General features: G+C 72.9%; 49 protein-coding genes and 2 pseudogenes (2 of these 51 cut by a window edge). 34 read left to right on the top strand and 17 right to left on the bottom strand.

Annotated elements, in window-relative coordinates; all coding sequences use genetic code 11:
* Positions 1-226, bottom strand: the 5' portion of a protein-coding gene (locus tag ACWGR4_RS05720; protein ID WP_380000887.1) for an RNHCP domain-containing protein. 158 nt of this gene lie to the left of the window's left edge; the window shows 226 of its 384 coding nt (coding positions 1-226); its start codon is at positions 224-226; the stop codon falls past the left edge of the window.
* A gap of 402 nt (positions 227-628) precedes the next feature.
* Here ACWGR4_RS05720 and ACWGR4_RS05715 point away from each other — a divergent pair, with 402 nt between their 5' ends.
* Complete coding sequence (locus tag ACWGR4_RS05715) at positions 629-1,120, top strand: GNAT family N-acetyltransferase (protein ID WP_452134014.1); 492 nt, start codon at positions 629-631, stop codon at positions 1,118-1,120.
* Positions 1,121-1,161: 41 nt separating this feature from the next.
* Here the strand turns inward: ACWGR4_RS05715 and gdhA are convergent, their stop codons facing one another.
* Positions 1,162-2,523, bottom strand: coding sequence for an NADP-specific glutamate dehydrogenase (gdhA, locus tag ACWGR4_RS05710; protein WP_380000883.1), 1,362 nt, complete (start codon positions 2,521-2,523; stop codon positions 1,162-1,164).
* A gap of 303 nt (positions 2,524-2,826) precedes the next feature.
* Here gdhA and ACWGR4_RS05705 point away from each other — a divergent pair, with 303 nt between their 5' ends.
* Together ACWGR4_RS05705 and ACWGR4_RS05700 are read left to right on the top strand one after the other, a co-directional pair.
* Positions 2,827-3,666: a glutamate ABC transporter substrate-binding protein gene (locus ACWGR4_RS05705; RefSeq protein ID WP_452134015.1), complete on the top strand. Its 840-nt coding sequence runs from the start codon at positions 2,827-2,829 to the stop codon at positions 3,664-3,666.
* A 97-nt stretch (positions 3,667-3,763) separates the two neighbouring features.
* Positions 3,764-4,681, top strand: coding sequence for an LLM class F420-dependent oxidoreductase (locus ACWGR4_RS05700; protein ID WP_452134016.1), 918 nt, complete (start codon positions 3,764-3,766; stop codon positions 4,679-4,681).
* Positions 4,682-4,793: 112 nt separating this feature from the next.
* Here ACWGR4_RS05700 and ACWGR4_RS05695 read toward each other — a convergent pair whose 3' ends face one another.
* Positions 4,794-6,008 carry a pyridoxal phosphate-dependent aminotransferase gene (locus ACWGR4_RS05695; protein ID WP_380000878.1) on the bottom strand — a complete coding sequence of 405 codons (1,215 nt, stop codon included), beginning with the start codon at positions 6,006-6,008 and terminating at the stop codon, positions 4,794-4,796.
* 341 nt (positions 6,009-6,349) lie between these two features.
* On the opposite strand from ACWGR4_RS05695, the gene ACWGR4_RS05690 reads away from it, so the two are divergent.
* The 3 genes from ACWGR4_RS05690 to ACWGR4_RS05680 all read left to right on the top strand — a co-directional run bounded on the left by ACWGR4_RS05690 (position 6,350) and on the right by ACWGR4_RS05680 (position 9,610).
* Entirely contained in the window at positions 6,350-6,874 is a 525-nt protein-coding gene (locus ACWGR4_RS05690; RefSeq protein ID WP_380000876.1) for a GNAT family N-acetyltransferase, read from the top strand.
* A 103-nt stretch (positions 6,875-6,977) separates the two neighbouring features.
* Entirely contained in the window at positions 6,978-7,979 is a 1,002-nt protein-coding gene (locus tag ACWGR4_RS05685; RefSeq protein ID WP_380000874.1) for a ketopantoate reductase family protein, read from the top strand.
* 281 nt (positions 7,980-8,260) lie between these two features.
* A complete protein-coding gene (locus tag ACWGR4_RS05680; protein ID WP_452134040.1) occupies positions 8,261-9,610 on the top strand; it encodes an SDR family NAD(P)-dependent oxidoreductase in 1,350 nt (449 codons plus the stop codon).
* A 176-nt stretch (positions 9,611-9,786) separates the two neighbouring features.
* Here the strand turns inward: ACWGR4_RS05680 and ACWGR4_RS05675 are convergent, their stop codons facing one another.
* Positions 9,787-10,395 (bottom strand): PadR family transcriptional regulator, encoded by a 609-nt coding sequence (locus ACWGR4_RS05675; protein WP_452132643.1) that lies wholly within the window; start codon positions 10,393-10,395, stop codon positions 9,787-9,789.
* A 156-nt stretch (positions 10,396-10,551) separates the two neighbouring features.
* Here ACWGR4_RS05675 and ACWGR4_RS05670 point away from each other — a divergent pair, with 156 nt between their 5' ends.
* From ACWGR4_RS05670 to ACWGR4_RS05655, 4 genes are all read left to right on the top strand, one after another.
* A complete protein-coding gene (locus tag ACWGR4_RS05670; protein ID WP_452132644.1) occupies positions 10,552-11,220 on the top strand; it encodes a class I SAM-dependent methyltransferase in 669 nt (222 codons plus the stop codon).
* Positions 11,221-11,479: 259 nt separating this feature from the next.
* Entirely contained in the window at positions 11,480-11,827 is a 348-nt protein-coding gene (locus ACWGR4_RS05665) for a hypothetical protein (RefSeq protein ID WP_452132645.1), read from the top strand.
* Between the two features lie 43 nt (positions 11,828-11,870).
* The gene (locus ACWGR4_RS05660) at positions 11,871-12,302 is read left to right on the top strand and encodes a proteasome activator (RefSeq protein ID WP_452132646.1); all 432 of its coding nucleotides are present in this window, start codon (positions 11,871-11,873) and stop codon (positions 12,300-12,302) included.
* A gap of 81 nt (positions 12,303-12,383) precedes the next feature.
* Positions 12,384-13,247: a thioesterase family protein gene (locus ACWGR4_RS05655; RefSeq protein WP_452132647.1), complete on the top strand. Its 864-nt coding sequence runs from the start codon at positions 12,384-12,386 to the stop codon at positions 13,245-13,247.
* A gap of 33 nt (positions 13,248-13,280) precedes the next feature.
* On the opposite strand, the gene ACWGR4_RS05650 is transcribed toward ACWGR4_RS05655, so the two are convergent.
* The gene (locus tag ACWGR4_RS05650) at positions 13,281-14,159 is read right to left on the bottom strand and encodes an AIM24 family protein (RefSeq protein ID WP_380000860.1); all 879 of its coding nucleotides are present in this window, start codon (positions 14,157-14,159) and stop codon (positions 13,281-13,283) included.
* A 328-nt stretch (positions 14,160-14,487) separates the two neighbouring features.
* Here ACWGR4_RS05650 and ACWGR4_RS05645 point away from each other — a divergent pair, with 328 nt between their 5' ends.
* The gene (locus tag ACWGR4_RS05645; RefSeq protein ID WP_452132648.1) at positions 14,488-15,420 is read left to right on the top strand and encodes a TIGR03620 family F420-dependent LLM class oxidoreductase; all 933 of its coding nucleotides are present in this window, start codon (positions 14,488-14,490) and stop codon (positions 15,418-15,420) included.
* A 55-nt stretch (positions 15,421-15,475) separates the two neighbouring features.
* On the opposite strand, the gene ACWGR4_RS05640 is transcribed toward ACWGR4_RS05645, so the two are convergent.
* Entirely contained in the window at positions 15,476-16,531 is a 1,056-nt protein-coding gene (locus tag ACWGR4_RS05640; protein ID WP_452132649.1) for an aminotransferase class V-fold PLP-dependent enzyme, read from the bottom strand.
* Positions 16,532-16,690: 159 nt separating this feature from the next.
* On the bottom strand, positions 16,691-17,185 hold the full coding sequence (locus ACWGR4_RS05635) for a hypothetical protein (RefSeq protein WP_380000854.1): 495 nt from the start codon (positions 17,183-17,185) through the stop codon (positions 16,691-16,693).
* Positions 17,186-17,538: 353 nt separating this feature from the next.
* Here ACWGR4_RS05635 and ACWGR4_RS05630 point away from each other — a divergent pair, with 353 nt between their 5' ends.
* The 3 genes from ACWGR4_RS05630 to ACWGR4_RS05620 all read left to right on the top strand — a co-directional run bounded on the left by ACWGR4_RS05630 (position 17,539) and on the right by ACWGR4_RS05620 (position 22,525).
* The gene (locus ACWGR4_RS05630; RefSeq protein WP_452132650.1) at positions 17,539-18,924 is read left to right on the top strand and encodes an MFS transporter; all 1,386 of its coding nucleotides are present in this window, start codon (positions 17,539-17,541) and stop codon (positions 18,922-18,924) included.
* Positions 18,925-19,205: 281 nt separating this feature from the next.
* Positions 19,206-19,976, top strand: coding sequence for an ABC transporter ATP-binding protein (locus tag ACWGR4_RS05625; protein WP_452132651.1), 771 nt, complete (start codon positions 19,206-19,208; stop codon positions 19,974-19,976).
* A gap of 2 nt (positions 19,977-19,978) precedes the next feature.
* On the top strand, positions 19,979-22,525 hold the full coding sequence (locus tag ACWGR4_RS05620; protein ID WP_452132652.1) for an ABC transporter permease: 2,547 nt from the start codon (positions 19,979-19,981) through the stop codon (positions 22,523-22,525).
* A 507-nt stretch (positions 22,526-23,032) separates the two neighbouring features.
* Here the strand turns inward: ACWGR4_RS05620 and ACWGR4_RS05615 are convergent.
* Complete coding sequence (locus tag ACWGR4_RS05615; RefSeq protein WP_452132653.1) at positions 23,033-23,707, bottom strand: response regulator; 675 nt, start codon at positions 23,705-23,707, stop codon at positions 23,033-23,035.
* The gene (locus ACWGR4_RS05610; RefSeq protein ID WP_452132654.1) at positions 23,704-25,089 is read right to left on the bottom strand and encodes a sensor histidine kinase; all 1,386 of its coding nucleotides are present in this window, start codon (positions 25,087-25,089) and stop codon (positions 23,704-23,706) included. Before ACWGR4_RS05610 ends, ACWGR4_RS05615 begins: the two co-directional genes overlap by 4 nt.
* Before the next feature lie 317 nt (positions 25,090-25,406).
* Between ACWGR4_RS05610 and ACWGR4_RS05605 the strand changes: the two genes are divergently transcribed.
* From ACWGR4_RS05605 to ACWGR4_RS05595, 3 genes are read left to right on the top strand one after another with little or no spacing between them, the layout of a single operon-like run.
* Positions 25,407-26,033 (top strand): hypothetical protein, encoded by a 627-nt coding sequence (locus ACWGR4_RS05605; protein ID WP_452132655.1) that lies wholly within the window; start codon positions 25,407-25,409, stop codon positions 26,031-26,033.
* A gap of 59 nt (positions 26,034-26,092) precedes the next feature.
* A complete protein-coding gene (locus ACWGR4_RS05600) occupies positions 26,093-26,872 on the top strand; it encodes an ABC transporter ATP-binding protein (protein WP_380000838.1) in 780 nt (259 codons plus the stop codon).
* Between the two features lie 6 nt (positions 26,873-26,878).
* The gene (locus ACWGR4_RS05595) at positions 26,879-29,419 is read left to right on the top strand and encodes an FtsX-like permease family protein (RefSeq protein WP_452132656.1); all 2,541 of its coding nucleotides are present in this window, start codon (positions 26,879-26,881) and stop codon (positions 29,417-29,419) included.
* 302 nt (positions 29,420-29,721) lie between these two features.
* Here ACWGR4_RS05595 and ACWGR4_RS05590 read toward each other — a convergent pair whose 3' ends face one another.
* A complete protein-coding gene (locus ACWGR4_RS05590) occupies positions 29,722-33,531 on the bottom strand; it encodes an ABC transporter ATP-binding protein (RefSeq protein WP_452132657.1) in 3,810 nt (1,269 codons plus the stop codon).
* Between the two features lie 33 nt (positions 33,532-33,564).
* Between ACWGR4_RS05590 and ACWGR4_RS05585 the strand changes: the two are divergent.
* The 3 genes and pseudogenes from ACWGR4_RS05585 to ACWGR4_RS05575 all read left to right on the top strand — a co-directional run.
* Positions 33,565-33,783, top strand: a pseudogene (locus ACWGR4_RS05585) (family 1 glycosylhydrolase); the annotation flags it as partial.
* 176 nt (positions 33,784-33,959) lie between these two features.
* Positions 33,960-34,277, top strand: a pseudogene (locus ACWGR4_RS05580) (family 1 glycosylhydrolase); the annotation flags it as partial.
* Between the two features lie 251 nt (positions 34,278-34,528).
* Complete coding sequence (locus ACWGR4_RS05575; protein ID WP_380000832.1) at positions 34,529-34,747, top strand: hypothetical protein; 219 nt, start codon at positions 34,529-34,531, stop codon at positions 34,745-34,747.
* 244 nt (positions 34,748-34,991) lie between these two features.
* Here the strand turns inward: ACWGR4_RS05575 and ACWGR4_RS05570 are convergent, their stop codons facing one another.
* A complete protein-coding gene (locus tag ACWGR4_RS05570) occupies positions 34,992-35,549 on the bottom strand; it encodes a GlcG/HbpS family heme-binding protein (RefSeq protein ID WP_078978721.1) in 558 nt (185 codons plus the stop codon).
* 314 nt (positions 35,550-35,863) lie between these two features.
* On the opposite strand from ACWGR4_RS05570, the gene ACWGR4_RS05565 reads away from it, so the two are divergent.
* The 7 genes from ACWGR4_RS05565 (at position 35,864) to ACWGR4_RS05535 (ending at position 44,611) form a co-directional block, all read left to right on the top strand.
* Positions 35,864-37,027, top strand: a complete 1,164-nt coding sequence (locus ACWGR4_RS05565) for a sensor histidine kinase (RefSeq protein WP_380000829.1) — start codon at positions 35,864-35,866, stop codon at positions 37,025-37,027.
* Entirely contained in the window at positions 37,024-37,656 is a 633-nt protein-coding gene (locus tag ACWGR4_RS05560; RefSeq protein ID WP_395786850.1) for a response regulator, read from the top strand. Before ACWGR4_RS05565 ends, ACWGR4_RS05560 begins: the two co-directional genes overlap by 4 nt.
* Positions 37,657-37,751: 95 nt before the next feature.
* Complete coding sequence (locus tag ACWGR4_RS05555) at positions 37,752-38,657, top strand: SDR family NAD(P)-dependent oxidoreductase (RefSeq protein ID WP_452132766.1); 906 nt, start codon at positions 37,752-37,754, stop codon at positions 38,655-38,657.
* Positions 38,654-39,676: a TIGR03617 family F420-dependent LLM class oxidoreductase gene (locus tag ACWGR4_RS05550; RefSeq protein ID WP_452132767.1), complete on the top strand. Its 1,023-nt coding sequence runs from the start codon at positions 38,654-38,656 to the stop codon at positions 39,674-39,676. The genes ACWGR4_RS05555 and ACWGR4_RS05550 overlap by 4 nt, the downstream gene beginning before the upstream one ends.
* Positions 39,677-40,031: 355 nt before the next feature.
* Entirely contained in the window at positions 40,032-40,160 is a 129-nt protein-coding gene (locus tag ACWGR4_RS05545) for a hypothetical protein (RefSeq protein ID WP_380000819.1), read from the top strand.
* A gap of 280 nt (positions 40,161-40,440) precedes the next feature.
* The gene (locus ACWGR4_RS05540) at positions 40,441-42,009 is read left to right on the top strand and encodes a putative Ig domain-containing protein (protein WP_452132768.1); all 1,569 of its coding nucleotides are present in this window, start codon (positions 40,441-40,443) and stop codon (positions 42,007-42,009) included.
* 373 nt (positions 42,010-42,382) lie between these two features.
* Positions 42,383-44,611 (top strand): HelD family protein, encoded by a 2,229-nt coding sequence (locus tag ACWGR4_RS05535; protein ID WP_380000815.1) that lies wholly within the window; start codon positions 42,383-42,385, stop codon positions 44,609-44,611.
* Between the two features lie 105 nt (positions 44,612-44,716).
* Here ACWGR4_RS05535 and ACWGR4_RS05530 read toward each other — a convergent pair whose 3' ends face one another.
* Together ACWGR4_RS05530 and ACWGR4_RS05525 are read right to left on the bottom strand one after the other, a co-directional pair.
* Positions 44,717-45,652 carry an alpha/beta fold hydrolase gene (locus ACWGR4_RS05530; protein WP_452132769.1) on the bottom strand — a complete coding sequence of 312 codons (936 nt, stop codon included), beginning with the start codon at positions 45,650-45,652 and terminating at the stop codon, positions 44,717-44,719.
* A gap of 35 nt (positions 45,653-45,687) precedes the next feature.
* A complete protein-coding gene (locus ACWGR4_RS05525; RefSeq protein WP_452132770.1) occupies positions 45,688-46,614 on the bottom strand; it encodes an SDR family NAD(P)-dependent oxidoreductase in 927 nt (308 codons plus the stop codon).
* Between the two features lie 337 nt (positions 46,615-46,951).
* On the opposite strand from ACWGR4_RS05525, the gene ACWGR4_RS05520 reads away from it, so the two are divergent.
* Both ACWGR4_RS05520 and ACWGR4_RS05515 read left to right on the top strand, forming a co-directional pair.
* The gene (locus ACWGR4_RS05520; protein ID WP_380000808.1) at positions 46,952-47,275 is read left to right on the top strand and encodes a ubiquitin carboxyl-terminal hydrolase 14; all 324 of its coding nucleotides are present in this window, start codon (positions 46,952-46,954) and stop codon (positions 47,273-47,275) included.
* 110 nt (positions 47,276-47,385) lie between these two features.
* Positions 47,386-48,375, top strand: coding sequence for a sigma-70 family RNA polymerase sigma factor (locus ACWGR4_RS05515; RefSeq protein WP_380000806.1), 990 nt, complete (start codon positions 47,386-47,388; stop codon positions 48,373-48,375).
* On the opposite strand, the gene ACWGR4_RS05510 is transcribed toward ACWGR4_RS05515, so the two are convergent.
* Positions 48,286-48,717 (bottom strand): STAS domain-containing protein, encoded by a 432-nt coding sequence (locus ACWGR4_RS05510; RefSeq protein ID WP_452132771.1) that lies wholly within the window; start codon positions 48,715-48,717, stop codon positions 48,286-48,288. The genes ACWGR4_RS05515 and ACWGR4_RS05510 overlap by 90 nt on opposite strands.
* A gap of 177 nt (positions 48,718-48,894) precedes the next feature.
* On the opposite strand from ACWGR4_RS05510, the gene ACWGR4_RS05505 reads away from it, so the two are divergent.
* Positions 48,895-49,710, top strand: a complete 816-nt coding sequence (locus tag ACWGR4_RS05505) for an SAM-dependent methyltransferase (protein ID WP_452132772.1) — start codon at positions 48,895-48,897, stop codon at positions 49,708-49,710.
* Between the two features lie 345 nt (positions 49,711-50,055).
* Positions 50,056-50,436 (top strand): hypothetical protein, encoded by a 381-nt coding sequence (locus ACWGR4_RS05500; RefSeq protein ID WP_380000800.1) that lies wholly within the window; start codon positions 50,056-50,058, stop codon positions 50,434-50,436.
* A gap of 258 nt (positions 50,437-50,694) precedes the next feature.
* Here the strand turns inward: ACWGR4_RS05500 and ACWGR4_RS05495 are convergent, their stop codons facing one another.
* Complete coding sequence (locus ACWGR4_RS05495) at positions 50,695-51,216, bottom strand: hypothetical protein (protein WP_452132773.1); 522 nt, start codon at positions 51,214-51,216, stop codon at positions 50,695-50,697.
* A gap of 154 nt (positions 51,217-51,370) precedes the next feature.
* Complete coding sequence (locus ACWGR4_RS05490) at positions 51,371-52,744, bottom strand: CoA transferase (RefSeq protein WP_452132774.1); 1,374 nt, start codon at positions 52,742-52,744, stop codon at positions 51,371-51,373.
* A gap of 197 nt (positions 52,745-52,941) precedes the next feature.
* Here ACWGR4_RS05490 and ACWGR4_RS05485 point away from each other — a divergent pair, with 197 nt between their 5' ends.
* Entirely contained in the window at positions 52,942-53,295 is a 354-nt protein-coding gene (locus ACWGR4_RS05485; RefSeq protein WP_380000794.1) for a hypothetical protein, read from the top strand.
* 22 nt (positions 53,296-53,317) lie between these two features.
* Here ACWGR4_RS05485 and ACWGR4_RS05480 read toward each other — a convergent pair whose 3' ends face one another.
* Positions 53,318-54,124 carry an enoyl-CoA hydratase/isomerase family protein gene (locus ACWGR4_RS05480; RefSeq protein WP_380000792.1) on the bottom strand — a complete coding sequence of 269 codons (807 nt, stop codon included), beginning with the start codon at positions 54,122-54,124 and terminating at the stop codon, positions 53,318-53,320.
* A gap of 99 nt (positions 54,125-54,223) precedes the next feature.
* Between ACWGR4_RS05480 and ACWGR4_RS05475 the strand changes: the two genes are divergently transcribed.
* Both ACWGR4_RS05475 and ACWGR4_RS05470 read left to right on the top strand, forming a co-directional pair.
* Entirely contained in the window at positions 54,224-54,688 is a 465-nt protein-coding gene (locus ACWGR4_RS05475) for a DUF4442 domain-containing protein (protein WP_380000790.1), read from the top strand.
* A 124-nt stretch (positions 54,689-54,812) separates the two neighbouring features.
* Positions 54,813-56,670 carry the 5' portion of a hypothetical protein gene (locus ACWGR4_RS05470; protein WP_452132775.1) on the top strand. 374 nt of this gene lie beyond the right edge of the window, so only the first 1,858 of its 2,232 coding nucleotides appear in the window; the start codon lies at positions 54,813-54,815; its stop codon lies beyond the right edge, outside the window.

Here is a 56,670-nt window from a genome sequence, read left to right as displayed (position 1 = left end):
GCAGCACCGCGATCGAGATCGGCGACATGCGCGCACCGCACTCGGACGGGCCGCCCTCGACGTGGTCCACCACGTGCCGCGAGTGCAGGCAACTCGGGCAGTGGTTGCGCCGGTCGCCGGCGGGGTCGACGGTGGTCACGGTGAGGCCGCAGCGCACGCACCCGAAGGTGTCGACGCGCGGTGACGTGGGGTGATTCCGGCCGGAATCGGTGGTGCCGGTGGACACTCGGAAATCTCCTTGCCGGGAGGTGGAAGCACTGACAGCAAGGAAGCGCCGAGCGGTCTCGGAAGGGTCGTCGCCGCGGTCCGTCACGCGCCGCGCGGTGCGCTGCGTGTGGGACCGGCGAGCCCACCGGGGGATCAGTGCGGCCCGGGAGGTTTCCCGGTGTCGGATCCGACCGCGGTCGTACGAGGCGCGCTCGGCGCGGGCACGGGCATCAACACCTGATTTCGGTGGAAGGGGGCCGCGCGGGTCGGCGCGGGCAGGACGCGGCGAAGGTAACAGCGGGCGCGGAGCCGGGGCCAACGATTTTCCACACGGGGGCGCGGCGGTGCGGCGGGTGCGGACGGGCCGCGGGCCGTGCGACGGGGTCGCCGGCCGGGCGATCGTTCCTGGCAGACTCGGCGGATGATCGTCAGACTCGCGCAGCAGGCCGATCGGCCCGGATTCCTGACCCTGGCCGCCGAGGTCGAGCACTGGTTCGGGCCGATGGTCGCGGAACCCGGCTTCCACGCGGCCCTGGACGAGCACGTGCGCGACCATCGGGCGCTGGTGGTGCCCGACGACGGGGATCCCGCCGGCGGGCTCCTGGGCGGCCTGCTGTTCGGCACCGAGGCGCCGGTGTACCGGGTGCACTGGCTGGTGGTGTCGGAACTCGCCCGGGGACGGGGGGTGGGTCGTGCGCTGATGGCCGAGGCGATGCGCCGATTCGGTCCCGGCACCGTCGAACTGGTCACCTTCGGGGCCGACCACCCGGGCGCGGTCGAGGGCGGCTCCCGCGCCTTCTACACGTCCCTGGGCTTCACCCCCGCCGAACCCGCCGCACCGGGCCCCGAGGGCGGCTCCCGGCAGGTGTTCCGCCGCACCGTGGAGCGGGACGTGTCCGTGCGCCCCGAGTAAGTCGGGCCCGCCGCCCGTACGTGGACGGCGGGCCCGGTGGGTCACACCACGCCGAAGGCGGTCATCGCCTCGGCGACCCGCAGGAAGCCGGCCACGTTGGCGCCCAGGACGTAGTCGCCCTCGCGGTCGTGCTCGGCGGCGGTGGCCAGGCACGTGGCGTGGATGTCGCGCATGATCGCGCCGAGCCGGGCGTCGGTGTCGGCGAAGCTCCACGAGGTGCGGGCCGCGTTCTGCGCCATCTCCAGCGCCGAGGTGGCCACCCCGCCGGCGTTCGCCGCCTTGCCCGGCGCGAACGGCACGCCCGCCGCCTTGAACACGTGCACCGCCTCCGGTGTGCACGGCATGTTGGCACCCTCCGCGACCGCCATCAGACCGTGCTTGACCAGGTGCGCCGCGGCGGCCCCGTCCAGTTCGTTCTGCGTCGCGCAGGGCAGCGCGACGTCGCACGGGACCTCCCAGACGGAGCCGCCGTCGACGTAGCGCGCGTGCGCCACCCGGTCGGCGTACTCCGCGATCCGCCCGCGCCGGGTCAGCTTGATCTCCTTGAGCAGGTCCAGGTCGATGCCCTTGTCGTCGACGATGTAGCCCGCCGAGTCGGAGGCGGCGACCACCCGCGCGCCGAGTTCGCGGGCCTTCTCGATCGCGAAGACGGACACGTTGCCCGAACCGGAGACCACCGCCCGCCGGTCCATCAGGTCGTCGCCGCGCACCCGCAACATCTCGGCCAGGAAGTAGACGCAGCCGTAGCCGGTGGCCTCGGTACGCACCTGCGACCCGCCCCAGCCGAGCCCCTTGCCGGTGAGCACCCCGGCCTCGTAGCGGTTGGTGATCCGCCGGTACTGGCCGAACAGGTAGCCGATCTCCCGGCCGCCGACCCCGATGTCGCCGGCCGGCACGTCGGTGTGCTCGCCCAGGTGCCGGTACAGCTCGGTCATGAACGACTGGCAAAAGCGCATCACCTCGGCGTCGGAACGACCCTTCGGATCGAAGTCCGAGCCGCCCTTGCCGCCGCCGATGCCCAGGCCGGTGAGCGCGTTCTTGAAGATCTGCTCGAAGCCGAGGAACTTCACCACGCTCAGGTTCACCGACGGGTGGAAGCGCAACCCGCCCTTGTACGGGCCGAGCGCGCCGTTGAACTCGACGCGGAAACCCCGGTTGACCCGCACCCGACCGGAGTCGTCGGTCCACGGCACCCGGAACATCAGCTGCCGCTCCGGCTCCACCAATCGCTCCAGGAGCGCAGCGTCGGCCAGCTCGGGACGCCGGGCCAGCACCGCGCCGAGGCTCTCCAGCACCTCGTGCGCGGCCTGGTGGAACTCGGGCTCGCCGGGGTTGCGGCGCAGCACTTCGTCGAAGGTCGCCGCGGCCGGTCCGGTCAGCTCGGCGAATGCCTGGTGGCTCATGGGTGGTTGTCCTTTCGTCGAACGGGCCCGTCGCGCGCGATCGGGTGCGGTTACGCTATCCGCCGCGCGGCCCGTTCCGATCCGCGCCGGACCGCGGCGCCGGTCAGAGGGAACGCCCTCAGTGATCGCGAACCGCGACCTGGGATGCTGCATTCCGTGTGGCCCAAAAGACTTGATGCAGCGTCACTTCCCGTGGCGGCCCTGGCGACGGTGCTCCTCGCGTCCGGATGCGGATCCGGCGGCGGGGGCGACTCCGGCGCGTCGTCCGCGCCTCCTGCCCGATATGCACCGATCGAGGTGGGGGTGCCGGATCCCAAGCTCGCGTCCCCGGTTCCGGCGCCGCCGTGCGACCCGAGTCGGAGCCTGACCCCCGCCGGCCCGCCCCGGGCGGGCGCGATGCCGACCGGCTCGACGATGCGCGCGATCCAGGACCGGGGTCGGCTGGTGGTCGGCGTCGACCAGAACACCCGGATGTTCGCCGCGCCCAACGAGGACACCGGAAAGCTGGAGGGCTTCGACATCGACCTGGCCCGGAAGGTGGCCGAGGCGATCTTCGGCGACGTGGACCGCGTCCAGTTCAAGACCATCCCGCCGGGTCGACGGATCGACGTATTGCTCAAGAACGAAGTGGACATGGTGGTGGACGCGATGACCATCACCTGCGAGCGCCGGCAACAGGTGGACTTCTCCGCGGTCTACCTCGAGGACGCGCTGCGTTTCCTGGTGCCGAAGCACTCGAAGGTGCAGAGCCTGGACGACCTGGCCGGGAAGTACGTGTGCGTGTCCTCGAACACCACGCCGGAGCGCCGGGTGGCCGAGTCCAAGGCCAAGGTCTACGCGGTGTCCGACCGGACCGACTGCCTGGTCGCACTCCAGGAGGGCCGGGTCGCCGCGGCCTACACCAACGCCTCGCTCCTGGAGAGTCTGCGTGAGCAGGATCCGAAGCTGGAGGTGACGGGACCGAAAACCGTCGAGGAGGTCAAGGGCATCGCGATACCCAGGGGCCAGGAGGATTTCGTGCGTTTTCTCAACGCGGTGATGGAACGCATGAAGACCGACGGCACCTGGCAGCGGCTCTACGACACCTGGCTCGCTCCGTCGCTGGGCGCGGCCAAGCCGCCGGCGACCACCTATCGCGACTGAGCGGGGCAGGCGCCGATCGTGGTGCCGCGATCGGGGCGGACGGCCGCTGTGGCAGCGGTTACTGACGAGGCGTCAGGTCGCTGCTACGTTGCCGCCCATGTTCCTTTCCCTCGGACTGCCCACGCACCTGGTCGAGGCCGGCGCCGATCTGATCGGCGCCGAGGCCGTGATGGAGATGTCCCGCGCGGCCGAGTCCGCCGGGTTCGACGCGGTCTTCACCACCGACCACCCGTTTCCCGGCGACCGCTGGCTCGCCCACGGCGGCCACCACACGCTGGACCCGATGGTCACGCTGTCCTTCGCGGCGGCGGCCACCACCCGGCTGCGCCTGCATACCAACCTGTTCGTCCCGGCGTACCGCAATCCGTACCTGTCCGCGAAGATGATTTCCTCGCTGGACGCGCTCTCCGGGGGCCGGCTGATCCTGGGCGTGGGCGCGGGCTACCTGGAGCCGGAGTTCGCCGCGCTCGGCGCCGACTACGCGAATCGCAACGACGTGTTGGACGACGCGCTGCGGGCGATGCGCGCGGCCTGGACCGGGGAGAGCGTCGGGGGGAACACGATGCGGCCGCGGCCCGCGCAGGACCGCATCCCGGTGTGGGTGGGCGGCAACAGCAAGCGGGCGATCCGCCGGGTGGTGGACCTGGGCGACGGCTGGCTGCCGATGCCCGCCCCGGCCGGTGCGTCCCGGCACCTGAAGACCCCCGGCCTGGAGACGCCGGCCGATCTGGCCGCCCGGCTCGACTACGCCCGGGAGTACGCCGCCTCGGTCGGCCGCACCGATCCGATCGACGTCACCTTCATGCCGCGCGGGATGAGCATGTTCGACGGCGACGGGTTCGATCCCGAGGCGATCGTGGCCGACCTGACCGAGCAGGCCGAGGTCGGGGTCACCGGGGTGACGCTGACCGTGCCGGCCACGACGCGGGCGCAATACCTGGAGCAGACCGCGGCGCTCGGCGAGTCGGTGGTGCCGAGGGTGAAGGCGCTGACGGTGCGCCCGCTGCTCGGCTAGCGCGGGCGCAGAGCGCCCCCGCCGGGCGCGGCCGGGCGCCCCACGACACGCGGGCCGGCGTCGCGACGACGACGCCGGCCCGCGCGCTCGCCGACCGGCGCCCGGCGCCCGATCACTGCCGGTAGGACCCGATGAACTCGCCGATCCGGGTGATCGCGTCGGTCAGGTCGTCGACCTGGGGGAGGGTCACCACGCGGAAGTGGTCCGGCTGGTGCCAGTTGAATCCGGTGCCCTGCACGACCAGGATCCGCTGGCTCTGCAGCAGGTCGAAGACGAACTTCTCGTCGTCGACGATCTTGCACACGTCCGGATCGATCCGGGGGAACGCGTAGAGCGCGCCCTTGGGCTTGACGCAGGTCACACCGGGGATCGAGGTCAGCGCCTCGTACGCGGCGTCGCGCTGGGCGTGCAGCCGGCCGCCCGGCAGGATCAGGTCGTTGATGCTCTGGTAGCCGCCGAGCGCGGTGGCGATCGCGTGCTGCGAGGGCACGTTCGCGCACAGGCGCATGTTGGCCAGGATGTTCAGGCCCTCGATGTAGCTGGTCGCGTGCCGCTTGGGGCCGGACAACATCAGCCAGCCGGATCGGAAGCCGGCCACCCGGTACGCCTTGGACAGGCCGTTGAAGGTCAGGCACAGCAGATCGGGCGCGAGGGAGGCGATCGGGACGTGCACCGCGTCGTCGTAGAGGATCTTGTCGTAGATCTCGTCGGCGAGGAGGAGGAGTCCGTGCCGGCGGGCCAGGTCGACGATGCCCTCGAGGATCGGCTTCGGGTAGACCGAGCCGGTCGGGTTGTTCGGATTGATCACCACGATCGCCCGGGTGCGGTCGGTGATCTTGGCCGCGATGTCGTCGAGGTCGGGATACCAGTCGGCGCCCTCGTCGCACAGATAGTGCACCGGGGTGCCGCCGGACAGGCTCACCGCCGCCGTCCACAGCGGGTAGTCCGGCATCGGCACCAGTACCTCGTCGCCGTTGTTCAACAGCGCTTGGAGTGCCATCACGATCAGCTCGGAGACGCCGTTGCCCAGGTAGACGTCGTCGACGTCGACACCCTCGATGCCGCGCGTCTGGTAGTGCTGGACCACGGCCCGGCGGGCGGAGAGCACACCCTTGGAGTCCGAGTAGCCCTGCGCGGCCGGGAGGCTGCGGATCATGTCGTGCAGGATCTCGTCGGGTGCCTCGAAACCGAACGGCGCGGGGTTGCCGATGTTCAGCTTGAGAATCCGGTGCCCCTCGTCCTCGAGGCGTTTCGCCTCGTCGAGAACCGGGCCCCGGATGTCGTAACAGACGTCCGCGAGCTTGCCCGACTGGCGCAGCTCGGGCATCGGACGATTCTGTGGCTGCGACAACTCTTCGACGCTCACCTGGATATCTCCTCCTCGCAGGGCGGTCGCCCGCGCGACCTCGAACACACGGCGAGCGGGCGATCCTGCGAGTCTTCCACGCCGGCGGTGCGGAACGCAGTGGGATATCTGCCACGTGGGCGGCTCGGAGCCCGCTCGTGACCGGTCCGGCACCCCCTCGTGATCGGTCCGGCACCCCTTCGCGACCGGTCCGGTGTCCCCTCGTGACGCCGTCGATCGGCCGCCAAGTGTTCATCCGAGCGTTGCCCGCGTGGCAGATCCAAATCACTCCGTGGCGCCCTCGTGGTGTCACCCTGCCGCACATGGACGTGTCGTACTTCTACGGAACAGCGGGCGAAATCGACGCCGCGAGTCTGTACCGGCTGCTGACGCTGCGCAGCCGGGTCTTCGTGGTCGCACGCCGGCAGCCCTGGCTCGATCCCGACGGCCGCGACATCGAGCCCGGGACCGCGCACCTGTGGGCGGAAGCGGACGGCGTGGTGGTGTCCACGCTGCGACTGACCGAGGAGGGGGACGGCCTGTTGCGGATGGGCCGCGTCTGTACGCTCCTGTCCCATCGACGCCAGGGGCACGCGACGGTATTGGTTCGGCACGCCCTGGTCCTGGCCGGTCCGCGACCGGTGATCGCCGACGTGTACGCGCGCAGCGCCGACTGGTTCACCCGGCGCGGCTTCGAGCCGCGCGGCGGGCGCACGGTGGTGGAGGGCGAGGCGCACACCTCGATCCAGCACGTGCCGGCGGCCCGGCGCGCGGCGGCGGTACAGGCCGGCGGGAGCGGGGCCGGGCAGCGCGGCGGCGGGTACGTGCCGGCCTGGGCGTCGACCTGAGCCGAGGCCGGCTTCGGGAGACCGGAAAACCGGCGGCCTCGGCGGCCCCACGGCGCGGCCTCGACGTGTTTGGATGGGTCCTCGCGTCGGGGAGGGATCGGCCATGCGATTTGTGGTTCTGGGGGCCGGAGCGATCGGCAGCGTCCTCGGCGCCCGCCTCGCCCGGGCGGGGCACGACGTGCACCTGGTCGGTCGGCGGGCGCACGTCGACACGATTCGCGCCCACGGCCTGCGGGTCCGCACGCCCGACGGCGAGGACGTGGTCCGCCTCGATGCGGTGACCACGATCGCGGCCCTCGCGGCGCGGCCGATCTGGTCCGAGGTGGACGCGGTCGTGTTGTGCGTCAAGTCCCAGGACACCGCCGGCACGCTGCGCGAGCTGGCCCGACACGCCGAGCCGGAGCTGCCGATCCTGTGCGCCCAAAACGGTGTGGCCAACGAGGACACCGCGCTGCGCCTGTTCGCCAACGTGTACGGCGTGCTGGTCGCCTGCCCGACCGCGTATCTGGAACCGGGCGTGGTGCACGCCTACTCCGCGCCGGTGACCGGGGTGCTGGACATCGGGCGGTATCCGCACGGTCGGGACGCCTTCGCGGCCCAGGTGTCACGTGTCCTGTCCGGCGCCGGATACGGCTCCGAGGTGTACGCGGACATCACCGCGTACAAGTACGGCAAACTCGTCACCAACCTCGGCAATGCGGTCGAGGCGCTGTGCGGCCCGAACGCGCGCGGCGGGAATCTGGACCGGCTGGCCATGGACGAGGCCCGCACGGTGCTCTTCTCGGCCGAGATCCACGCCGAGTTCGCCCCGGTCAGCCCGCTCGTCCAAGTGCGCCCGGTGGGCGGCGAGCGGCGGCCCGGCGGCTCGTCCTGGCAGAGCCTGTACCGCCGCACCGGCGGCATCGAGACCGACTACCTCAACGGCGAGATCGTGCGCCTCGGCCGACTGCACGGGGTGCCGACACCGGTCAACGCCGAACTCCAGCGGGCGGCCAATCACCTGGTGGTGTCGGGGGGCGAGCCCGGCTCGGTGTCCGAACTGGAACTGCTGCGAGCGGTGGTGGACGGGCGGGGGCCGGGCCCGGGGCATCGAGAGGCGGACTGAGCGACCGGGCCGGGCGGGTCGGGCGCGGCCGACCCGTGGCATGTCCGCCGGGGAAAAACCGGTGACCCCCGGCGCGTGGGATCGCTAGCCTGACGGTCCGTCGGCGGTGTGCCGACGTGCCGACCGGTGTCTCGGGCGGCGCCGTGCCCACGACGCGTGCGCGAAGGAGTGAGCCCATGGGAGAGCAGCCGACACCTTCGCCCGCCGTCCCCCTGGCGGCCGGCTCCGAGCCATAGGGCCGGTCGCCGGAGCCACCGCAATGCCCTCGGGGGGACCCCATCATGACCGACGCGGACACACTGCCCACCACCCCGTCCCTCGAGGATTGCCTCGCCGTGCTCGGCGCGCTGTCCGACCTCGCGCCGGACGCCCCGGAGCGGCGCGCGATCGAGCGGGCCCTGGCCTCCTTCAACCGCTCGGGCCGCCATCGTCGCCGCGCCGAGCAGCGCGAACTGCGTACCCGGGAGCGGACCGAGGTGACCGAGCGAACCGCGCTCGGCGCCGCCGACCGGGTCGAGGACGTCGCCCTGGACGACACCGGGCTGCCCACCTGCGTCGGCGTGGTCGAGATGGGCCTGCGCTGCTACATCTGCAAGCAGCCCTATCGACGCGTCGACGGCTTCTACCACCGGCTGTGCCCGTCGTGCGCCGCGGAGAACCGGGAGCGCCGACACGCGCGCACCGACCTGAGCGGCCGGCTGGCGCTGGTCACCGGCGGGCGGGTGAAGGTCGGCCACGAACTGGTGCTCAAACTGCTGCGCGACGGCGCGGAGGTGATCGTCACCTCCCGGTTCCCGCACGACACGCGCCGACGATTCGCCGCCGCGCCCGACCACGACCGCTGGGCGCACCGGCTGCGGGTGCACGCGATCGACCTGCGCGATCTGGGCGGGCTCGTCGCGTGGTGCGATCGCCTGGTGGCCGAGGGGCGCCCCTTGGACATCCTGGTCAACAACGCCGCGCAGACGATCCGTCGACCCGCGTCGGCGTACGGGCCGCTGCTCGCGGCCGAGCGGGCGGCGTTGGGCGCGGGCGCGTTCGTCCCCCGGTTCGAGCTCGGCGCGGCGCCGGGGGCGCTCGTGCCCGGGTACGAGCCGGGGTCGGATCCCGTTTTGGTGGACCCGGCCGGGCTGATCCCGGACCGCGCCCCGGCCAACTCCTGGTCCAAGCAGGTGGACGAGGTGGATCCGGTGGAACTGCTCGAGGTGCAGCTCGTCAATGTGACCGCGCCGTTCGTGCTGGTGGGCCGGCTGTTGCCGCTACTGCGCGCGGCCCCGGCCGAGCGGCGCTACATCGTCAACGTGTCGGCGGTGGAGGGCCAGTTCGGGCGCGCGTACAAGTCGCCCGGGCACCCGCACACCAACATGGCCAAGGCCGCACTGAACATGCTCACCCGCACCAGCGCCGAGGAACTGGCCGCGCAGGGCGTGTACATGACGAGCGTCGACACGGGGTGGATCACCGACGAGAAGCCGGCCCCGGACAAGGAGCGGGTCGCCGCGGCCGGGTTCCGCACGCCCCTGGACATCGTGGACGGCGCGGCCCGGGTGTACGACCCGATCGTGCGCGGGGAGCGGGGGCAGGCGCCGTTCGGCTGCTTCCTCAAGGATTATCGGGTCGCGCCCTGGTGATTCGGGTCGCCCCGGTGGTCGTTCACCGAGCCGGCGCGTGTCTTCGAGCCCCCGCAGCGCGCCGCGGCGGTCGGTCGTGACCGCCGGGACGCGCTGCGGGGGATCGCCGGGATCGGCGATCGGGGGCCGGGCGCCGGGGGGCGGGGGGCGGCGCCCGGTGGTTCGGGCGGCCGACATCAGTCGGCTTCGGCCAGGATCAGGTAGAGCCGCTTGCGGGTGTCGGTGATCACTTCGAGTGCCTTGGCCCGCTGGGCCTCGGTGCCGTTGGACATCAACTGGCGCAGTGCGTCGCCGATGCCGTGCATGGCCGAGCGCATGTCGTGGACGGCCTCGAAGTCGACGCCCTGGCTGGCCTCGTCCCACGGCTTGGAGTCCTCGGGCAGGGCGGCGGCCTCCTCGCGGCCGGCGTCGGTCAGCGTGAACAGCTTGCGGCCGCTGCCCTCGACGCCCTCGATCACGCCCTCGTCCTCGAGGAGCTGCAGGGTCGGGTAGACCGAGCCGGGGCTGGGCTTCCACACGCCGCCGGTGCGTTCGCCGATCTCCTGGATCATTTCGTAGCCGTGCATCGGCCGTTCGGTGAGCAGGGCCAGGATCGAGGCCCGCACGTCGCCGCGGCGGGCACGACCGCCGCGCCCGCGGCCTCGCCCGCGCCCCTCCGGTCCGCCACGCCCACCGTGACCGTGCCCGCGCCCCCACGGGCCCTGGGGCGGCGGGCCCCACGATCCGAAGGCCGGGCGGTTGTGGTCTTCGTCGCCCCAACGGGAGCGTCCTTTGTTGCGGTGCATGAGTTTTCTCCTTGATTCGACGCGGATGATCCGATGGTCCTCCGCGATCTTGTGAACGTATCGCGATCGTTCGCGATGGCTCAACGATATATCGGTACTGCTCGTTGCGCAAGCATGGACCGCGGGCCGGTCGTCCGCTCTCGTAGAGTCGCCGGCGTGACCGAGCCCTCCTACCTCGCCGCCGTCCGGGAGTCGTACGACACCGTCGCCGCCGACTACGCCGAACGGGTCAAGAGCCCGGCCGACCTGGATCCGTTGTCCCGCGCGATGCTCACCGCGTTCGCCGAGATCGTGCGCACGGCCGACCGCGGGCCGGTCGCGGACCTGGGCTGCGGGCCAGGCAAGGTCACGGCGCATCTGGCGGACCTGGGGGTGCCCGTATTCGGCATCGACCTGTCCCCGAAGATGATCGATCTGGCCCGGCGGGCCCACCCGAGCCTGCGCTTCACCGTGGGCTCGATGACCGCGCTCGCGATCCGGGACGACGAACTCGGCGGCATCCTGGCCTACTACTCCGTGCACCACACGCCGCCGGAGCTGTTGCCCGTCGTGTTCGCCGAATTCCATCGCACGCTCGCACCCGGCGGCTCCGTGATGGTGGCCGGCCACGTGGGAGACGGTGTGCGTCTGCGACCGACGCGGGCATATGGCGGCCATCCGGTGTCGTACGAGTCCCACCTGCAACCGCCGGATCGCATCGTCGCGCTCCTGGAGCAGGCCGGCCTCGTCGTCACCTCGCGACTGCTGCAGGAACCGGACGAAGGAACGACCAGGACGATCGCCACCCTTTTGGCCCACAAACCCGAACCGTCCTCGCTGTCATAGGGTGATCGGGGCGGGGGATTCGGGGCAGGACGCTGCGGCGGTGGGGAATCGAGTCCGCTGTGCGCGAGGGGAACTTCGCCCGGGTGTCGGGCGTCCTTCGAAGGCATGGGTTCGTCGTGATCGATCCGCGCGGCGAGCCTTCGCAGGTTCTCCACGGAATCCGCACGAGCCGGGCGCACAAGACGCGTTGGGCGAGCCTCGCTTACGGGTAGATTTCGGTTGATTGCTCTTGGTGAGCGGCTGACGTGGGGAGAGGGCTGTGTGGACCTGGTTGGCGGTGGGGTCGGCCGCATACCTCGCGTTCCTCGCGTGCGTGATCCTGGTGCTGCGCGCGGCCAAGGCCCGCGCGCGGGCGGAACGGGCGGCGGACGCCCGGGAGTTCGGGTCACCCTCGCCGTCGCCGCCCGCGGTGGAGCGGGCGGGGCCGGATCCGGGTTCGGTCGCGGGGCCGGCTGCGGATGGTCGGCCGGCGGAGGCTTCCGTCGAGGACGAGGCGGCGCGGGCGCACCCGGACCCGGAGCCGGGCGAGTCCGGCGAGCCGGTGCGGGGATGTGTGCCCGGGCCGGTGGCACCGCCGAATCCGCCCACGTCTCGGTTGCGGGGCTGAGGTCGAGCCGTTTCCCCCGACCCGCTCGGGGTAGGGGCGGCGCATGGTCGACCCGACGCCCGCCGCCGCGCCCGATGACGAGGACCGACGTCCGCTGGGCGAACTGGTGCCCGCACCCGATCGGGTGATGCGCATCGCCGAGATGGTTCGCCGACTCATGGAGGAGCTGCGCGACGCGCCGCTGGACGAACCGGGGCGCGGCCGGGTCCGGGCGGTCTACGAACGTTCGTTGCCCGAGCTGCGCCGTTCGCTCGCGCCCGACCTGTACGCCGAACTGGAACGCCTCGCCGCGCCGTTCGCCGGCCCGGACGCCCCGAGCATGGCCGAACTGCGGATCGTGCACGCGCAGTTGGTCGGCTGGCTGGAAGGGTTGTGGGGCGGCATCCGGCTGACCCTGACGATGGGGCCCGGAGGCGGCGAGATCGGCCCGCTGCGGCCGGTCTCGGACGACGGTGACGGCGGCTCGTATCTGTGACGGTTGCCTGACTGTGTCAAGCTGATGGTGGGTCAGCCAAGCGCTGACGATACGTCAGCCGAGCACCGTGGAGTGGCCACCATGACCGAGCAGGCAGCCGCCGAGACCGCGCCGACCCCGGACTACGGGACGCGCTACGAACTCGACCGGGACACCACGTGTGTGGCCCGCCCGGACGCCCCGGGCGTCCTCGACACCATGCTCTCCGCGGACTGGGCGTTCGGCATGGGCGTCAACGGCGGCTACCTGCTCGCCCTCGCCGCCCGCGCGCTCGGCACGAGCCTGCCGCAACCGGATCCGTTCACGATCACCGCCCACTACCTGACGGCCTCGCGCCCCGGACCGGCACAGGTGCACACCGAGGTGCTGCGCGCGGGACGCACGCTGGCCACCGGCACCGCGCGGATCGTCCAGGACGGCGAGACCCGGGTACACGTGACCGGCACCTACGGCGATCTCGCCGCGCTGGATCCCGAGGTGCGCACCAGCGCCCGGCCGCCGGAGTTCCCCTCGTTGGCCGAGTGCGCGGCGGGCGGCGCCCTCCCGGCCGCGTTCCGACGCAACGCCTTCATGCACCGCAGCGAGCAGTTGCTCGATCCCGCGACGGTGCGCTGGGCGGCCGGCGAGCCGTCCGGGCGCGGCGAGATCCGGGCCTGGTGGCGCCTGGCCGACGGGCGCGACCCGGATCCGCTCGCGCTGCTGCTCGCGGTCGACTCGCTCGCGCCGACCGCGTTCGACCTGGGCCTGCGGGGTTGGGTGCCCACGGTGGAGTTGACCGTGCATGTGCGGGCCAGGCCGGTGCCGGGGTGGTTGCGGGTGTCGTTGCGCACGCGCAACCTGGCCGGCGGCTTCCTGGAGGAGGACGGCGAGGTGTGGGACGCGGCGGGGCGACTGGTCGCCCAGTCCCGGCAGTTGGCCCGGGCGCCGCGGCAGCGGGAGGTGTAGGCCCGGTCCGGCGCGGGGGATACTCCGCCTCGGTCAGCGCGGCGGTCCGTACGGTCCCGGTGGGCCGTAGGGTCCCTGCGGGCCGGGCGGACCGTACTGGCCGGGCGGGGGGCCGTACGGGCCCGGTTGTTGCGGCGGCGGGGGCGCGGTGCCGTGCGGGCCGCCGGGGCCGGCCCAGTTGTTGTTCTGGAAGCCGTCCCGCCCCATGCCGAAGTAGCGGTTGCCGTCCGTCGCGGTCAGGTTCGCGGGCAGGATCTCGCTGGGCTGCACCACCACGTAGCCCTCGCCCATGAAGGCCATCGTCCAGCCCTCGCCGGTCTGCCGACGGCGCCGCCAGATGCGCTGGGACGTGGTCTGCGCCTGGAGGCTGGTCTGCAGGCCGGCGGTCCACGCGATCACCGCGTCGGCGTCCGCGAACACCTCACGATCGTGCGAGGCGCGCAGCACGAGCGGTGCGCCGGAGGTGGTGATCACGATTTTGCCGGTGCCGCCGATCTGCATCGAATACGCGCCCATGCCGCCGACGTTGTAGGCGGCGTCGATCTGGATCACGCTCCAGTTGAGCGTGCCGTCCAGGGCCAGCACGTTCTCGTCCTCGACGATCAGCGCCTCGTTGTTCAGGTTCAGGATGTGGATGCTCTGCGCCTGGTTGGCGAGGTAGACCGTGCCGTGCCCGTGGCAGCGCATCAGGTCGAGCATGTCGCCGGTGAGCGCGCCGGTGCGCAGTTCGGCGGCGGTCTGGAAGGCGCCCTCGAACTGCACGTTGCCCTGGTAGGCCACCATCGCGCCCTTGCGGGCCAGCACCTCCGTGCCGACCTCCGGGGCCAGCAGGACCCGGAGCATGTGCGCACTCTGCAGGCTGTAGCGCTCTGCGGACTGGCTCACCGTGTGGTTGAACAGCGGACTCTGCACGAGGTCTCCGACGGATCCGGCAACGGCGTTGGCGTGGTGGATGTGGCGGGCGTGGTGGGTCGACGGCGCGGGCGGGCGACCGAACCGGTGAACGCCCGGTCACAGCACAGGACTCATGATTCCCCGTCGACGGTTCCGGCGGAAACCAAGGGCTGTCCATGTCGGGTGACGGGGTGTGGGAAAGGGTCTCTGTTACAGCGTTACAGTGCGCCGGTACAGTGCGGTGGCGCGGCGTCGCGTCGTGTCGCGGCGTCGCGTCGGGGCCTCGCGACGCAGGGCCGCGTCGTGTTGGTGCCGCCTTTCGTTCCACGACCTCTCGGAGGTTCCCATGACCACGCCACCACCCGGTGTACCGGCCGCGCATCGACCCGTTCCGGAGCTGGGGCGGATCGGCCTGTGGACCGCCGCGCTCGACCACATGCCGGTGTCGCGACTGCGCGAGACGGTGGCCGAACTCGACGAACTCGGCTACGGCACGCTGTGGTGGGGCGAGGCGGTGGGCCGCGAGGCGTTCACGCAGGCGCTGCTCGTGCTCGGCGCCGCGCCCCGGATCGCCGCCGCGACGGGGATCGCGAACGTCTGGGCGCGGGACGCGATGGCGGCGAACGCGGCGGCGCGGACCGTCGACGACGCGTACCCGGGTCGGTTCCTGACCGGGCTCGGGATCAGCCACGACGGCTTGGTCGAGGGCCTGCGGCCGGGCGGGCGCCGGTACGAGAAGCCGCTGGCACACCTGCGCGAGTACCTGGACGCGATGGACTCCGCCCTGTATCTGGCGGCCGGCGCCGACACCCCGCGTCCGGCGCGGGTGCTGGCCGCGCTCGGACCGCGCATGCTCGACCTCGCGCGCGAGCGGGCCGAGGGCGCGCACACGTACCTGGTCACCCCCGAGCACACCGCGAAGGCGCGCGCGGCACTGGGCCCGGACCGCCTGCTCGCGGTGGAACAGGCGGTGGTGCTCTGCGACGATCGGGAAACCGTGCTGCGCCGCGCCCGCACCCACCTGGGCATGTATCTGGCCCTGCCGAACTACCGCCGCAACCTGCTGCGCCTGGGCCTGACCGAGGCCGACTTCGAGGCCGGCGGCAGCGCGCGGCTGATCGACCGCCTGATCCTGTCCGGGTCGGAATCCGCCGTCGAGGAAGGTGTCCGGGCCCACGTCGCGGCCGGCGCCGACCACGTGTGCCTGCAGGTACTCGGCGACACCCTGGGGGAGGCCCCGACCGCGGACTGGCGGCGGTTGGCGGCGGCGCTGATCTGAAGGCAGGCGGGTGGGCCGGGCCGGGACCGCGGTCGGTGCCCGGCCCACCCGTCGGTCACGCGGTGAGCGCGCGAATCGCGTCGTCCACCTCGGCCTCGGTGTTGTACACGTGGAACGCCAACCGGGTACGGCCCGCGCGGGCGGAGAAGCGGATGCCGGCGGCGGTCAGCCGGGCCTGGGCGTCGGACTGCTCGATGGCGACGATCGCACTGTCCCCGGCGGGCAGGCCCAGGCCGGTCAGGAACCGGTTGGCCAGGGCGACGTTGTGGGCCCGGATGTGCTCGACGCCGATCCGCTCGACCACCTCGAGCGCGGGCGCGGCGCCCACCTGGCAGAACCAGGCCGGCGAGGTGTCGAAGCGGCGGGCGCCGGCGGCCAGGCGCAGCGGCGGGCCGTAGTAGGGATCCCCGTCGGGCGAGCCCGCGTACCAGTTGGCGGCGTGCGCGAGGGTGCGCTCGGTCAGGTCCGGGTCCACGTAGCCGTACGCCGCGCCGCGCGGGGTCATCAGCCACTTGTACGCGCTGACCACGAACAGGTCGTAGCGGGTCACGTCCACAGGCAGCCAGCCGCACGCCTGCGTGCCGTCCACGTAGACGCGCGCGCCGTACGCGCGGGCCGCCGTGACGATGTCCGCCTCGGGGGCGATCGTTCCGTCGGCGGACTGGACCAGGCTGAACGCGACCGCCGTGGTGCGCTCGTCGATCGACTCGACCAGCTTGGACACCGGCACGGTGACCACCTCGACGCCCCGCGCCTCCTGGACCAGCCACGGGAAGAGGTTGGAGGTGAACTCCACCTCGGGCACCACCAGTCGCCCGCCGACGGGCAGGCCGGCGGCGAACGGGGCGAGCAGGGCCGAGGTGGTGCCGCTCGCCATGATCGTCTCGGCCGGCGCGCCCACGAGGCGCCCGAAGGTCGCCCGGGCCCGCTCGCCGGCCGCGTGGAACTCGTCCATGTCGGTGCGACCCAGGCGCCACGACTCCTGGGCCAGGGTCATCGCCTCGTATGCGACGTCCGGCGGTAGACCGTGACTCGCGGTGTTGAGCCAACCGGGCTCCGCACTCCACCGTGCGTGCCCGCGGATCGGATTCTGGTCCGGGTTCGAGTCCATACGTTCGAGGCTAGGCGGCGAGCGGATCGCCGGGACAGGGCCAATGAGAGCCGAGTGGCCTGACTTTTGCGCGGTCCGCGCGACTCGACGGCGTGTGGGCGGGCCACCCGGCGAGGTGGCCCGCCGTGTGGCCTGTCGGGGTGCGGGCGGGTGGGCCGCCTACGTCGCCGCGCCCTCCGCCGCCGGGTTGCCGTCCGTCCGGGCGGCGAGCCAGTCGGGCCACGGGACCGGGGGATTGGGCAGGGGAGTGATGTCGCGTTCGGCGCACAGGCGTTCGAAGCCCTCGCGATCGGCGGGGACCGCCCTCGGGTCGCCGCACATGATCTCGTACAACGTCGCGCCCTCGGGACCGGCGATCAACGGGCCGAACGCGGCGCCCTGTTCGAGGGTGATGTGGGTGCCCGCGGGGCAGGGGCGGTCGCCGATCAGGACCTCGCCCGCCAGGACGAAGACGTAGTGCTCGGACATGTGGCCGTGGCGTTCGACCACGACGCCGGCGTCGTAGCGGGCGTAGATGACCAGGCGCTCGGGGGACCACTCCAGGAATTTCTCCCAGACCGACGTGCGCCGTCCGCCGTGCGACTGGGCCTTGACCTCGTGCCACGGGGTCTCGGAGATGTGGGTGATGCGCAGTTCCGGTTCTCGATCCGTCACGGGGTTGCCTTCCCAGAAGGTGACGATGCGTCAGATCGATCTTGGCATACGACGTGGCGCCGAGCTTTGCCCACTATTTGGCCGATTTCGGTGCTTCGAGCGGCAAATACTTACGGGGAATTTACCCCCGGGTCTCTTTTCCCGGTGTCCTCATATCGGATCGGGCGCATACAGTCGGTTGATACACCCAACCAAAAACCCCCGCCGCGGGCCGCCGTGTGATCCAGCCGGTGCCCCGTACATGTAAGGAACCAGCTTTGAAGAGCGCGCAGCAGGCGCCGGCCGCCACTGTCCCGCCCACCGCCCCCAAAACCCCGACCGCCTCCGATGCCCCCGGCGCCGACCGAGGGGGGATGAACCGGACCGGATTCGTCCTGCTTGTCCTGATCATGGGCGCGCTCACCTACTCGCTGCTCCAGTCGATGCTGGCGCCGGCTCTTCCGCAGATCCAGACCGAGATCGGCGCGAGCGCGGACGCGACCTCGTGGCTGATGACCGGCTACCTGCTGTGCGCGTCGGTGACCACGCCCATCCTCGGGCGGCTCGGCGACATGTACGGCAAGAAGCGCCTGTTCGTGTTCACCATCGGGATGCTCGCGGTCGGCTCGCTGGTCTGCGCGCTCGCCGACTCCGTCGGGCTGATGATCATCGGTCGGGTGATCCAGGGCTTCGGCGGCGCGGTCTTCCCGCTGTCCTTCGGCATCGTGCGCGACGAGTTCCCGCCGGAGCGCCGGGCCGGTGCGATCGGGCTGATGTCGGCGATCATGGGTATCGGCGGCGGCATAGGCATCGTGGTGACCGGGCCGATCATGGACCACCTGTCCTACCACTGGCTGTTCTGGATTCCGATGGTCACCTGCCTGGTCACCGCGGTCGCGTCGTGGTTCCTGATTCCCGAATCGCCGATCCGGGTCAAGGCGAGAATCCACTGGCTCGGCGGCGCGCTGATGTCGCTCGGACTGGTCGGCGTGATGCTCGCGCTGAGCAAGGGCGAGTCGTGGGGCTGGGGTTCGGTGAACACGATCGGGCTGTTCGTGGCCGGATTCGTCTTCCTCGGGCTGTGGGTGTTCGCCGAGTCGCGCGCCGCGGAACCGCTCGTGGACATGCGGGTGATGCGACTGCGCGGGGTGTGGGCGACCAACCTCGGCGGACTGCTCGTCGGCTTCTCGATGATGGCGGGGATGCTCCTCGTACCGCGCTTTCTGCAGATGCCGGAGAGCACCGGATACGGCTTCGGCACGACCGTGACCGTATCCGGGCTGTACGTGCTGCCGCAGGCGTTCGCGATGTTGCTGATCGGGCCGATGGCCGGCGTGATCGACAAGCGCTTCGGGTCCAGGCTCGCGATGGTGGCCGGGTGTGTGCTGATGGCCGCCGGGTTCGTCTTCCTGGCGACGCTGCACACCAGCGGATGGCACATCCTGGTGGCGATGTTCGTGTTCGGCATCGGCATCGGGCTCGCCATGTCGGCGATGGCCAACCTGATCGTCGGCGCCGTGCCGGTCGAGCAGACCGGCATCGCCACCGGCATCAACACCATCGCCCGCACCGTCGGCATGTCCTGCGCCAGCGCGATTTCCACCACGCTGCTCACCGCCAACCCCGGTCCGGGCGGGCTGCCCGCCGAACGCGGCTTCGTACTGACCTTCGTCTGCGCGGCCGGCGCCGCGATCGTCGCACTCGGCGTCACCTTCGTGGTGCCCAGCCGGGCCAAGCCGGGCGCCCGTCCCGTCGCCTGACCGCCGCGCCCTCGCCCCGAACCTCGGGGGTGGTGCTGACACCACCCCCGATTCGCGTGGTCGCCCCATCGTGCCCGACCCCTCGCGATCCGTAGCTTCGAACCGTTGGTTTCGACAGCGGTACCGGGCAGCGAGCGGTACAGGACACGGGAGGCAGCATGTTCGGGCGAGGCGGTCGTGGGACTCGGCAGGCGAAGCGGGATGCCGAGTCCCCCCCGCAGCACGGGTCGCCCGTGTCGATGGGCAGCGGGTCGCCCGTGCCGGTGGGGTCGCCGGTGTCGATGGGGTCGCCCGTGCCGACGGACAGCGCGGTGCGGCTGGAGGCGGTGGCCAAGGCCTACGGGCGCGGCAGTTCGGCCGTGCACGCACTGCGCGGTATCGATCTGGTCATCCCCCGGGGCACCTTCACCGCGGTGATGGGCCCCTCCGGTTCCGGGAAGAGCACGTTCCTGCACTGCGCCGCCGGCCTGGACCGGCCGGACTCCGGGCGGGTCCTGCTCGGCACCGACGACCTGACCGCGATGAAGGAGAACCAGCTCACCCGGCTGCGCCGGACCCGGCTCGGCTTCGTGTTCCAGGCGTTCAACCTGCTGCCGTCGCTGACCGTGGAGAAGAACGTACTGCTCCCGCTGCGCCTCGCGGGGCAGCGGCCGGAACGCGGCCGGGCCGCCGAGGTGTTGGCGATGGTCGGCCTGGACCGGCACACCCGGCGGCGGCCCGCGCAGCTGTCCGGCGGCCAGCAGCAGCGGGTGGCGATCGCTCGCGCGCTGGTCACCCGGCCCGACGTGCTGTTCGCCGACGAGCCGACCGGCGCGCTCGACACCACGACCGCCGCCGAGGTGCTGGCGCTGCTGCGCCGGGCCGTCGACGACACCGGCGCCACCGTCGTGATGGTCACCCACGACCCGGTCGCCGCCTCCTACGCGGACCGGGTCGTCTTCCTGGCCGAGGGCAACCTCGCCGGGGAGCTGTACCGGCCCACCCCCGAGGCGATCGCGGCCCGGATGGTGGACCTGTCCCAGGGCAACACGCGGCAGCGACAGGCGGCCTGATCATGTCGCTGCCACGACCCAACGGTCTCGCGCGCACCTCCGTGCGCTTTCGGCCCGCGTCCTTCGCGGGCTCCTTCGTGGCGCTGGTGTTCGCCGCGATGCTGGTCACCATGTGCGGCGTGCTCCTGGAGAGCGGGGTCCGCGCGCACTCCACGCCCGAACGGTACGCCGACACGCCGGTCCTGGTCACCGGGCCCGCCAAGGTGAGCAAACAACTGGGCAAGGGCGAGGGCAAGTACACCGAGTCCGCGCCGCTGCCCGAGCGCACCCGGATCGACGCCGGGCTCGCCGGTCGGATCGCCGCCGTGCCGGGGGTGCGTGGGGTGATTCCCGACGTGACCTTCCCGGCGCAGACGGGGCGCGCCGTGGTGGACGGGCACGGCTGGTCCTCGGCGACGCTGGCGGGTACCCGCGAGGGCGCCGCGCCGGGCGCCGGGGAGGTCGTGCTGACGAGCGCGGCGGCCGGTGCGTCCGGTGGTGCCGCCAAGGTCGGCGACACCGTGTCGCTGACCACGCCCGGCGGTGAGGTCGCGCTGCGGGTGAGCGCGGTGGTGCCGGGGCGGGGCGCGCACTTGTACGTGTCCGACGTCGACGCGCAGCGGCTGGCCGGGCATCCCGGAACGGTCACCGCGATCGGCGTACTGACTGCCGCCGGCGCGGACCCGGGCGCGGTGGCCCGCGACGTCCGCGCCGCGGTGGCCGGCACCGACGTCAAGGTGTCCACGGGGGACGGCCGCGGCGCGGCCGAGTACATCGAGTTCGGCGACACCCAGGAGATGCTGACCTCGATCGGCGGCACCCTTGGCGGCATCGTGCTCCTGGTGGCGGTCTTCGTGGTCGCCGGGGCCACCGCACTGTCCGTGGGTCAGCGCCGGCGCGACATTGCGCTGCTGCGCGCGGTCGGGGCCACGCCGTGGCAGATCCGGCGGATGATCGCCACCGAGACCGGCCTGGTGGCGCTCGCGGCGGGCGTGGTCGGGGTGCTGCCCGGCACGCTCCTTGCCCGCTGGTGGTTCGGCGCGATGGACAGCCGGGGCCTGATCGCGCACGGCGTCACGGTGTCGGTGAGCTGGATCCCGATGGTGGTGGCGGTCGGGGCGGGCGCGCTGACCGCGCTGGGCGCGGGACTGCTCGCGGCCCGACGCAGCGCGAAGATCAAGCCGACCGAGGCGCTGGGCGACGCGGCCTCCGAGCGGGTGTTCGTCGGCTGGTTCCGGCTGCTGCTCGGACTCGGCACGCTCGGCGGCGCGATCGCGGTGACCCGGATCGCGCTGCGCGCGACCGGTGAGGACGCGGTCGCCGCGTCCGGCGGCGTGATCATGCTGTTCATGGTCGCGATCGGGCTGCTCGGGCCGATCCTGGCGCACGTACTGGTCTCGGTGATCGGCTGGTTCGGGAGCCGGTTCGGCGCCATGGGGCAACTCGCGTTCGACAACGCGCGGGCCAACTCGCGGCGCCTGGCGTCGGCGATCACCCCGATCGCCCTGGCCGTCGCCTTCGCGGCCACGCTGACCTTCATGTTCGCGGCCGAGGACCACCACGCGAGCGCGCAGTCCCGGGACGCGGTCACCGCCGATCGGGTCCTGGCCGGGCCGGGCTTCGTGCCGCAGACCACCCAGCGGGTGGCCGCCGCGCCCGGCGTCGCGTCGGTGACGTCGGTGCTGAACACCTCCGTGGTGGTCGTGCGCGACGGCGGTCTCCAGAAGGAGAGCGCCCAGGCCGTCGGCGGCACCACGCGGGACCTGGCGACCACCCTGGACCTCGGGGTGCGCGAGGGCAGCACCGACGCGTTGCGGGCCGGTGCGCCGCAACCCGAGGGCGGGGCCATCGCGTTGGACCGGCAGTTGGCGTCGGCGCTGCACGGCAAGGTGGGCAAGCCGGTGTCGTTGTGGCTGGGCGACGGTACGCCGATCACGCCGGTCCTGGTGGCGATCTACGACCGTGGCCTGGGCACCGCGGCGGCGACCCTGCCGCGCGCCGCGGTGGAGCGGCACGTGGAGACGCCGTGGGACGCGCGGCTCCTGGTGCGGTTCGCCCCCGGCGCCGACGTACGGGCCGCGGACGCCGCGCTGACCGGGTTGACCCGGGAACACCCGGGGACGTCGGTCGACGACCGGGAGGGCTACGCGGCCCGGATGGACAAGGACCGCGAGGTGAACAAGTGGCTGAACTACATCATGCTGGTCATCCTCGCGGGGTTCGCGACGATCGCGGCGATCAACACGATGGTGGTCACGACGGCGGCCCGCAGTCGGGAACTGGGCCTGATGCGGATGATCGGCAGCACCCGCGGCCAGGTCCGTGCGGTGATCCGGCGTGAGGCGATCCTGGTCGGGGTGATCGGCCTGGGCCTGGGCCTGTCGGTGGCGATGGCCAGCCTGGTGCCGTTCAACAAGGGCGCGTTCGACACCACGACCCCCTACATCCCGCTCCCCCTGTGCCTGGCCATCAGCGCGGCAGCCCTACTCCTGGCTCCCCTGACCGTAGCCCCGGTAACCCGCAGACTCCTACGAGTCACCCCCATCGACGCGGTAGGCGCAAAGGAATAACCCACCGAAGCCCGGAAGGGCGAGGCGGCGGCCCCAAGCCCCCACCTCGCCCTTCCGGTCGTACCCCCACCCCACCGAAACCCCACCCACACACTTACGCCCCACGCCCCACCCACCCGCAGGCTTGATTGTCCGCCCGCTCATCCGGCTGCTTGCGTGCTCGCCGGCCCACCCGCTCGCCCGCCCGTCTGCGGGCTTGCCTGCTTGCTTGGCCGCCCGCCGGCTTGTCTGTTCGCCGGCGCCCGCCTGTTCATCTGGCCGCGCGGCTGCCTGGGTGCCTGCTCGCCGGCATGCCGGCATGCCTGTTCGCTTGGCCGCTTGCCTGCCGGCTTGCCGTTTGCTTGGCCGCCTGCGCCTGCTCGCCGGTCCGCCCGTCGCCTGCGCCTGTTCGGCGGCTCGTCCCGCCTACCTGCTTGCGTGCTTGCCCGTTCGCTTGTTGGTGCTCTTGCGCGTCCGCCTGTGCGTGGGTGCGTGCCCGTGGTTGCCTGCTGTTCGGCTGGTGGGGGTTCAGGGGGTGCTGTGGCCCGGGGTTACCAGGGCGGTTTCGTAGGCGAAGACCACGAGTTGGGCTCTGTCGCGGACGGACAGTTTGGTCATTGCGCGGCTTACGTGGGTTTTGGCGGTGAGGGGGCTGAGGACCAGGCGTTCGGCGATCTCGTCGTTGGACAGGCCGCGGCCGACCAGGGCGACGATCTCCCGCTCGCGATCGGTCAGCAGGGCGAGTTCGGCCACCGGCGGGGCGGTCGGCCGCAGTGCGCCGGCCGCGTATTCCTCGATCAGTCGGCGGGTCACGTTCGGCGACAGCAGCGCGTCGCCCGCCGAGACCACCCGGACCCCGCGCAGCAGTTCGGCCGGTTCGGTGTCCTTGACCAGGAAGCCGCTCGCGCCGTTGCGTAGCGCCTCGAAGACGTACTCGTCGAGGTCGAATGTGGTCAGGATGACCACCCGCACGGCGGTGAGCGCCGGATCCGCCACGATCAGCCGGGCCGCCTCCAAGCCGTCCATGCCCGGCATGCGGATGTCCATCAGCACCACGTCGGGGCGCAGTTCGCGGGTGAGCCGCAGCGCCTCGCCGCCCTCACCCGCCTCGCCGACGACCTCCATGTCGGGCTGTGCCGACAGCAGGGCCCGAAAACCCGCGCGCACCAGCGCCTGGTCGTCGGCCAGCACCAACCTGATCATGCGTCCCCCTCGTTGGGCTGTGCCGGACCGCCGGCGGTCGCCGCCGACTCGACCGGCGGATCTGCGTCGCCATCATGCCCGTCGGCGCGCTCACCGTAGGGGAGGTGTGCCTGCACGTGGAAGCCGCGCCCCGGCACCGGCCCGGCCACGCAGCGCCCGCCGAGCGCGGCGGCCCGCTGGCGCATGCCGTGCAGACCGTTGCCGCCGGAGGTCAGCGCGTCGTCGTCGGCCGGCCGCGGCGCCCCGGCGGCGCCTCGGCCGTTGTCCCGGATGGTCAGATCCAGACCGGACTTCCCATAGCCGACCCGCACCACCGCCTCGCTCGCCGCGGCGTGCCGCAACGTGTTCGTCAGCGCCTCCTGGACGATCCGGTACGCGGCCAGATCCACCGCCGCGATCAACGGCCGCGTGGTGCCGGTGCGCTCGACCCGCACGGTCAGGCCGCCCGCCGAGGTGCGCGCGACCAGCTCGTCGAGCAGGTCCAGCCCCGCGGTGGGCGCGCGCGGGGCGCCGTCGGGGCCGGACCGGTCCACCGCGTCGCCCTTGAGGATCTCCAGCACCGAGCGCAGTTCGCCCAGCGCCTCGCGGCTGGCGTACTTGACCGCGGTCAGCGCCTCGCGCGCCTGCTCCGGGGACGAGTCCATCAACTCCAGGCCCACCGACGCCTGCACGTTCATCAGCGAGATGTGATGGGCCAGCACGTCGTGCAACTCACGGGCGATCCGCAGCCGTTCGTCACCCGCCCGGCGGCGCTCGGCCTCGGCCAACCCGAGCGACTGCACCCGGGCCCGCTGTTCCTCGGCGGCGAGGTAGGCGCGGCGCAGTCGCACGACCTCGCCGATGCCCGCGAGCACCAGCATCCACGCGGCGATACCCAGTGCGACTCCCGTGGCGGGTATCGACTCGGTGGTCACCAGCGGGGAGATCCAGACGAAACTCGTGTAGCCCACCGCGAGCACCACATACGCCAACAGACGCAGGCCTGCGGCGAAGGCGCTCCACAGCGCGATGATCATCGCGAAGAACAGCGGGCCGCGCGGATAGTCGAGCATCGTGTAGAGCAGCCCCGCGCCGACCGCCACCAAGAGTACCGCGGCCGGATACCGCCGGCGCACGATCAGCGCCAGCGGACCGAGCGCGACCAACAGCACGCCCCACACGTCCAGGCCCCGGGGGGCGTCCGACTGGTGTCGGGCCGCGAACACCATCGCGACCACCTGGATCGCACAGACCAGCAGCGCGAGCGCGACGTCGCGCACCGCGCGGGGGATCGGGCGCAGGGCGTGTGCGAGCCAGCGCGCTCCGGGGCCGGAGGCGCGCAGCCACGGCGGCCCGGGGCGAGAGCCCGGGTGTCGGGGCGAGAGGTTCGAGGGGCTCGTCATGTGATCAACGGTAGGGGGAGCCCGGGCCGCCGCGCGTCGGCTGAGCGTGGGCTTGTCGGATGCTCCCGAGGGAGCAGATCAAGCCGTGTGGACTGCTTCCCAGGGAGCAGGAAAGCACCGGCCGACCCGCCCTTCGACCTGCCTGCGCAGCAGGCCCGGTGCATCCCCCGGCCGGACGCCGGCCGGTCCGCGAAACGGAAGAGTTGAACCCGTCGCCGAGGCCGCGAATCCCACCGGATCCCACCCCTCGCCGGCACTGCCCGGGCCTACCCGCCCGACTGCGCGTCCCCAACCGTCAGCATGCCAGGAGGCACACCGTGAACGCGTCCCCGACCACCGGGACCAGGCGCTACTCGAAGCCCGTCCGTCGAGGCGTCAACTCCGCGCACGTCGTCTTCGCCGTCGGGCTCCTGGGCATCGAGTGGGTGATGCTGGCGATCGCGGTCGTGGGCCGTACGACCGACGACCGCGCCCTCCAACACAGCGCCTATCGGCTCATGCGCGTCTTCGTCTTCACCGGCGGCATACCGTTCGCCGTGCTCGCGCTGGTCACCGGCGTGCTGTTGTGCCTGAACACGCCGTGGGGCCTGTGGCGCCACCTGTGGATCAAGGTCAAGATCGTGCTGCTCATCGCGGTGATCGTGGCCGGAGCGGGCGTAATCAGCCAGTTCGCGCACCGGATGATCGCGTACAGCGCCCCCGACGCAAACGCGGACGCGCTGCCGCCGCTGCAGACCTGGCACATCGTCCTGGTGGTCTTCCAGGTCGTCGCGCTGATCGTCGCCACGGCGCTGTCCGTCTTCAAGCCGTCCGGCGATCGATCCCGCGGCCGGTCCGCGCCGCGTCGACGCCCCGGCGGTGCCGAGGACGCGACCGCCGCCGCGGATCGATCCGGCCCGACCTCCGCCTCCATTCCCACACGCCGGCGCGTGGCCGCCGGTTGATCCGCGCCGCGCGCCACCCGTTCCTTCCCGTCCACCCGCAACTCCTCGCGAGGATCGTCATGACCACGAACATCGACCCCACCGTCCCCGACGCGGCCCGCGCCGTGCGCGTGTCCCGCGTACACGGCGAGGGGGATACCACCGTGCGCGCCCTGGACGACGTCACCATCGGCTTCCCCCGCGGCAGATTCACCGCCGTGATGGGTCCCTCGGGATCCGGGAAGTCCACGCTGCTGCACTGCCTGGCCGGCCTCGACACCGTCACCGACGGCGCGGTCTACCTGGGCGACACCGAACTCGGCTCGTTGAGCGACCGACAGCTCACCCGGCTGCGCCGGGACCGGATCGGCTTCGTCTTCCAGGCGTTCAACCTGCTGCCGACCATGACCGCCCTGGAGAACATCGTGCTTCCCGCCTCGCTCGCCGGGCGCAGGTCCGACCCGGCCTGGCTGGATCGGGTGGTGGCCGCGGTGGGATTGGAGCAGCGGTTGCAGCACCGACCCGGCGAGTTGTCGGGTGGCCAGCAGCAGCGCGTCGCGGTGGCCCGGGCGCTCGTCGGCCGGCCGGAGATCGTGATGGCGGACGAGCCGACCGGCAACCTCGACTCGCGGGCCGGCGCCGAGGTGCTGGCGCTGCTGCGCAACGCCGTGGACGAACTCGGACAGACCGTGCTGATGGTCACCCACGACCCGGTCGCGGCGGGCTATGCGGACGGCGTGGTGTTCCTGGCCGACGGTCGCATAGCGGACCACATGGAGGCGCCCACGCCGGACCGGGTGCTGGACCGGATGAAGGCGTTCGATCGAGTCGCCGCCGGTGTCGGCGTTCGAGGGGAGTGACGTCCGATGCTGATCCGTCTCTCGCTCGCCAACCTGTGGGCCCGCAAACGCCGGCTCGTGGGACTGTCCCTCGCAGTGCTGCTCGGCACCGCGTTCCTCTCCGGCGCGCTCGTGCTCGCCGACACCATGAGCTCGTCCATCGGCGGGCTGATCCGCGACAGCGGCGCCGGTACCGATGTGGTGGTGCGCAACGCGACCGCGGTCACCGACCGGCCCGGCAGCCAGCGCGGCGGCATCGACGCGGCACTGGTGGACCGGGTCCGGGCGGTGCCGGGCGTTGCCGCCGCCGAGCCGGTCATCCAGGGCTACGGCCAGGTGGTCGGCAAGGACGGCAAGGCGCTCACCGGCAACGGCCCCCGGACGGCGGGCAATTGGGTGCCGGATCCGGCCCTGACGCCCTACCGGCTGGCCACCGGTCGCGCCCCCGCCAAGCCCGACGAGGTGGTGATCGACCGGGCCACCGCCAAGCAGGGACACCTCGCCCCCGGCGACCGGGTCACCGTGCTGACCCCGGGGCCGGTCCCGGTCACGATCGTCGGCGTCGCCACGTTCGGCGACGAGGACGCCTTCGGCGGCGGCTCGTACACCGCCTTCGACCTCGAGGGCGCGCGCCGGTACGTGCAGCGCGATCCGGGCAAGGTCGGCACGATCGCCGTGCGGGCCGTGGCCGGCACCGACCAGAAGGAGTTGGCCGCGCGGATCCAGCGGGCGCTGCCGGCCGATACCCAGGCACTGCCCGGCAAGGCGGCCACGGGGGAGGCGGTCGACGCCGTCGAGGACGGCTTTCTGAAGGTCTTCCGCACCTTCCTGACCGTGTTCGCGGCGATCGCGCTGGTGGTCGCGGCCTTCTCGATCAACCACACATTCTCCGTGGTGGCCGCGCAGCGCACCCGCGAGGTCGCGCTGATGCGGGCGTTGGGCGCGAGTCGCGGGCAGGTGTTGCGGCAGGCGCTGATCGAGGCGTTGCTGATCGGTGTGGTGGCGTCCGCCGCCGGGCTGGCCGCCGGGCTCGGACTGGCCGCCGGGCTGAAGGAGTTGTTCGCCTCGATCGGCTTCACGCTGCCCGCTCGGGGGCTGGTGTTCAAGGCGGCCACGGCGCTGACCGTATTGCCGGTGGGCATCCTGGTGACGGCGTTCGCGGCGCTGGTACCGGCCGTGCGCGGGTCGCGGGTGGCGCCGGTGACGGCGCTGCGCGGTGCCGGCGCCGAGCAGGCGCGGTTGCCGCGGCGTCGGCTCGTCACGGGACTGGCGCTGCTCGCGGCCGGGCTGGGCATGGGCATTGTCGGCGGTGGCATGGTGGGCCTGGCCGTCGCGGCGCCGGCGGTGCTCGCGGGGGTCCTGCTGGTCGCCCCGGCGGGCATCCGGGCCGCGGGTGGGCCGCTGACCGCTCTGCTGCCGCGACTGCGCGGTGCGCCCGGTGCGTTGGCGCGGGGCAATCTGCTGCGCAGCCCGCGTCGGACCGCCGGTGCGGCGACGGCGATGTTGCTCGGGATCGCGATCGTGACGGTGTTCGCGGTGTTCGCGGCCTCGCTCAAGGAGGGCTCCGGGGCGGAGACCCGCAAGGTGGTGGCCGGGCAACTGGTGATCGGGGGCTCCTCGCCCGCCGGCTGGGCCGGTGGCGGACACAGCCCCGAACTCACCAGCCGGACGGCGCAGATACCGGGCGTCGAGGCGGTGAGCGGGCTGCGCAACGCGACCTCGCTCGTGGACGGGCACAGCCGGCAGATGCTCGCCGTCGACTCGGCCCGGTTGGACCGGCTGTTCAACCTCGACGTGACCGGCGGGCGGGTGACGGCACTGGGCCCGGCCGGGATGGCCGTGTCGAAGAGCGCCGCGAAGGATCGCGGCTGGGTGCTCGGCTCGACGACCGAGATCACCTTTCCCGACGGCGCCCGGCAGCGCTTCACGGTGACGGGCCTGTACGACCGCACGGCGATCGTCGGCGACTATCTGATCGATCGCACCGCGTGGGAGTCGCACGCGGACGCGGCCCTGGACGCGGCGACGGTGCTGCGGCTGGCGCCGGGTGTGGCCACGGGGACGGTCAAGGCCGAGGTGCAGCGCATCGCCAAGGACTACGGCGCGCCCCCGGTGCGGGATCGGGAGGGGTTCGTGGCGGCCCGTGCGGAGATGTTGCAGACGCTGGTCGCGGTGGTCTACGTGCTCCTTGCGCTGGCGCTGCTGATCGCGCTGGGCGGGATCGCCAACACACTGTCGCTGGCGGCCCACGAACGCACCCGTGAACTGGGCCTGTTGCGCGCGATCGGGGCGGCCCGGGCCCAGGTGCGGTCGGCGCTGCGCTGGGAGTCGACGCTCGTGGCGGTGATCGGAGCCGCGGCCGGGCTCGTGGTCGGGCTGTTCCTGGGGTGGGTGGCGATTCGCGCGATCGGCGGCGCGAACACGGGGGCGGCGCTGCCGTTCGCGGTGCCCTCGGTGCAGTTGGCGGTGCTGGTCGTGGTGGGCGCGGTCGGCGGATTGGTGGCCGGAGCGCGCCCCGCGGCGCGCGCTGCGCGGCTGCCGGTGCTCCGCTCGATCGCGGCCGAGTAGACCCTGGCCTCAACCGCCGGCCGGGCTGGGAAGTGTCGGCCGGCGGTTGGGTTTCTGTTCGGCTTTGGCCTCAAGCGCCGGCCGGGTAGTCCAGCCGGCGCCGGAGCCCGCCTCGAGCACCGTCGCCACCTCGGCGCATTCCTCGTTCGGCACACGCCGGTGGGCACCCGGCGGCCCGGCCGGGCGCAACGCCTCCGCCCCGCCGCCCGCCCCCATGCGATGCCACACCGACACCGCCTGCGGCGACACACCCGACCTGCGCGCCACCTCCCCGAACCAGCCGGCCGCCCGCAACGGCACGGTCAGGCCGCGCGTTTGGGGGTGGTGGTGAAGGCTGCCCATAGGGAGGCGTAGGGGCCGGACCTGGTGAGGAGTTCGGTGTGGGTGCCGAGTTCGACCAGGCGGCCGCGGTCGATCACCGCGATGCGGTCGGCTCGGGCGGCGGTGGTGAGGCGGTGGGCCACGACCAGGGTGGTGCGGCGGCCGGTGAGGGCTTCCGTGGCTCGGGTGACCGCGGCCTCCGTGGCCAGGTCGAGCGCGGCGGTGGCCTCGTCGAGCAGGAGGATGTCCGGGTCGACCAGGTAGGCCCGGGCGAGCGCGATCAACTGGCGTTGCCCGGCCGACAGGTTGCGGCCGCGTTCGCCGACGTCGTGGAGGTAGCCCCCGGGCAGGTCGGCGATCGCCGCGTGTGCGCCGACCGCGCGGGCCGCCGCCTCGACCTCGGCGTCGCCGGCGTCCGGGCGGCCGTACGCGATGGCGTCCCGGACGCTGCCCGGGGCCAGATACGCCTCCTGTGGAACGATGCCGAGCCGGTGCCGGTAGGCCGCGAGGTCGTAGTCGCGGACGTCCACCCCGTCCACCGTCACCGCGCCCGACGTCACGTCGTAGAACCGGGCCACCAGCTTGACCAGCGTCGACTTCCCCGCGCCCGTCTGCCCGACCAGCGCGAGCGTCTCACCCGGCTCGATCCGCAGCGTCACCCCCGACAACACCTCGGGCGACCCCGCCGCCACCGACGCGACACCCGCCTCCGTCTCCGCGAACGCGGGCGCGTTGTACGCGAAGTGCACGTTCTCGAAGGCGATCGCGCCCTTGAGCCCGCCGACCGGCACCGGCACCGCGGTGGCCGGCGGCGGCGTCGTGGTGGGCGTACGCAGCAGATCGCGAATCCGGCGCAGCCCCACCGCCGCCTGCTGATACCCGTCGAACACCTGCGAGAGCTGCTGGATCGGCGAGAAGAACATGTCGATGTAGAGCAGGTACGCGATCAACGCACCGGCCGACAACGTCCCGCCGCCCACCCGATGCGCCCCGACGATCAGCGCGAGCGCCGCCGCGAGGCTGGACAGGAACTGCCCGAACGGGAAGTAGAGCGCGATGTAGCGCTGCGCCCGAAGCCGGGACGCGCGGTAGTCGTCGCTGCGCTCGGCGAACCGCTCCCAGTTGCGCCCCTCGCGCCGAAACGCCTGCGACACCCGCAACCCCGCGACGTTCTCCTGGAGATCGGCGTTGACCACGCTGACCTTCTCGCGCGCCTCCGTGTACGCCTTCGACGACCGCGACCGGAACACCACCGTCGCTGCGATCAACACCGGCAACACGCTCATCACGATCAGCCCGAGCTCCCAGTCGAGCACGAGCAGCGCGACCATGATCCCGAAAAAGGTCAGCACACTGACCACCGCGCTGATCAACCCGGTCTGCAAGAACGTGGACAGCGCGTCCACGTCGGTGGTCATCCGGGTCATGATCCGCCCGGACAACTCGCGTTCGTAGTAGTCCAGACCGAGCCGTTGCAGATGCGCGAACGTCTTCACCCGCAGCGTGTACAGCAGCCGCTCGCCGGTGCGCCCCGCGACCATCGCCTGCCCGACGTTGACGAACCAGTCCGCCATCACGATCACGACGGCGATCAGCGACACCGTCATGATCGCGTCGGTGGCCCCGTCGTCGATGCCCCGGTCGATCCCGTCCCGGATCAGCGCGGGCAATGCGAGCTGGGCTCCGGTGTCCAGGATCACCAGGACGAACCCGAGCAGCAGCGCCCAGCGGAACGGCCGCAGCAGCGACCGCAGATCGAACGCCGTGTCCGAGCGCCGCGCCGCCACGTCGTCCACGTCGGGCGTATCCGTCGCCGGGGGCAACTTCTCCACCTGCGCCAGCAGTTCGGGCGTGGCCTGGAGCATCGCCGCCCAACTCCCCGGACCACCACCGGTCTGGGTACCGGCCATCGCGCTCGCACTCCGTGCCGGGCGATCGGACGCCGTCGCGCGATCCCACAACCCGGGCGTCACCCCCTTCGCGCCGCCCGAGGCCGCCCCCGCCTCGGCGAGCGCCGACGGAAGGTGCGCGTCCACCCCCTCGGCGTCGTCGCCCGGACCGGACAGCAGCAGGCCATACAGCGGACACCGCGCGGTCAACTCGTCGTGCGTGCCCACGTCCACCAGCCGGCCCCGGTCCAACACCGCGATCCGGTCGGCCAGTTCCAGCGTCGAGCGGCGGTGCGCGACCAGGATCGTGGTCCGCCCCGCCATCACCCGGTGCAGCGTGGCGTGGATCTCCGCCTCGACCTTGGGGTCCACCGCCGAGGTGGCGTCGTCGAGCAGCAGGATGCGCGGGTCGGTGAGCAACGCCCGCGCCAGCGCCACCCGTTGCCGCTGCCCGCCGGACAGCGTCAGCCCCTGCTCGCCGACCACCGTGTCGTAGCCGTCGGGCAGTTCGCGGATGAACTCGTCCGCCTCGGCCGCCCGCGCCGCCGCGAGCACCTGCTCGTCGGTCGCGTCCGGCCGGCCGTAGGCGATGTTGGCGCGCACCGAGTCGGAGAACAGGAAACTGTCCTCCATCACCAGCCCGATCGCCGCGCGCAGCGAGTCGAAGGTCAGGTCCCGCACATCGCGCCCGTCCACCCGGATCGCGCCCGACTGCACGTCGTAGAACCGGGGGAGCAGCATCGACACGGTGGACTTGCCCGATCCGGACGTGCCCACGAGCGCCAAGGTCTCACCCGGCTCCACCCGCAGTGACAGCCCGTCGAGCACCGGCCGCGAGGCGACGTAGCCGAACCGCACATCCACCAACTCGACCGAGGCGGCGACCGCCGGCAACACCTCGGCGTCCGGCTTCTCGGTCACGATCGGCTGCGAGTCGATCACCTCGAAGATGCGCTCCACGCTGGCCCGCGCCTGCTGGCCGAAGGTCAGCAGACCGGACAACATCCGCACCGGGCCGACCAACTGGCCCAGGTAGGCGGAGAAGGCGAGGAACGTACCGAGGGTGATCTCGCCGCGCACCGCCAACCACCCGCCGAGCGCGAGCACGCCGACCTGACCGAGCGCGGGGATCGCGGACAACGTCGGGGTGTACCGGCTGTTCAATCGCACCGAGCGCAACCGGGACGCGAACAGCGTGCGCCCGGCCGTCTCCAGCCGGGCCAACTCCTGCTCCTCCTGCCCGAAACCCTTGACCACCCGCACCCCGGTGACCGCGCTCTCCACCACCCCGGCCAGCGCGGCGGCGTCCTGTTGGGCCTGCCACGTCGCCGGAAACAGCCGCCTCCTGGACAGGTAGGCCACCGCGAACAACCCCGGACCCACCGCGAGTGAGACCACCGTGAGCAGCGGGGACAGCCAGAACATCACGCCGAGCGAGATGACGAACAGCAGTACGTTGCCGGTCATCATCGGGACCATCGCCATGAAGCCTTGGACCATGGTCACGTCGGAGATGCCCCGACTGACGATCTGCCCGGTCTGCAACTCGTCCTGCCGGGCGCCGTCCAGACGGGAGAGCGCGCCGAAGATCCGGGTGCGCAGGTCGTACTGCACGTCGAGGGACAACTTGCCGCCGACATAGCGCCGGGCGTAGGCGCACCCGAAGGTCACCAGGGCCGCGCCCACGAGCAGGATCGACAGCGGCACCAGGTTGCCCAGCTCGCCGGCGACCGCGTCGTCGACCACCCGGCGCTGGACGAGCGGTACGAGCGCGGTCACGGCCATCCCCACCAGGGAGGCGCCGAACGCGATCAGCACGCTGCTCCGATACCGCCACGAGGCCGCCATGAGTCGGCGGAGCCAGCCGTGTTCGGGGCGGCCTGGCGCGGGTCCGGTTGTCATAGCCAACCATTCTAATTGTTAACCCAGAAAACGATGTTCGGACAAGCACACCGAGCCCTGGACCCCGTACACCCACCGGGCCATCATGGGCCGCGCCCCGGCGCGCCCGAGCGGACCTTCGCCACCGCCGCCCCACGGAGCCGCTGCGACCACCACCACCGGGCCGAGGACGTCGACCTGATGGCCGGTCTCGGCGTGGACGCCTACCGCTTCTCCATCGCCTGGCCCCGTGTACAACCCGACGGCCGGGGCCGGCCCAACCCGGCGGGCCCGGACTTCCACGACCGCCTCGTCGACGCGCTGATCGCCCGCGCCGCCGCCACCCGGACCTGGCCGCCTACGGCCTCGACCGCGACGCGCTGTCGTTCGTCGAAGCCCGGCGACCTCGACCCGATCGGCGACTCACCGACCGGTCTGGGCGTCAACCCGGACTCGGTACGCGCTACGGCGACGCGCTGCCGCCGATCCGGATCACCGAGAACGGATGCTCGACCGCGCAGGGCCGGGACGATCCGGAACGCATCGCGTTCCTCGACGGCCATATCGCCGCGGACGCCGCGACGGGCAAAGCGGGAATCGACGTGCGCGGCTATTACGTGTGGTCCCTGCTCGACAACTTCGAATGGGCCGAGGGCTATCACCGGCGCTTCGGCCCGATCCATGTCGACTTCGCGACCGGGACCCGCACACCGAGGGCGTCGTATCACCGGCTGCGCGAGCGCATCGGCGTCGGGCGGCCCGGATAACGCCCGGCACGGGACATGGACACGTGTGGGAGCGCGCAGGCGCGCAATCCTCACCCTTCCGAGTGAAATTGCGTGTCCTGACCCCTGGGCCAACCGATGACGTCACCCGGGAGGGCGAACGGCGCCTTTTTCTTTGCCGACAAAACCTTAGAGTTGCCGCGCCGCCATGAAATCCCCGGGCGGTGCGGCGGAGCCGTGCCCGGAATTCCCCGGTGCGGCGGGACGCCGATTCGATTACCCCGACGTCCCCGGTGAAGGGCAATTCCATGGTCAAGCACGGATTTCGCAAGGCGGCAGTGATCGCGACCGCGGTCATCTTCGGCTCGATGGCCTCGCTCTACATTCCCGCGGCACGCGCCGCGCAGACGCCCCGAGAGCCGCTGACGCCGGACAGCTTCCTGCCCGCGCAACTGCTGTTGCCCTTCCAGAGCGCCGTCTTCAACACCCAGGGCGCGGTGCTCTTCGGCTGATCCGCGCCGGGTGGCGGAAAAGCGCGATCCGGTGTAGGGCCGATGCGGGCGGCCCCAGGACCGGAGCGGGCGGTGTACGGGCCCACGCCGGCGGCCGGTGCACGGGCCCCTGCCGGCGGCGCTGTACGAGCACCCCTGCCGGCCGGGCCGGCCACGCCCAGTGGGCGATCCCGGAGGCGGGGAGGTCGCGGCGGTGCGGGCCGCGACCTCCCCCTCCACCCCGGGATCGTCTCTGGGCGGTCTGCTACTTCAGCTGACCGGCGATCGCGGCCAAGCCCTCGGCGGCGTACTTCTCGTCCAGGTCGCCGGCGGGGGCACCGGCCACCCCGATGCCCACGATCGGGGCGCCGTCCACCGCCACCGGCACCGCGCCGGCCAGGAACAGCGTGCCGGGGATGTCCCGGAGCGAGGCGCCCGGCGCGGTCACCCGCTGGGCCAGGGCCGAGGTCGGCGCGTTCCAGGACACGGCGGTGTACGCCTTGCGCCGGGCCGACTCCTCCGACTGCGGGCCCGCGCCGTCGCCCTTGAGCACCACACGCGTCGAGCCGTCGCGGGCCACCACGACCACGGTGACCTTCTGGCCGTCCTTCTCGGCGGCGTCGAGCGCGGCCTGCGCGGCCTTGCTCGCGGCATCCACGCCCAGCGTCTTGACCTGCACCACGGCCGGCGCCGGACGCGCGTCGTGCCGAGCCTCGGTCGCGCTCGGCACCTGCGCCGCCGCGACACCGGCGGTGACCGCGCCGACCGCCGCCAGCGAGAAGACTCCGGTCAGCACCCGACCCCGCGTGGAAAAGTTGCTCATCGCCCTACCTCTTTCGCATCTCCCGCGACCGTCTCGCGTCGTCTCCGAGCGGTGGTCGTCGGGTGGTTTCCCGATGCCTCCACCCTCCCGGCCGCGCGCCCGCCCGCCATCGGCAAAGCCGCCGGTTCCGGCACGCCGGTCGGGCGGTGCGAAGATCAACCGATCGGCCGATCCGCGCCGGGGCGAGCCGGCCCACGGTGGAGACGACCGTCGATCCGCGTGCGTCGCGCGTGATCGAGCCGACCGGGACAGGGAACAGGTACGTCGTGCCCCGACAGCGAACACAACCGTGGCCTGTCCGGCACGCCGGGCTGGTGATCCACGCGGGATTCCTGCTGCTGATCGCCGCGTCGCTGGGCCGCTACACGGTCCGGCACGGTACCGACGGCCGGGCCCCGTGGGTGTTCGCTCTTGCCTCGCTGCTCGCCGCGCTCTACCTGGCCGGCCTGGCGCTGCCGCCGGAGCGTTCGCCCGCCCGGCGGGCCTGGCTGGCCGCGGTGCTCGCCGCGTGGCTGGCGCTGGTCACCGCCGCGCCCAGCTTCGCGTGGTGCGCGGTGCCGCTGCTGTACACGGGCCTGCGGGTGTTGCCGACCCGCGCGGCGATCGGCACCGTGGTCCTGCTGACGACGGCCGTGGTGATCGCCCAGTATCGGCTCGCCGACACGATCGACCCCAGCCTGTTCCTCGGCCCGCCCGCGGTCGCCGCGATCGCCACGGCCGTGTTCACCCGCATGCGCAGCGACCAGGAACGGCTGCGCGACACCGCCGCCGAACTGGCCGTCAGCGAGCGCCGGGCGGGCACGCTGGCCGAGCGCGAGCGGTTGTCCCGGGAGATCCACGACACCATCGCCCAGGGCACCTCCAGCCTGCGCATGTTGCTCCAGGCCGCCGACCGCGCCTGGGACACCGACCCGGCCGCGGCCCGCGCGCACGTACGCCGGGCCGAGCAGGTGGCGGCGCTCGGCGTCGAGGAAACCCGCCGCTTCGTCCGGGACCTGGCGCCCGTCGAACTGGCCGACGCACCCGGCCTCGCGGGCAGCCTGGCCCGGGTCGTCGACCGCTTCCGCGCCGACGACGGGCCCGACGTCGCGCTCGCCGTGGACGGGCGCCCCCGCCCGCTGCCCGCGCCGGTCGAGGCCGCGCTCACCCGAACCGCCCAGGGCGCGCTGGCCAACGTACGCGAGCACGCCCGGGCCCGGGCGGTGCACGTGACCCTCACCTACCTGCCGGACCGGGTCGCCCTGGACATCCGCGACGACGGCGTCGGCTTCGACCCGACCCTGCCCCGCGCCGGCGACCTGCGCGGCTACGGCCTCCCCTCGCTGCGCCGCCGGCTGGCCGAGGTCGGCGGCGAACTCACCATCGAAAGCGCCCCCGACGAGGGCACCGCCCTGGCCGCCACCGTCCCCGACGCCGCGGCTCCCACGACCCACACCTCGCCCCCGCTCGCCGATCCCGACCCCGGAGCCGCCCCGTGACGCCGATCCGTCTCGTCGTCTGTGACGACCACGCCGTGGTGCGGGCCGGGCTGCTCGCCCTGTTCGCCGGTGAGGACGGGATCGAGGTGATCGGGGAGGCGGCCGACGGCGAGGAGGCGGTCCGGCTCGCCGCCGCGCTGCGCCCCGACGTGGTGCTGATGGACCTGCAACTGGTCGGCGGGATCGACGGCGTCGAGGCCACCGGGCGACTGCTCGCGCTGCCCGAGCCGCCGCACGTCCTGGTGTTGACCATGTACGACACCGACGCGGACGTCTCGCGCGCGATCGAGGCGGGCGCGGCCGGCTACCTGCTCAAGGCGGGCAGCCCGGAGGACCTGTTCCGGGCGGTGCGCGACGCCGCCGCGGGCCGCACCGTACTGGCCCCGGAGGTGGCCGCCCGCCTGTTCAGCCGGATGCGCAAGCCGGACAACACGCTCACCGCCCGCGAGGTGGAGATCCTGCAACTGCTCGCGCGCGGTGTCGGCAACGCGGAGATCGCCCGCCGGTTGTTCATCTCCCAGGCCACGGTGAAGACCCACCTGGGCCACATCTACGCGAAGCTCGGCGTGGACACCCGTACCGCCGCGGTCAGCGTCGCCACCGAGCGGCGGCTGATCCGGCTGACCTGACGGCCCGTCACCCGGGGCCTCGACAGCCTTGCCAAGGCAACCTCCACACTCCATAGTGCTAAACACAGTCAAGCATCCAGTGTGCGGAGCGTGCCATGCCTTTCGGACCCGACACCACCACCGACGAGGTCCTGGCCGGCCTCGATCCGAGCGGTCGCACCGTGCTGATCACCGGCGGCACCTCCGGTCTGGGGCGGGAGAGCGCGCGGGTGCTCGCGGCGGCCGGCGCGCGCGTGGTGGTGACCGCGCGCGACGCGGACAAGGGCCGGGCGGCGCTCGCCGAACTGCCCGACGGCGTCGAGTACGCGGTGCTCGACCTGACCTCGCTCGCCTCGATCCGCGCGGGCGCCGCACAGGTGCGCGAGCGGTTTCCCCGCGTGGACGTGCTGATCAACAACGCGGGCGTGATGGCCACCCCGTTCGAGCGCACCGCCGACGGCTTCGAGCTGCAGTTCGGCACGAATCACCTGGGCCACTTCCTGTGGACCAACCTGCTCGCGCCGACCCTGGGCGCGGGCGCGCGCGTGGTCAACCTCAGCTCCGCCGGACACCTCGCCTCCGACGTGCGCTGGGCCGACCCGAACTACGAGAGCGCGCCGGAGGAGTACCACCCCTGGACGGCGTACGGCGCGTCCAAGACGGCGAACATCCTGTTCACCGTCGAACTGGACCGCCGGCTGCGCGAGCGCGGCGTGCGCTGCTACGCGGTGCACCCGGGCATGGTTGCGACCAACCTCGGTCGATACCTGACCCCCACCGCCGGGCGTGAGTTGCACAAGAAGGTCACCGCCGCCAAGATGCCGCCGCTCAAGCGGGTGGAGAGCGGCGCCGCGACCCAGGTGTGGGCGGCCACCGCGCCCGAACTCGCCGACGTCGGCGGGGTGTACCTCGCCGACTGCGCGATCAGCGCGGAGCATGCGCCGTGGGCGCTCGACGTGGCCGCGGCGGCGCGGCTGTGGACGCTGTCCGAGGCGCTGGTCGGCCAGGACTTCCCCGGGTGAGGGTCTACACCGGGATGGACCCCCGGATGCCGCTGCGCGAGGTGCCGGCCTACGCGCGGCGCGTCGAGGCGGCCGGGTTCGACGGGCTGGGCGTCGCCGAGACCGTGCACGACGCGTTCGCCGTGGCGCTGCTCGCGCTGGAGCACACCGAGCGGATCGTGGTGCGCACCTCGGTGGCCCTGGCGTTCGTGCGCTCGCCGCTGCTGAGCGCGTACGGCGCGTGGGACCTGGCCCGGTTCTCCGGCGGACGGTTCGAACTGGGTCTGGGCAGCCAGGTCCGGCAGAACATCGAGGACCGGTACGGGATGCCGTGGTCGGCGCCGGTGGAGCGGATGCGGGACTACCTGGGCGCGGTCCGGGCCGCGTTCGAGGCGTTCCGGACCGGCGAGCCGCCCGCCCACCACGGCCCGCACCACCGACTCACCCGGATGCAGCCCTACTTCAACCCCGGCCCGGACCCGGACACCGCGCCGCCGAGGATCCTGCTCGGCGGGGTCGGCCGGGGGATGTGCGCGCTGGCGGGCGAACTCGCCGACGGGCTGGTCACCCACCCCACCAACTCGAATCCGCGCTACCTGCGGACGCTGGCCCGCCCGGCCGTGGCCGAGGGGCGCGCCCGCGCGTCGGCCCCGCGCCGGTTCGAACTCGTCGCGGGCACGCAGTTGATCGCCGGTCCGGATCGGGCCGCGCTCGACGCGGAACGCGAGCGGCAGCGGCGACTGTTCGCGTTCCTGTACTCCACGCCCGCGTATCGCGGCACGCTCGATCTGTACGGCTGGGGCGAACTCCAGGACCGACTGGGGGCGATGATTCGCCGCGACGCGTGGGCGGAGACGGGTCGGCTGGTCACCGACGAGGTGCTGGACACGCTCGTCCCGATGGCCACCTACGAGGAGTTGCCGGACCTGATCACCGCGCGCTGGGCCGGTCTGGCGGACGCGGTCACCGTGCCGCTGCCGGGTGACCCGGCGCACGACGGGCGGATCCGGGACGTGGTGCGCGCGCTGCGCCGGGCGTGAAACGGCGGTCCGGGCGCGGCGGTTCGCCGGGCCGCCCGGGCGGGCGGAACGGGGGCGACGGACCCGCGAGCGGGGGGAATGCCCGCGGGCCCGCCTTCCTCGGCGGCGCACTGGGGGGAGGTGCACGCCGCCGGCCACCCCGCCGGTACCGTCCCGGGCCCGGCGGGAGCTTGAGGCCACGATGCCCGGTCGACGGCCCTTCGCGCCGGAGGATCGCCAATTCCGGTCCGCAGCAATCCGCAAACCCAGTCCACCTGACGAGGATTGGACCTTTTACGGCGGTCCGATCATGCGAAGAATGGGAAGTGGCCCGTCGTTCCGCGAGCCGATTCCATCGTGTCGTCGGGAGTGTCTCGTGAACGCGTACGTCGCCTGGTTCCTCGTCCTGTTCGCGGCGGCGATCGCGCTGCTCGGGCCCCGCTACGGCGTCGATTCGCGTGACGGCGCCGACTGGTCCGCGCCCGGGGGGCGCCGCCGACCGTGAGCGCCGCCCGCGAGTGGGGCTTCGCCGACGAGATATCTGACGGATGGTCAGGTTTGCCGGGTCGCACCCGTACAGGCGGCCTACAACGGCGAATTCCATCGGGTGATCTTCCGGCGGGGGGCACTCCCGGTCCTTCCCGGCGACCGCTAGCATCCGCGCTGAGGAGCTGCCGGAAAGCCGAGCGCGCGGAATCCGCCGAACCCGGGAAAGCGGGGGTCGGGGTGGGCCGTCCGGTGCCGTCCGGTATCGAGAGCCGCAGCCCACCCGGGGGTCCATCTCCATGCACAGCGTCATTCGCCGTCGTCGCCCGCGCCCTCGGTCCCTCGGCACGGGACTGTTCGCGGCGGCGATCGTGCTCGCCGCCCTCGCCCCGGCAGCCGCCGCGGCCGCGGCGCCGGCCGGCATCCGCTCCCGACCCGCCGCCCCGACCGACCCGGGCGGCAGCACGCAGGTGCAGACCCCGGTCACCGGGGCCGGCGACCATCGGGTCACCGTGCCGGCCGGCGCGACCGCGATGACCGCCACCGTGTACGGCCGGGCGGTCGGCGGCACCCAGGGCACGTCGGTGGCCGGCTCCGCCGCGGTGTCCGCGGGCGGTCCGCTCCAGGCCGGCGCGACGCTGGTGGTGCGGATCGCCGACGGCGCCACGACGTTGATCTCGGCCTCGACCCCGATGCCCTGGCTGCACGCCCCCGCGGCGGGCGCCGGTGTGCCGTACGCCGATCCGTTCGTCTTCCCCGGCGCGCAGACGTCCGCGACCGGCGGCGTCGGCGACGGGCACGCACTGCTGTCCTTCACCGTGCCCGCCGCGCAGGTGGGCGACGTGCTGCCGGCCATCGACTTCGGTGCCTCGCCCGTCGGGCAGAAGGCCACCCGCAACCTGCCGATCACCGCGAGCGGCGACGTGCCGTTCATGATCTCCGCCGCGACCGCGGACGGACCGTTCGCGATCGACCCCGGCGGCACCACCTGCGCCTTCGGCCCGGACACCAACGTGCCCGGCGGGTCCTCGTGTTCGTTCGCCGTCGTGTTCACCCCGACCAAGCGCGGCGCCGCCGCCGGCAAGCTCACCCTGACCGGCAACATCCCGGGCGGCAGCCGCACGGTGACCCTGGCCGGGGTGGGCAGCGGCAAGCCGGGCGCCCCCGGCGGGTTGTCGGTGACGGCCGGACAGGGCCAGGCCGTGCTCTCCTGGATGCCCCCCGCCGACACCGGCGACAGCCCGCTCACCAACTACCTGATCCACCGCTCGACCAACGGCGAGGCCGCCGCCGGCACGCCGCTCGCCACCCTCGGCGCGGACACCCTGACCTACACCGACCAGGGCCTGGACAACGGCACGACCTACTCGTACACGGTGAGCGCGGTCAACGCGGTCGGTGAATCCGATCCCTCCGCCGCCGTCGACGGCGTGCCCTCGGCCGCACTGGTGCTGCCGGCCGCCGCGCTGCCGCCGGCGACCGTCGGCCGCGCCTACACCGCCAAGCTGGCCGCCCAGGGCGGCACCGCCCCGTACCACTGGATCGCCGACGACCCGCTGCCGCCGGGCCTGGCCCTGGACCCGGACAGCGGAGTGATCACCGGCACACCGACCGCGGCCGGCGAGACCGGATTCGGCGTCACCGTCTCCGACAACGCGCCGGCCAAGCACGAGGCCAAGGCCCGGTTCGGGATCACCGTGACCGCGGCGGTCGAGGCCGCCGGGCCCGCCCGCGCAGCCCTCGCGCCGGGTGACGGCGGCGGTGGCGGCAGCGCGGGACCCGCGACCTGGCTGTGGGCGATACTCGGCGGTGTCGGCCTGATCGGCGTGGTGATCGCGGTACGCCTCCTCCGAGCCCGCCGCACCTGAACGACCGCATATCCCCGCCGGCCGCACCCGACCGGCCCCGTCCCGGCCCGGGCCGGCCGCGCCCGAGCGGTCTCTCCCACCCGGGCCGATCCGCCCGATGCCCGCCCGTCCCGGGGGGCCGGATCGGGGCCTTCCGTCCCCGGGGCCGGCGTGCGAGCGGCGTTCCGCCCCGGGTCGACCCGCCCGGGCGTCGCGGACGGGGCGCGGGTCCCGAATACTGTGTCCTCTGTCCTCCGGGGGAGCACCCCCGACCCCAGCCGCAACCCCCGTGGGCGGATCGGCCCGCGGGAAGACGGCGCCGGCGACACATACGATCGTCGACGCGTCGTCCACCGTGGGCGCAGACCTGTGTCACGTCACAAGGAGCTTCTCTATGCCCGCGCCGGCAGGCGACCCCCAGGCCAAGGAACACGAGCTCGCCGCGGAACAGGGCCACGTCGACCGCTCCTACGCGCGCCTGGAACACATGCGCGACGAAGCCCAGGCACTGCTGCGGCAGGGCTACCGGCAGGCGCAGGTCGGCACCCGCGCGGCCCTGGTCGAGCGCGACGTCATGGTCTACCGCGCCGAACTGTGGGCCCGCTCACTCGACGCCGCCGACGACGGCCTCGTCTTCGGCCGGCTCGACCAGCTCGACGGCGAGACCCGGCACATCGGTCGGATCGGCATCCGCGACGAGGACAGCGAGGTGCTGGTCGTCGACTGGCGCGCCCCCGCCGCCGAGGCCTTCTACCGCGCCACCCCCGACGACCCGCGAGGGGTGATCCGCCGCCGCGTCCTGCACTGCCGGGGCCGCTCGGTCGTCGACATCGAGGACGACCTGCTCGACCCGGACGCCGCCGGCGACATGGTGATCATCGGCGACGGGGCCTTCCTGGCCGCGCTCTCCCGCACCCGCGACGGCTCGATGCACGACATCGTGGCCACCATCCAGCGCGAGCAGGACGAGGCGATCCGGGCGCCCATCGACGGCTCGGTGCTTGTCCGCGGCGGCCCGGGCACCGGCAAGACCGCCGTCGCGCTGCACCGCGTCGCGTACCTGCTCTTCCAGTACCGCCGCCGGTTCGGCTCGCGCGGCGTGCTCGTGGTCGGCCCCAACCCCCGCTTCACCGCCTACATCGAACGGGTCCTGCCCTCCCTCGGCGAGGGCGGCGCGGTGCTGCGCTCCCTCGGCGACCTCGTCGACGGGGTCGAGGCGGCCTACCACGACGACGCCGCGACGGCCCGGCTCAAGGGCGCCGCCGTGATGAGCGGGCTGCTCCGCCGCGCCGTGGCCGACGTGCCCGCGGGCGCGCCGACCGAATTCGCCATCTCGCACCGCGGCACCCGGATCGTGCTCGACCACAAGGCGCTGCGCCGGATCCGCCGCGAGGTGCTGGCCAAGAACCGCGGCGGCCCGAACACCGCCCGCCTCCAGGTGGCCCGGCAACTGCTCACCGAGCTGTGGGGCCGACTGCTCTCGCGCGGCGCCGGCCGCGGCGAGAAGGACGCCTTCCACGAGGACGTGGCCGCGCGCGACGAGTTCGCCGCGTTCCTGCGCGCGTGGTGGCCGCTGCAGCGGCCGGTGGACGTACTGGCGGGGCTGGCCGACCCCGAGCGGCTGCGCCGCTTCGAGCGCGACCTGACGCCCGAGCAGGTGGCCGTGCTGGCCGGCTCCTGGGCCCGGACCGCGCGTACCGGCGAGGTCTCCTTCCACGACGTGGCGCTGATGGACGAGCTGACCGGGCTGCTCGGGCCGCTGCCGCGCAAGCGCACGCCGGCGCACGGCAGCCCCGACGAGGACAACCCGTACGTGGTGGACGGCCGGGACATCTTCAGCGGCGAGACGGTCGGCCGGGACGTGCCCGACGAGATCACCGAGGTGACCACCTACGCCGACCGCATGTCCGGCGGGCGCGGCGCGCGCCGCGCCCGCGACGAGGACGAGGACGAGCCGGTCGAGTACGCGCACATCGTCGTCGACGAGGCGCAGGACCTGACCCCGATGCAGTGGCGGATGCTGGGCCGCCGCGGCCGGCACGCGACCTGGACCATCGTCGAGGACCCCGCGCAGAGCGCCTGGGAGGACCCGAGCGCGTCGGCCGAGGCGATGGCCGAGGCGCTGCGCGAACGCCGCCGGTACGAGTTCGAGCTGACCACCAACTACCGCAATCCGGTCGAGGTGGCCGACGTCGCGGCCCGCGTGCTGGTGCGCGCGGTGCCCGGTGCCCGACCGTCGCGGGCGGTGCGCAGCGGCGGCGAGCCGCCGACCGTGCACGCCACGGCGGGGGAGCGGACCGGTCCGGTGGTGCGCAAGCTGGTGCGCGAACTCCTCGACGCGGTCGAGGGCACCATCGGCGTGGTCACCCCGGTCGGCGCGACCGAGGACCTGGCGGCCGACCTGGCCGGCCTGGACGCGCGCGTGCAGCTGATGGACGCGCTCGACGCCAAGGGCCTGGAGTTCGACGTCGCGGTGATCGTCGACCCGCGCGGGATCGTCGAACAGTCCCCCAACGGGATGCGCACGCTCTACGTCGCGCTGACCCGGGCCACCCGGCTGCTGGCCGTGGTCACGGGGGACCCGGACTGGACCGCGGAGCTGCTTGGCGTCGAGCCGAGCTGAGCCTTCCCGGTCGCGCCCGGACGCCGGGCCCGCGGCCGGCTGTCCTCGAACGCCGGACGGGCCGGATCGCATCGGTCCGTCCGGCGTTTCGCGGGCGGACACGTCTCAGGCGGCCCTGCGCCCGCATAGATCGCGTAGGGGACCGATCACGCTGTCCGGGCGTTCGGTGCAGACCATGTGGCCGCAGTCCGCGGCGATGTGCAGTGTGGCGTCGGGCAGCTCGGCCGCCAGTGCTCGGCTGTGCGCGAGCGGGGTGAGGCGATCATGGGCGCCGACCACGATGTGCACGGGTACGGTTCCCAGCGCCGCCAGCGCGCCGGCCTTGTCGTGCCGGGCCAGCGCCGGGAAGAAGCCGCACACGGTGGTCATCGGCGTCGTGAACAACATCCGCGCGCACTCGCGCACCAGGATCGGGTCGGCGTCGGGACCGAACAGGCTCCGGCGCACGATCCGCAGGTGACCCGGCCGGTCCGGGCCCGGGAGCAGCGTGCGACCCCGGGTGAACACGCGCGGATACCGCTGTCCGAACGCGAAGAACCGGGTCTGCGCGACAGACCTGAGCCGCACCGACGCGGGAAACCCCCGGCCGGTCGGCACCAGGTCGCCCGCCGAGGTGCCGACCAGGACCACCCCGGTGATCCGCGACCCGAACAGCTCCGGCCGGGTGGCGGCCAGCGCCATGATCGTCATACCGCCCATCGAGTGCCCGCACAGCACCACCGGGCCGCCGGGCGCCACCGCGTCGATCACGTCGGCGAGATCGTCGCCGAGCAGGTCGATGGTCCACGGCGAGGCCCGCCCGGCGGTGGATCGTCCATGTCCGCGATGGTCGTACGTGACCACCCGGACACCCGCCGCCACCAGCGCCTCGACATGGGGCCGCCATACCTCGCCGTGCAGCGTCCAGCCGTGCGCGAAGACCACCGTGACGGCCGCGTCCGGCGGCCCGGCCACCCGCGCGACGAGCGCCGCGCCGTCGCCGGTGTGGATCGTGGTGTCGTGCCGAAGGAGAGTCCCGGTGCCCCCGGTGTCCGTCGCCATGTTCGCCTCCCGCGCGTGCGCCCCTCCGCTACTTTCTACCCACCGGTAACGGGGTCCGAATACCCCTCCGCCGACAAGGCCGGCGCCGATCCCACCCCGTTCGGCGAGGAGGGCGCGGGCCCGGCCGGGATCAGTGTGCTCGACCCCCGCCGCCGGGACACCACCCGCACCAGCGGTTCGAAGACCGAGCCGAGCAGCCGCGAGCCGACGTCGATCGCGGTGGCGTCCGCGCCGACGAACACGCGGGACCGGCCGCGCCGCACCCCGCTCAGGATGATCCGCGCCGCGCGCTGCGCCGAGGTGCGCGAGACCGAGTCGTGCAGGGCCACCACCCGGCCCTTGTCGTGCCCGGCGGCGGCGCGGGAGTTGCGCACGATGTTCGTCCGGATCCCGCCCGGATGCACGGTGGTCACCCCGACCCCGGAGCCGGAGACCCGCTGCTCCTGACGCACCGATTCGGTGAAGCCGCGCACCGCGTACTTGGCCGCACAGTAGGCGCTCTGCGACGGCACGCCGAACAGGCCGAACACCGAGGAGATGTTGACCAGGTGCCCGTCGGGCGAGCGGCGCAGGTGGGGGAGGAAGGCCTTGGTGCCGTACGCCACGCCCCAGAAGTTGACGCCCATCAGCCACTCGAAGTCGTCCCAGGACATCTCCTCGACGCCCGCGGTCAGCGCCACGCCCGCGTTGTTGACCACCAGGTCCACCCCGCCGAAGCGCGCGGCGGTGGCGTCGGCCCAGGCCAGTACGGCGGCCCGGTCGGCCACGTCGAGAACTTCGGTGTGCACCTCGCGTGCGCCGAGCCGGGCGGCCCGTGCCGCGGTCTCGGCCAGTGCCTCCGCGTCCACGTCGGCGAGCGCGAGGCGCGCGTCGTGCGCGGCCAGTTCCGTCGCCAGCGCCCGGCCGATGCCCGATCCCGCGCCGGTGACGACGCACACCCGTCCGGTGAAGTCCCGTATCACGCGTACTCCCTGGGAATAATCGGATAATCCGATAACTGGCCTGTGCAGCCTGTCGAGACGCCGTCCGCGGGGGCCGGCGCCGCCATCCGGAGGCTACTGAGGGCCGTGAGCGGCACGGAAGAGCGGGTACGCGCCGGCCGGTGGGCGGGAAGCGTGCTTGGGCCAAGGCACGGATCCGGGGAGCGTCACCGAGACACGCGACCGGGACACGTGACCGAGGCGCATGATCGCGGCGCGCGTGGCGGTCCGCGTGCCGGGGAAGGTCCGCGTGGTAGGCAGGGGATGATCGGGCGCACGCAAGGGGTGTCGCCCGCCGCGCCGGATGAGGAGTACGACGATGGCCCGGACGCAGTACCAGGTGGTCCAGGACGGTGCCGGACGGCCCACGGACACGCCCTGTGCGCACCTCGACACACTGCCCGAGAACGTGCGGCCGGGATCGACCGAGGGTTGCGAGGACTGCCTGCGCAACGGCACGCAGTGGGTGCATCTGCGGGAATGCCTGTCCTGTGGGCACGTCGGCTGTTGCGACAGCTCGCCGAACCGGCACGCGAGCGCGCACTGGCGCGAGGCCGGCCATCCGCTGGTGCGCTCGTTCGAGCCCGGCGAGGACTGGGCGTGGTGCTACGCCGACGAACTGGTCGCGGTGCCCGTGGACTGACCCGCCGACGCCCGGGCCCGGCCGGGCCGCGTCGTGCCCGGGCGATTGTCGGTGCGGCTGCCTAGACTCTGCCGCGTGGTCGATGAAGCCCCAATCCGCGGGAGATTTCGATGAGTGACCTGGTCGCGACGGACGGCGCCGACGTGGTCGAGGAGCAGTTCGAACCGTTTCGGGTCGAGCTCACCGGCTACTGCTACCGGATGCTGGGCTCGGTCTTCGAGGCGGAGGACGCGGTCCAGGACACCATGGTCCGCGCCTGGAAGAGCTTCGACCGCTTCGAGGGCCGCTCGTCGGTGCGCTCGTGGTTGTACCGGATCGCCACCAACGTGTGCCTCGACAGCCTCAACGGGCGCGAGCGCCGGGCCCGCCCGATGGACCTGTCCTCGCCGGTGCCCGCCTCCTCCGCGCTGACGCCGGCCCGACCCGAGGCCACCTGGATCGAGCCGATCCCCGACGGCCGGGTCGTGCCGAGCGTGGCCGACCCGGCCGAGGTGGCGGTCGCGCGCGAGAGCGTACGACTGGCCTTCGTCGCCGCGCTCCAGCACCTGCCTCCGCGCCAGCGCGCGGTGCTGATCCTGCGCGAGGTGCTGGCCTGGAAGGCGAGCGAGGTGGCCGAACTGCTCGGCAGCTCCGTCGCCTCGGTCAACAGCGCGTTGCAGCGCGCCCGGGCCGCGCTCGCCGAGAACGAGGTCACTGCGACCGACCCGGTGCGGCCGATGGACGAGGAGCAGCAGTCGCTGCTCGCCCGCTATGTGGACGCCTTCGAGCGCTACGACCTCGACTCGCTCACCGCCCTGCTGCGCGAGGACGCGACCTTGTCGATGCCGCCGTACGAGCTGTGGCTGCGCGGGCACGCCGACATCCGCGAGTGGTTCCTGGGCACCGGTATAGGTTGCCGGGGTTCGCGCCTGGTCCCGATCGTGGCCAACGGCACGCCCGGCTTCGGCCAGTATCGCCCCAGCGGTCCCGGCGGCAGCTTCGAGCCGTGGGCGCTGCAGGTCATCGAGATCTCAGAGGGGCAGATCATCGGCCTCAACTCGTTCCTGGACGTGCCACACCTGTTCCCGCTGTTCGGCCTCCCGGCGACACTCGACGCGTAGCCCCGCCGCCCTCGGACCGGCCGGGACGATCTCGTCCAGGCCGGTCAGGGTGAGCAGGTCGCGCAACTCGCCCGACGCGCCGCGCAGATGGATGCATCGGCCGAGTCCGCGCGCGGTCAACTGGAGGCGGGCCAGCGCCTCGATCACGGCCAGGTCCGGGCGGACCAGGGCGCTCACGTCACACGGGAAGGGGTCGGCCCGCTCGCGGTGGAGCAACTCGACCAGGCGCGCACACAGGCCGGGCACATCCGCGCGGGTGAGCGGGGCGTACACGATCAGTGCGGCGACGGGCTGCGAGGCGGCTGGTTCGGCTGATTCGGGTGGTGCGGGTGGTTCGACCATCGACGACCTCCTGTGACGACGCTGTACCCGGTTATGACCGTTGCGCCGGCCAAAACTCATCACGGGCCGTGGGCCCGGGGCCGTGCGGCGAGTGCGAAGGTTCGGTCAAATCCCTTGTGAAGTGGTCGGTTTGGGTGTCGTAGGCTGACGCCGTACCGACTTCGAGGGGATGACACGTTGTCCGAGCAGGACTGGGCGCCCACCGGGATCGACATCAGTCGTCCCCATCCCGCCCGTGTGTACGACTACCACATCGGCGGCAAGACCAACTACCCGGTCGATCGTGAGCTGGCGGAACGGTTCATCGCGGTCGCCCCTCAGACCTCGGTCACCGCCCTCGACAACCGGGCCTTCCTCGGGCGCGCGGTCCGCTACGCGGCAGAGCAGGGCATCGACCAGTTCCTCGACATCGGCACCGGGATCCCCGCGCCGGGCAATACGCACGAGGTGGCCCAGGAGATCGTGCCCTCGGCCCGGGTGGCCTACGTGGACAACGACCCGATCGTGCTCGCGCACGCCCGCGCGTTGATGCCCGCCACCGATCGGGGCCGAACCACGTTCACCATGGGCGACGTGCGCGAGCCGGAGAAGATCCTGGCCGCCCCCGAGGTGCGCGAGGTGATCGACTTCGACCGCCCGGTGGGGCTGCTCCTGGTGGCGATCCTGCACTACGTGGCGGACGCCGAGGACCCGGCGGGCATCGTGAACCGACTGCTCGACGCGGTGCCTTCGGGCAGCCTGCTGATCGCCTCGCACACCACGTCGGACTTCCTGCCGCCGATCTCGGCGGAGCGAGTGCTGGAAATCAACGACGACGCCGAGTTCATGCTGCCACGCCCACACGCCACGATCGCCGGCTACCTGACCGGCGTCGAGCTGGTCGAACCCGGCCTGGTCCAGGCCCCGTTGTGGCGCCCGGAGGAAGGCACCGACCTCTCGCCCGAACGTCTGTCCCAGTCCTGGATCTACACCGCGGTCGGCCGCAAGGCCTGACCATCGGGCACTTCGCGCCGGCCCGCGGGATGCCGAAGCCCCGCCCGAACCGGCCGACCTTCCCCAACCCTGACGCCACGTGGCGAGGGCACCACCATGGTCCCGAGCGTCGGTACGACACCGGCGGGTAACGCCCTGCGCCGGTGCCGGCGGAGGCCGAGCCGCCGCGTGTCAACCTCCCCATGTGTAGGTACCGCGGGTCGCCTGCCACTGGTGAGGCTGGGTTCGACCGGTGCAAGGCGACGCTCGCGAGGCCACCAGGCGGTCCGCGTCCGCTCGTCGCGGATGTCCGGCACAGCCGAACATCCGAAATGCCGGCACGAACCGACCCGAAGGAGACCTGTCATGTTCGTCAGGAAGCTCGCGCTGTTGGCCACCGCGTGTGCCACGACGCTGAGCGTGGGGCTCGCCGTCGCGCCGTCGTCGAGTGCTGTGGCGGCGACGCCGACTACGGCCGTTGCCGAGTCGGCGCGGCCGGCGGCAGCGGCTTACCCCTGCTGGGCCTACACGTTCGTCGACTGGGGGGTACCCACCGCCGGTTCGCAGTGCAAGTCCGGCACGGTGAGCTGGCAGCACCGTGTGGTTGCGACGTTCCACAAGGCCGGGGTGGGCACCGAAACACATGCGGGTCCGTGGGTGGGCGGGAACTCGAAGTCCTATGTGAGTGTCGGCTACAACTGGTTCGTCACAGACCTCCACGTCGAACAGGAACTCGGCAGCAACTGACCGGCCGCGGTGGAAAACTCCGGTCTCCGAGACCTGTTCTCGGGGCCGGAGTTCGCCGTTACGGGCGGCGTGCGAGCAACGCCGACGCGCTGTTCCGTTTCGCGCTGCGCGATCGGTGACCGGCTTCGGGCCCGCGAACACGGCGGTACGCAGACGCCGACGGCGCCGAACGACTGTGGGCGGTGAACGTGCCCGCCCACCACGGCGGTGGGCGGGCGGGCGGTGCGGTGGGTTGGATGTGGTTCCGGCGTCGGGGAGTTACCGCGACGGGGCCGGTGGGAGGGCGTCCGCGACTGCGGCGATCAGGGCGCGGAGGAGGGGGGTTTCGTCGATCCAGGCGACCGCGTCGCCGCGGCGGCGGGGGTCGGCGTCGGCGCGGATCGCCGCCGCGTTGCGCTGAAGCCAGGCGGCGGCGTTGGCGCAGTGGTACGGGTGCATGTCGGCGATCTCCAGCACGTCGCCGCCCGCGGTGGTCCAGGTCAGCTCCTGGTCCAGGAGCGCGGCCCACGCGCCCTTGCGGTGCCGGCCGCGGGCGATCAGCGCCTGGCGTCCGGCGCGGGTGATGCCCATGTTCCGGCCGCGCAGCGGTACTTCGGTGCCGAGGCGGACCAGTCGGCCGCGCTGGAGGGTGGCCAGGGTGCGCAGCGAGATGCCGGGTGCGCCGGGCCGCCCGCCGTCGGGGTGGGTGCGCACGGTCTTGGTGTCGATCCGGGTCAGGGCCCGGCGCACGGTCGCGGGTTTCACGGGGGTCAGCCGGGTCATGGTGTTGATCGTGGACATGGAGGATCCTCCTCTGCGTCGAGCCGCGGCGGGTCGGCCGCGGTGGCGCTCAACCCATGCGTCAAGCATCCCATCCGGCACCGACACCGGGTCCGCCGCGACCTGCCCGTATGTGTGACCAAGTCCGGCTCTCGGGACGGGAGTTGCCGCCGGGTCAGGTGGGTCGCCAGACCGGTTCGGCACCGCCCCACGGGGTCGGCGGGTGCGGCCACGCGGCGGGCAGGCCCGGGAGTTCGAACGGCGGTCGCGCGTGGGCGAGTCGGCCGATCGCGGTGTCGGTCTCGCCGAGGTGCGGCGCCGGGTCGAAGGGTTCGGCGACCTCGGGTTCGCCGGGCGTGTACCCGGACATCAGCCAGTGCGCGGTCCGGGCGAGGGCGAGGTCGATCCGGCTGCCCCGCCGGCTCGCCCGGCGTTGGCTCAGCGCGCGCAGTACGGCCGCGGCGAGCAGGTAGCCGGTGGCCCGGTCGAGCACCTGGGTGGGCAGCGCGCCCGGGTTCGGGTCCGCGCCGGCCTCGATCCGGGCGATCCCGCACGCGCCTTGGACCAGGCTGTCGAAGCCGCGCCGGTTCACCCACGGGCCGGGCCCCCAGGCGTTGAACGCGGCGGTGATCAGGCCGGGGTGTCGGGCGGCCAGGGTGTCGTGGTCCAGGCCGAGCGCGGCCATCGCGTCGGTGCGGTATCCGGTGATCACCACGTGTGCGCCGGCGAGCAGTTCGTCGAAGCGGGCCCGGTCGCCGCGCTCGCGCAGGTCGAGCAGCGTGGAGCGTTTGCCGAACGCGTTGTCCCAGTATTCGCCGGGGTTCTCCGGCAGGTGCGGGGAGTCCACGCGCAGGACGTCGGCGCCGAGGTGGGCAAGGGTGCGGGTGCCGGTGGGGCCGGCGAGGACCCGGGTGAGGTCGAGGATGCGGACCCCGGCGGCGGGCGCGACCGCGGGCCCGGCATGCCACGGGTCGCCGACGTCGGTGGGGGCGAGGTCGAGCAGCGGCAGGGCGGCGACGGCGGCGCCCTGCGGGTGGGCGGCCCATTCGGCGGGTTCGCGGACCGCGAAGCCCAACGCGCCGTGTGCCGCGAGCAGGTCCTCGATCTCGGTGCCGGTGCGCTTGGCCAGGGCGTCGATCGCCGCGGCCGGGGTGTCCACGCCGAGCGCGGCGAACGCGGCGGCGCGGTGGTGCGGGTAGTTCCCGTGTAGGCGCACCCAGCCGTCGGCGCAGCGGTGGAAGCGGGAGAGCGGGTGCATCGACACCAACGGTTGCCCGGCCAGGCGCAGCCGGCGGTCGCTGCTCACCGCGACGGCCGCGGCCCGGCTGTCCAGGACCACCGGCGAGGGGTCGGATCCGCCTCGGGCGAGGCCGAGTTCGCGGGCGGCCAGGGCGGCGGCGCCGATCGACGCCTGGGCGAGCGCGGTCACCGGCAGGGCGGAGGACAGCGTGTGGGCGGGGCCGGTGAAGGTGATGTGCGCGCGGTCGGCGGGATCGCCGCCGAGGGCGCGCCAGGCCTGGTCGAGGAATTGCGCGGGGGTGCTACGCATCGAGACCTCACAGTTCGGCGAACTTCAAAGCCCTGGGTTGCCTGTTCGAGGCGTCCCGAGGGCAAACTAGCGGGTCGACCGTCTCCGAGCGTGGCCGCGTCCGCACTGTGGGCGGCCGGGCAAACCTTTGGTCACTCGTTTGTGTAGGGGTTGTGCGGTTTGCCCCCTGGGGGTGGACCGTATTCGAGACTCGGGGCATGAGGCGGATCTGGGGTGGCGACGGCGATTCGGGGCTCGGGCCCCACGACGCCCTGCTCAAGGACGCCCGGTTGAGTGTGTCGGCCCGCGGCCTGGCCGTGTATCTGTTGCTGCTGCCCGACGGGGCCCGGCCCGATCCCCGGGTGCTGGGTTCGCGCCCGGGAGAGAGCGTGGCGTCGATCGCGGGCCGTCTGGACGAGTTGGCGGAGGCGGGCTATCTGACCCGCACCGCCGCGGGGCGCGACGCGCGTGGCGTGGTACTGGAGCAGGTGCGGCTCGCGGCGAATCCGGGCGAGCACGCGGCGGCGGCCGGCCGGGTGTTCCGGTGGCCGGTGCCGGGCCCGCCCTGGTGAGGTGCGGGTCGCCGCTCGCGGCTCACATGTCTCGCCACACGGGCGCGCGGCGTTCGCGGAAGGCGACGGCGGCCTCGGTCATGTTGCCGGTGAAGGTGCCCAGGACCTGGGTGCGGTTCTCCAGTTCGATCTGTTGGCGCAGCGAGGCGGCGCCGATCCCGGACCACAGGCCCTTCTTGGTCATCCAGACGCCGTATTCGCTGTTGGCCGCGATCGCGCGGGCCAGGTCGAGGGCGGCGGACACGTGTGCGCCCGCCTCGGTGCGGGCGTTGAGCAGGCCGTACCGGTCGGCTTCGGCGGCGTCGAAGTGGCGTCCGGTGAGCATCAGTTCGGCGGCCCGGGTGGGGCCGACCAGGCGCGGGAGCAGGTAGCTGGTGCCGACGTCGGCGGAGGACAGGCCGACCTTGATGAACACCGAGCCGAAGCGGGCGCTCTCGTCGGCCACGCGCAGGTCGCAGGCCAGCGCCAGGGCCAGTCCGCCGCCCACCGCCGCGCCGTGTACGGCCGCGATCACCGGCTTCTCGCATTCGTGGACGGCCAGGATCATCTCGGACAGGTGTTCCTGCGAGCGGTAGACGTGTCCGACCGGGCCGCGATCCTCGGCGTCGGGCGCGTGGTCGGGGTCGCCGGACAGGTCGGCGCCCGAGCAGAAGCCGCGCCCCTCGCCGGTCAGTACGATCGCGCGGATCCCGCGCTCGCGGTGCAGTGCGCCGAAGGCCGTCTTCACGTCCGCGACCATGGTCGCGGACAGGGCGTTGAGGCGGTCCGGGCGATTGAGGCGGACCACGGCGAGGCGGGGTTCGGGGTATTCGACGCGCACGTATTTCATGTGACTCAGTCAAGCAGATCGGCCCGGTCGAGGAAACGGTCGCGCATCGGGTGCGAGGTGCCGTCCCAGACGAAGTTACCTGCGGGTAGCATCGCGCCCATGAGCGAATCGACGATCGACTTCGATGCCGTCGCCGAGGGCCTGCGCGCCTCGGTGCCCTTCGTACGCACCCTCGGCCTGGAGTTCGTGGAACTCGCCGCCGACCGGGCGGTGCTGCGCCTGCCGGACGAGCCCGCGCACCACAACCACATCGGCGGCCCGCACGCGGGCGCGATGTTCACCCTCGCCGAGTCCGCCTCCGGCGCCATCGTGATCGCCGCGTTCGGCGACCAGCTGGGCCGGGCCACCCCGCTCGCGGTGGACTCCACCATTCGCTACCTCAAGGTCGCGCGCGGCCCGGTGCTGGCCGAGGCCCGGCTCGGCCGCCCCGCCGCCGAGGTGATCGCCGAACTGGACGCGGGCACCCGACCGGAGTTCGTGGTGGCGATCACCATTCGGGACGAGGCGGGCGTGACCACCGCGGAGATGACCGTCACCTGGACGCTGCGCCCGCACCGCGCGTAAGTCCCGCACACTCGGGCAGGCAAGGCCCCGTATCCGGTCGGGAAGATCCCGATCACGTGCTTGCTTCGGGTTGGTGATGATTTCCTATCGTACTGAGACGACCGGTCCCATCGTGGTGGGCAAGGTGTCCCGCCGAGTCCGGGCCCGCGACGCCTGGCTGCGGTGGCGCCGGGTGTGGCGGGCCCTGCTGACCGCGCTGGTGGTGCTGTCCGTCACGGTGATCACCGGGCTCGGGGTCGCCCGGACCACCGTGCTCTCCGCGGACTGGTACGACGGCGTGTTCGAACGCGAACACGCGTACGACCGGCTCTACGACGAGGTCCTGGTCGACCCGCGGCTCGCCGGCGTGCGCAACGACCTGCTCGGCCGGTTGCCGATACCGCCCAACCAGGTCACCGCCAACCTGCGCCTGGCGCTGCCGCCGTCCACGCTGCGCGGCATGGTCCGGGTGCAGGTCGGCCACATCGTCGGCTACCTGCGCGGCGACGAGCGCGAGTTGCGGCTGAGCGTCGACCTCAAACCGGTGATCAACAACCTCGGCAAGGCCGCCGACGTCTACGTCGGCGACCTCACCGGCGACGTGCCCCGGGTGACCCAGGACAATGCGCCCGCGCTCGTGGACAACGTCTCCAAGGCCCTGGACGCGCTGGCCCAGGGCCGACCGCCCGAGGCGCTGCCCGCGCTGAACCTGGACCCCGCGGCGGCCCCCGAGGTGGCCGACCTGATCCTGGCCCGGCTGCCGGTCGAGGCGCGCGAGCCGATCCGCGGGCAGGTGGTGGCCTCGCTGCGCGCCGACGACCTCGGCGGGGTGCTGGTCGCCGTCGTCCCGGTGATCTTCGGCGAGAAGGTGCGCCAGGCCCAGCTGGGCCTGACCGGCCTGTCGCACGGCGGCAACTGGGACCTGACCCTGGACCTGCGCGCGGACCGGGCCAAGCAGAGCGAGATGCGGCTGGGCCAGCTCGAACAACTGCGCGCGATGACCGTGTTCGGGCTGGGCCGGCTGCTGATCGCGGCCGCCGTCACCGCGCTGCTCGGCCTGGTGCTGCTGTGGTGGACCGGCCCCACGCGCGGCGCGGCCCGGTTGCGGCTGCCGGCCCTGGCGTTGGCGGGCGGCGGGCTGCTCGCGGGGGTGGGTTGCCTGATCGGCTGGGGCCTGCTGCCGCACGTGGTGCCGGAGAACCGCGACGGGTGGGCGCCCTCGGTCACCCGGCTCACCGGCGACCTCCAGGAGGCGGCGGCGCGGGACCTGGTCGGGGTGTGGCTGGCCGCCGCCGCGGTGCCGCTGGTGTTCGGCGGGGTCACCTTCGGCGCGGTCGCGCTGTGGGAGCGGCACCGGCACCGGCGGGCCGCGCCGGTGCGCCACACCACCCGCCGCGTGCTCACCACCGGCGCGGCGGTGGCCGCGGCCGGGGCGCTGGCGCTGACCGTCTTCGTCCCGGTGCCCACCTCCGGCTCGAAGTCGCACGCCGAACGCTGCAACGGGATGACCGAGCTGTGCAATCGGCGCTACGACCAGGTCGCCTACCTGGCCACGCACAACTCGATGTCCTCGACCGCGGCGCGCTTCCTCAGCCCGCTCCAGGACGCGGACATCGTCACCCAACTCGACGCGGGCGTGCGGGGCCTGCTGGTGGACTCCTACACCTGGGAGGCGCCCGAGGAGGTGGCGGGCCGGCTTGCCGAGTCGGACCTGGACCCCGACTCGCGCCGGATCATCGCCGGGGTGGTCAACGACGTCGCCCCGGCCCGACCCGGGTTGTGGTTCTGCCACTCGGTGTGCCGGGGCGGCGCGCTGCCGATGGTGGAGACGCTGCGCGCGGTGGGGCAGTGGATGGATCGCAACCCGCAGGAGGTGGTCACCCTGATCGTGCAGGACGCGATCAGCGCCCAGGCGACCGAATGGGCCTTCCACGAGGCCGGGTTGGACCGACTGCTGTACACCCCGGCCGCGGATCCGAGCGAACCGTGGCCCACCCTCGGCA

It is taken from the genome of Embleya sp. NPDC055664, assembly GCF_053618075.1.
Note: the sequence above shows the minus strand (reverse complement) of the source record. Positions and strands in the feature narration are given on the sequence as shown.

Coding starts and splice junctions, on each gene's coding strand:
- ACWGR4_RS05500 (WP_380000800.1), top strand. CDS start 50,056: ATGTTCGTCAGGAAGCTCGCGCTGTTGGCCACCGCGTGTGCCACGACG.
- ACWGR4_RS05515 (WP_380000806.1), top strand. CDS start 47,386: ATGAGTGACCTGGTCGCGACGGACGGCGCCGACGTGGTCGAGGAGCAG.
- ACWGR4_RS05490 (WP_452132774.1), bottom strand. CDS start 52,744: ATGCGTAGCACCCCCGCGCAATTCCTCGACCAGGCCTGGCGCGCCCTC.
- ACWGR4_RS05695 (WP_380000878.1), bottom strand. CDS start 6,008: ATGCCCGAGCTGCGCCAGTCGGGCAAGCTCGCGGACGTCTGTTACGAC.
- ACWGR4_RS05495 (WP_452132773.1), bottom strand. CDS start 51,216: ATGTCCACGATCAACACCATGACCCGGCTGACCCCCGTGAAACCCGCG.
- ACWGR4_RS05640 (WP_452132649.1), bottom strand. CDS start 16,531: ATGGACTCGAACCCGGACCAGAATCCGATCCGCGGGCACGCACGGTGG.
- ACWGR4_RS05595 (WP_452132656.1), top strand. CDS start 26,879: ATGCTGATCCGTCTCTCGCTCGCCAACCTGTGGGCCCGCAAACGCCGG.
- ACWGR4_RS05485 (WP_380000794.1), top strand. CDS start 52,942: ATGAGGCGGATCTGGGGTGGCGACGGCGATTCGGGGCTCGGGCCCCAC.
- ACWGR4_RS05680 (WP_452134040.1), top strand. CDS start 8,261: ATGACCGACGCGGACACACTGCCCACCACCCCGTCCCTCGAGGATTGC.
- ACWGR4_RS05570 (WP_078978721.1), bottom strand. CDS start 35,549: ATGAGCAACTTTTCCACGCGGGGTCGGGTGCTGACCGGAGTCTTCTCG.
- ACWGR4_RS05620 (WP_452132652.1), top strand. CDS start 19,979: ATGTCGCTGCCACGACCCAACGGTCTCGCGCGCACCTCCGTGCGCTTT.
- ACWGR4_RS05625 (WP_452132651.1), top strand. CDS start 19,206: ATGGGGTCGCCCGTGCCGACGGACAGCGCGGTGCGGCTGGAGGCGGTG.
- ACWGR4_RS05535 (WP_380000815.1), top strand. CDS start 42,383: ATGCCCGCGCCGGCAGGCGACCCCCAGGCCAAGGAACACGAGCTCGCC.
- ACWGR4_RS05655 (WP_452132647.1), top strand. CDS start 12,384: ATGACCGAGCAGGCAGCCGCCGAGACCGCGCCGACCCCGGACTACGGG.
- ACWGR4_RS05590 (WP_452132657.1), bottom strand. CDS start 33,531: ATGACAACCGGACCCGCGCCAGGCCGCCCCGAACACGGCTGGCTCCGC.
- ACWGR4_RS05690 (WP_380000876.1), top strand. CDS start 6,350: ATGGACGTGTCGTACTTCTACGGAACAGCGGGCGAAATCGACGCCGCG.
- ACWGR4_RS05475 (WP_380000790.1), top strand. CDS start 54,224: ATGAGCGAATCGACGATCGACTTCGATGCCGTCGCCGAGGGCCTGCGC.
- ACWGR4_RS05685 (WP_380000874.1), top strand. CDS start 6,978: ATGCGATTTGTGGTTCTGGGGGCCGGAGCGATCGGCAGCGTCCTCGGC.
- ACWGR4_RS05510 (WP_452132771.1), bottom strand. CDS start 48,717: ATGGTCGAACCACCCGCACCACCCGAATCAGCCGAACCAGCCGCCTCG.
- ACWGR4_RS05645 (WP_452132648.1), top strand. CDS start 14,488: ATGACCACGCCACCACCCGGTGTACCGGCCGCGCATCGACCCGTTCCG.
- ACWGR4_RS05555 (WP_452132766.1), top strand. CDS start 37,752: ATGCCTTTCGGACCCGACACCACCACCGACGAGGTCCTGGCCGGCCTC.
- ACWGR4_RS05530 (WP_452132769.1), bottom strand. CDS start 45,652: ATGGCGACGGACACCGGGGGCACCGGGACTCTCCTTCGGCACGACACC.
- ACWGR4_RS05600 (WP_380000838.1), top strand. CDS start 26,093: ATGACCACGAACATCGACCCCACCGTCCCCGACGCGGCCCGCGCCGTG.
- ACWGR4_RS05675 (WP_452132643.1), bottom strand. CDS start 10,395: ATGCACCGCAACAAAGGACGCTCCCGTTGGGGCGACGAAGACCACAAC.
- ACWGR4_RS05630 (WP_452132650.1), top strand. CDS start 17,539: ATGAACCGGACCGGATTCGTCCTGCTTGTCCTGATCATGGGCGCGCTC.
- ACWGR4_RS05540 (WP_452132768.1), top strand. CDS start 40,441: ATGCACAGCGTCATTCGCCGTCGTCGCCCGCGCCCTCGGTCCCTCGGC.
- ACWGR4_RS05610 (WP_452132654.1), bottom strand. CDS start 25,089: ATGACGAGCCCCTCGAACCTCTCGCCCCGACACCCGGGCTCTCGCCCC.
- ACWGR4_RS05660 (WP_452132646.1), top strand. CDS start 11,871: ATGGTCGACCCGACGCCCGCCGCCGCGCCCGATGACGAGGACCGACGT.
- ACWGR4_RS05715 (WP_452134014.1), top strand. CDS start 629: ATGATCGTCAGACTCGCGCAGCAGGCCGATCGGCCCGGATTCCTGACC.
- ACWGR4_RS05615 (WP_452132653.1), bottom strand. CDS start 23,707: ATGATCAGGTTGGTGCTGGCCGACGACCAGGCGCTGGTGCGCGCGGGT.
- ACWGR4_RS05520 (WP_380000808.1), top strand. CDS start 46,952: ATGGCCCGGACGCAGTACCAGGTGGTCCAGGACGGTGCCGGACGGCCC.
- ACWGR4_RS05700 (WP_452134016.1), top strand. CDS start 3,764: ATGTTCCTTTCCCTCGGACTGCCCACGCACCTGGTCGAGGCCGGCGCC.
- ACWGR4_RS05480 (WP_380000792.1), bottom strand. CDS start 54,124: ATGAAATACGTGCGCGTCGAATACCCCGAACCCCGCCTCGCCGTGGTC.
- gdhA (WP_380000883.1), bottom strand. CDS start 2,523: ATGAGCCACCAGGCATTCGCCGAGCTGACCGGACCGGCCGCGGCGACC.